We start from the raw sequence: 57,671 nt of genomic DNA on the forward strand, positions 1-57,671 counted from the left end.
GAGATGGCGTAACTAAGACATCTAAGGGATTTACTATTGATAACAGAAATGGAGCAACATATATAGATGGTTACTTAATAGCCAATAAGACATATGCACTTCCAAGTACATTTATTCCAGAAAATCCAGAAGTACCTGTAACAGAGGCAAGAAGTAATAAGAGCCTTGACAAGGATTTAATGACGGCTTTCAGAAAAATGCAGGCAGATGCGACAGCAAAAGGACTTAATATCTATATTGCGAGTGGTTACCGTTCATATGATTATCAGGTGGGTCTTTACAATAGATATGTAGCCAACGATGGAAAAGCTGCGGCAGATACTTATTCATCAAGACCGGGTAATTCAGAACATCAGACAGGTCTATGCTTTGATTTGAATTCGATAGAAGACAGCTTTCAGTATACAAGTGAAGGTAAATGGGTTAATGATAACTGTTATAAATATGGTTTCTGCATAAGATTTCCAAAGGGAAAGGATGCTTATACAGGTTACCAGTATGAATCATGGCATTTAAGATATGTTGGAACTGAATTAGCAGAGAAGCTTTATAATAATGGTGATTGGATTTCATTAGAAGAATATTTCGGAATAACAAGCGAATATCCTGATTAATAAATATAAAATAATAAGAGAGCCATAGTTTAAATGAAACTGTGGCTCTTATTGTTATTTTTATATTATATTGTACTATGGCAATGAATAACTATTATACATATTCTTTGCACAGATTAATAAACTGTTTGATAGATGGAGTCAAAAATTTATCTTTATGGTAAATAATATAGAAATTTCTACTGAAAATTAAATCCTGTACCTTTACTGTAGAAATTAATCCTTGTTTTAATGATGGAATAATCATTCTATTTGGTAAAACAGAAATACCTAGTCCGTTGATCGTGGCGTTGATTAGTGCTGTTGTACTCATAGCTTCCCATACTGGAATAATATGAATGCCAGCTTGTGTAGTAACACGATCAAAAACTTCACGTGTTCCGCTTCCTTTTTCACGTAATAGAAAACGCTGCTTTTGAAATACTTCTATGGGTATATTCTGCCCATCTTTCCATCCTTTATTAGTATCGCAAATAACACTTAAATAGTCTTGCATATAGGCTTCAGATACGATGTTAGAATTATGCGATATACCTTCAATTAACGCACAATCTAACTCGTTTGCAAGTATTTTTTGCTCCAGTCGTTCAGATTGTTCGATAGTTACTCTTACATCTATTTCTGGACATATTTCATAGAAAGACTTTACATAATTTGGTAAAAATTGAGAGCCAATTGTTATGCTTGCTCCTATGCGAATGATGCCTTTGGAATCCCAGTCGCGAAATCCAGTTTCCATATCTGAAAATAAGTCGGATATGTGTATTGCATATTGAAGAAAATGTTGTCCAGCACTAGTGATTTGGAGTCTTCGCCCTATGCGGTCAAAAAGCTGTACCCCATAATATTGTTCTATTTCTTTGATGGCAAGGCTTACAGCTGGCTGTGTTATATGTAAAGCAGATGCAGCTTTTGTAGAATTATATCCATTTTCACATACAGCACGAAAAATTATCATATGTCGTAGTGTCATTATAAACTCCTTATATCAAATTACTTATTATTTATGTAAGATTATATTATTTCAATTATTAGGAATCAAGTGATATAGTATTAAAAAATAGGAAGGATGGAATTCTAGAGATGAGCATCTGGTATAAGTATAGAAAATTATTTTTATCAACTTTTGAATTAAGTGCTTGTACATTTGGAGGAGGATTTGTAATAATTCCTTTAATGAGGAAAAAGTTTGTTGAGGAACTAGGCTGGATAGAGGAAGAAGAGATGCTGGATTTAACAGCAATTGCACAAGCTTCGCCAGGTGCGATAGCAGTAAATGCTTCAATTATGTTGGGGTATCATATAGCAGGCATCCCAGGAGCTATACTTGCGGTATTGGGAACAGTATTGCCCCCATTAATAATCATTTCAATAATTTCGATGTTCTATCAGGCATTTCGTAATAATGTTATTGTTAGTATGGCAATGAGAGGGATGCTTTGCGGAGTTGCTGCTGTGATTTGCGATGTTGTAATAAATATGGCAAAGAGTATATTTCAAAAAAAACGACCGCTACCAATTATAATAATGTTGGCTTCATTTATAGCTGTACGTTACTTATCTATAAATATCATTATAGTTATTTTTGTCTGTGGTTGTATTGGAACATTAGATATATGGATTAAAAATATGAAACGGAAAGCAGGTAATAAGCAATGATATATCTTGAATTGTTCTGGAGCTTTTTTAAAATTGGATTGTTAAGTATTGGTGGTGGGTATGCTGCTATGCCAATAATACAAAATCAGGTGATTGATATTCACCATTGGCTTACAATGACACAGTTTACTGATATTATAACTATTGCTGAAATGACACCAGGTCCAATAGCAATTAACTCTGCTTCATTTGTGGGAATTCAGGTCGCTGGATTTTGTGGTGCTGTTATTGCAACTGTTGGCTGTGTATTTCCATCCTGCGTCATTGTAATGGTGCTTGCTTACATGTATTATCGTTATCGTGGACTCGATATGGTACAGGGCATTCTTTCAGGGCTACGACCGGCTGTAATAGCAATGATTGCATCAGCAGGTATTTCATTGTTAATTATGGCGTTTTATGGACAAAGCACGCTTCCTAATAATCTTACATCTTTGGATGTTGTAGCTTTGATAATTTTTGCTATTGATATTTTTATCTTAAGAAAATGGAAGTCTAATCCTCTTTGGGTTATGTTATGCTCTGGCATCGTAGGAATTGTTCTATATTTACTTGTTTAATAGATAAATTAATTAATTGAAATCTCTTCAATAGTTGTTATTGGTGCAGTTGTAGGTATTCTGTAAAGTGTTGACTGATCTTCATAATATGAGAAGAAGGTATACTTGGAAGTACAGTGAATACCTGATATTTCGCCAACGGCTACATATTCTAACTGAGTCCCGTCAACATTCATTCTGTAAAGACCGGCATTGTCACCGCCCTCAACGTGGAAGAATATTTTATTACCATATACGTTGTAGTTAATTACTTTGCCATTTTCAGGTGCATATAAAAGTTCGAGTGTCTTATTTGACATATTAAGTCTTACAAGTGAATACTGTTTGTCAAGGTCTATATAATAAGCGTAATTATTATCAATCAATGTAAGGTAAGAATTGCTGTCGTAGTAATTAACAATCTGACAGGTCTTAGTATCCATAGAAAGTATATGGTGACGTCCGTTAGGGTCTGAGAAGTAAAGCTTTCCATTATATATACTTGTTGGAGAATAAGGCGTGTCAGATATTATAGAATTATTCTTGCCATCAATGTCTACTTTATAAAATGTAAGGGCTGTTGTGTCATCATAATGCTGGTAAAATACAGTGTTACCACTAAGACTTGCTGCACCGGAACGGTCATTATATAAAATTTTTGAATGGCTTCCGTCTAAATCACATCTGTAAAGACCAAAAAGCTGGCCTCTGAATACCATTCCGATAGTACTTTTATTAAAATTATTCTTTACATAGTATATGTAATTGCCACATACGTTAAGGTAGGCAACGCTGTCATCATTTATTTTGGAAATGTTCGTACAGTCAGAATTCATAACATATAATTTGTTGTAATCGTCAGGGTTGGCAAAATATATTTTGTCATTATATTCGCAGAATAGCCCTCCATTGATAAGATTGCCTGCTGTGTTGCCAATAGCATTGTCGTTGTTATGTACTGTCTGGTTCTTCTTAAAATAAAAAAATCCGCCAACACCAGCAGCTGCAATTACTAAGACAACAATAATTATTGTAATGGTCTTTTTCATATTGTAATCTCCATTCTGTAGTATTTTATATAATTAATCAGTATTATTAATAGTTGTTAATTATTTACTTACATATTACAAAAAATATGATACAATATCAATGGTTTAAAGCAATAAAGATTACGAGGTTGAAAAATGTTAGATTTGAATGTAATAAGAGAGCAGATTGACGGTATTGATAAACAGCTTGTCGATTTGTTTGAACAGAGAATGAAGCTTACAAAGGAAGTTGCAGAGTACAAAATCCAGACAGGAAAGAAAGTTCTTGATACACAGAGAGAACGTGCGAAGATTGAAGCTGTTACAAAGCTTGTTAAAAATGAGGCTAATGTCCATGCCATTGATGACTTATTTTCACAGATTATGGCTAATTCAAGAAAAGGACAGTATCAGCTTCTTGAAGCTATGGGTCAGACTTTAAGAGAACCTTATGAGGCTATAGAAAGCATTAATAAAGAGGGTGTTAAGATTGTATATCAGGGAGTTCCGGGTGCATACACACAGGAAGCTGCCTGCAATTTCTTTGGGGAGGACTGTGATAATTATGGTGTTCCTACCTGGAGAGACGTTATGGAAGCAGTTAAGAATAAGGAAGCTGATTATGGTGTGCTTCCAATTGAGAATTCTACAACGGGAAGTGTTGTAGGTGTATATGATTTATTACAGGAATATGATAACTACATAATTGCTGAGACATTTGTTAATATAGATCACGTTCTTGTAGGACTTAAGGGAACAGATATTAATAAGGTTACAACTGTATATTCGCACCCACAGGGAATTATGCAGTGCGACCATTTCCTTAATACACACAAGGATTGGCAGAGAATTCATCAGGCTAATACAGCTATGGCGGCTAAGATGCTATTATCAGAAAATGATCACACGCACGTTGCAATATCTAGTAAGAAAGCTGCACAGATATATGGTCTTGAAGTATTAGAAACAGGTATTGCTGACTTATCTAACAATACAACCAGATTTGTAATAATAACTAATGCAAGACGTTTCTTAAAAAATGCTAACAAGACAAGTATAGTATTCGAGACAGCCAATGAGGCAGGAACACTTTATAATCTTTTAAGCCACATAATATATAATGGGCTTAATATGTATAAAATCGAGTCAAGACCAGCAGATAAGCAGTGGGATTATAAGTTCTTTGTGGATTTCGAGGGTAATATTGATGATCCCCGCGTTATGAATGCGTTAAGAGGAATACAGGAAGAAGCTAAGTCAATCAAGCTTCTGGGTAACTACTAAAAATATCTGTAGTGTAATAATAATATTAATTGTTATAGCATAAAAACTATATTTAAAATAATGTTGAAAAATGCCACAACTTAGTGTATCTTAAAACTATGAGCTGTACGACTGGCGGAAAGCATATTATACAGAGCTTTTAATTGGTTAAAGTTATGGAATATGTGTGGGATTACCCACAGGGAGTACAGTATATATATGATTATCAGCCGACCGCCTGGGCAGCCCCTTAAAAGGTTACCCAGATAAGGTCGGCTTTTTTGTATAAATTATACAAAAGGCACTTTGTGCCGATTATGCACACTTGCACGAAGATGTAGCTTGCCAAAGGCGACTGCACATAGTGCGGTATGTGCTTTGTACATTTTTTACAGACTGTATGAAAAACAGAAATGGAGGATTATTATGCAGATTACAACACTTGAAAAGGAATTATCGGGTTGTTCTTATCCGGGAAGAGGAATTGTTATCGGAAGATCAGCAGACGGAACAAAGGCTGTTACAGCATATTTTATTATGGGAAGAAGTGCTAACAGCCGTAACAGAGTATTCGTTGAGGACAAGGAAGGAATAAGAACAGAGGCGTTTGACCCAAGTAAGCTTGAAGATCCAAGCCTTATAATATATGCTCCAGTACGTGTTCTTGGAAAGAAGACAATCGTTACTAATGGTGACCAGACAGATACGGTATATGACCTTATGAGTACAGGAAAGACATTTGAAGAATCATTAAGAACAAGGGAATTTGAACCAGATGCTCCTAACTTTACTCCTAGAATATCAGGTCTTATGACAGTCGATAACGGTGAATATGATTATGCAATGTCAATATTAAAGAGCCACAACGGCAATCCTAACCAGTGTGACAGATTTACATTTACATATGATGCACCAATTGCAGGAGAGGGACATTTTATTCATACATATATGAATGATGGTTCACCACTTCCAAGCTTTGAGGGAGAACCTGTATTAGTCAGAATAGAAGGCAATATTGATACATTTACTAATATGGTATGGGAAAATCTTAATGAAGATAATAAAGTATCACTTTTTGTAAGATTTATTGATATCAAGACAGGTGAATATGAAACAAGAATTATCAATAAGAATAAATAATAAGAACTACTAACTAAGAACTATTAATATAATAAATAATTAAGAATTAATAATAGGAATTAATAAATGAATGGAGAATAGTTATGAACGAATTTCAGTTAAAATATGGCTGCAACCCTAATCAGAAGCCATCAAGAATATTTATGGAAGACGGAAGCGGGCTTCCAGTAGAAATCCTTAATGGAAGACCAGGTTATATCAATTTCTTAGATGCATTCAATGGCTATCAGCTTGTTAAGGAATTAAAGGAAGCAACAGGACTTCCAGCTGCAACTTCATTTAAGCATGTATCACCAGCAGGTGCGGCAGTAGGACTTCCTCTTAGTGAAGTAGAGAAGAAGATATACTGGGTAGATGAGAATATCGGAGAGCTTTCACCACTCGCCTGTGCTTATGCAAGAGCAAGAGGTGCAGACAGAATGTCATCATTTGGTGATTTCATATCATTATCAGATGAGTGTGATGCTTCAACAGCAAAGCTTATCCAGCACGAAGTATCAGATGGTATTATCGCTCCTGGTTTCACAGATGAAGCTTTAGAGATACTTAAGGGCAAGAAGAAGGGTAATTACAATATAATTAAGATTGACCCTTCATACCGTCCAGCACCAGTTGAGAGAAAGCAGGTATATGGTGTTACATTTGAGCAGGGACGTAATGAATTCAAGATTAATGAAGAGCTTCTTGAAAATGTTGTTACAGAGAATAAAGAAATTCCAAAGCAGGCAAAGATTGATTTAATAATTGCCCTTATTACATTAAAGTATACACAGTCTAACTCAGTATGCTATGCAAAGAATGGACAGGCAATCGGTATCGGAGCTGGACAGCAGTCAAGAATTCACTGTACAAGACTTGCAGGACAGAAGGCTGATAACTGGTATCTTCGTCAGAACCCTAAGGTATTAGAACTTCCATTTAAGGAAGGTGTAGGCAGAGCTGACAGAGATAATGCAATTGATCTTTACATTGGTGATGAATATATGGATATTCTTGAAGATGGAGCATGGGAGAGAGTATTTACAGAGAAGCCAGAAGCGTTTACTAAGGAAGAAAAGAGAGTATGGCTTGATGGCAACACAAATGTTGCACTCGGTTCAGATGCGTTCTTCCCATTTGGCGATAATATTGAGAGAGCATATAAGAGCGGTGTTAAGTATATTGCACAGCCAGGTGGTTCAATAAGAGATGATAATGTTATTGAAACCTGCAACAAGAGAGGCATTGCAATGTGCTTTACAGGAATGAGATTATTCCACCACTAATTAAAAGTATTTTTGATAAAAGATATCCGCGATATAAAATGAGCAATTAATTACTTTCTGGAATTAGTTTATTCCATTTTCTGGAATATTTAATAAAAATTTAAAGAGTATATAATTGGTACTTTATTTTTTCAATTTAATGTGATAAAATACTAAAGATTAAAAGAGGTGACAGCTGTCATTGAAGTTGTCATCTCTATTTTTTTTGATGATTTATTGTATTATATCGTCTGGCAATAATTCATCAATGATTTTTATACTTTTAGGAGGTTTTTTATGAAAGACGAGCAGTTTAAGCCGTATATACCTGCGGATAAGATTACTCCAGAATTCACAGTAACATCTGTTATTATGGGTATGCTTCTTGCTGTAGTATTCGGTGCTGCTAATGCTTACCTTGGTTTAAGGGTAGGTATGACTGTTTCAGCATCAATCCCAGCAGCCGTTATTTCTATGGGTGTTATACGTGTCATCATGAAAAAAGATTCTATCCTTGAGAGCAATATGGTTCAGACAATCGGCTCTGCGGGTGAATCGTTAGCAGCAGGTGCTATTTTTACATTGCCTGTATTATTCTTATGGGCTAAAGATGGAATTATGGATTCTCCATCACTTCTTACAATAATGTTAATATCTCTTTGCGGTGGTATTCTTGGTGTTCTATTTATGGTTCCACTTAGAAATGCACTTATCGTTAAAGAACACGGAACACTTCCTTATCCAGAAGGAACAGCTTGTGCTGAAGTATTACTTGCTGGTGAAGAAGGTGGAGCAAGTGCCAAGTCTGTATTTGCAGGTATGGGATTTGCAGCATTATTTAAGTTCATTACTGATGGAATTAAGGTTATTCCTAGTGTTATTACAGCACCTATTAAGTCGCTTAAGACAGAACTTTCAGCAGAAGTATATCCGGCATTACTTGGTGTAGGTTACATATGTGGACCTAAGATTGCATCATATATGTTTGCTGGTGGTATATTAGGCTGGTTCGTACTTATTCCGGCTATTGTAACTATTGTAACATTTGGTGGTTCAACAATACTTTATCCAGGTACAATCTCTATTGCTGATTTATATGCAACAAAGGGAGCAAGTGCAATCTGGAGTAATTACATCAAATATATCGGTGCTGGTGCCGTCGCAACAGGTGGTATTATAAGTCTTATTAAGTCATTACCACTTATTGTAAAAACATTCTCAGATGCTATCAAGGGAATGAAAGGTGATAAGAACACAGGTAAGCTTCGTACAGAACAGGATATTGATATGAAGGCTATTGCAATTGGTATTGTTGTTGTTACAATTGCTATCTGGCTTATTCCAGATATTCCTGTTACAATTCTTGGTGCTATTCTTATAGTAATATTTGGTTTCTTCTTCGCAACAGTATCTTCTCGTATGGTTGGTATTGTAGGAAGCAGTAACAACCCTGTATCAGGTATGGCTATTGCTACACTTTTATTTGCTACATTATGCCTTAAGGTTACAGGTGATGTAGGTGTTCATGGTATGAAGGGTGCTATCGGTATCGGTTCTGTAATCTGTATTATCGCAGCTATGGCTGGTGATACATCACAGGATTTAAAGACTGGTTATATCCTTGGTGCTACACCTAAGAAGCAGCAGATTGGTGAACTTTTAGGTGCAGTTATTGCAGCATTAACAATCGGTGGCGTTCTTGTTCTTCTTGACAGTGCATGGGGCTTTGGTACAACAGAACTTGCAGCTCCTCAGGCTACTCTTATGAAGACAATCGTAGAAGGTGTTATGCAAGGAAATCTTCCTTGGGCACTTGTGTTCATCGGTGTATTTATTGCATTAGTAATTGAAATACTTGGTATTTCAGTTCTTCCAGTAGCAATTGGTTTATACCTTCCATTAGAGCTTTCAGCAACAATTATGATTGGTGGACTTATCCGTCACTTTGTTGACAAGAAGTCTAAAGATAAGGATAAGGACAACGAAGCAAGTGGTGGAATTCTTTTCTGCTCAGGACTTATTGCTGGTGAAGGTCTTGTAGGTATTCTTCTTGCTATATTTGCAGTAGTTGGACTTGCAGATCCAATTGATTTATCAGGAAGCATTTCACTTGGAACAATCGGTTCTATTGTGTTAATGGTTATTATGGTTCTTTTAATATTAAAGAATGCAGTATGGACTAAGAGCAAAGAAAAGTAGAGTGTGAACGAATATGAAGACAAAATCTAAGAAGGCAAAGGCAGAAAGTGCTAATTACCTTGATTATGTGCCAATGCATAATGAGGATAAATATCCTTTTCAAACAGACGATAATGGTGCAGTAACAATAATGGTTGAGAATAAAGGTGTGTTTAATAAAATAGCACAGGTTGTATTCAGAAAGCCAAGAATATCAAAGATTCATCTTGATGAAATGGGTAATTTCATATGGCCATATATAGATGGTGCAAGAACGATATATGATATATCTGAGCTTGTGCACGAGCATTTTGGTGATAAAGCTGAGCCTTTGTATAAAAGACTTGTACAATATTTTAAGACACTTGAAAGTTATGGTTTTATAACATTCAATAAGTAAATACTTAGTTTAGATAAAAGGGCGTAGCAGCGGATGGCTGTTACGTCTTTTTTTAGTGCTTTTATTGTGTATAAGCATATATCTTTTATCAGTTTTACTGGAATATTACAAAATTTACCGAAAAACTTTACAACTGTCTTGTCAGTTGTAAAGTTTTGTAGTATACTTTGTGAAATTATAACGATTTCTGGAGGAATACATATGTCTATCGTAAGCGATATTGAAAAGTTAAAGAAAGAGAAGAACGCAGTAATACTTGCACATTATTATGTTGATGAAGATGTTCAGGACGTTGCTGATTATATAGGTGACTCGTTTTATTTAAGCAAGGTGGCTACTAAGGTGAGTCAGGACAGAATTATATTTGCTGGTGTTGAATTTATGGGAGAAAGTGCGAAAATCCTTAATCCTAAGAAAAGAGTGTTTATGCCGGATATGAATGCAGACTGTCCTATGGCACACATGGCTGACAAAGATGAGATACTTGCTTTAAGAGAAAAGTATGATGACCTTGCGGTTGTCTGTTATATTAATTCAACTGCTGAATTAAAGAAATATTCAGATGTATGTGTAACATCATCTAATGCAGTTAAGATTGTTAAAAATCTTCCTAATAAAAATATATTTTTTATACCAGACAGAAATCTGGGAAGCTATGTTGCGAAGCAATGTCCAGATAAGAATTTTATATTTAATAATGGCTGCTGCCCAAGACACGTTGTCATTACTAAAGATATGGTGTTAAAGGCTAAAGAATTACACCCAGAGGCTAGATTTGCAGCCCATCCTGAATGTACAGAAGATGTACTGGCATTTGCAGATTATGTTGGAAGCACATCAGGAATTATTGATTATGTTGTTGATACTGATGCAGATGAATATATTATCGGAACAGTTGATGGTGTGTTCAATGAGATAAGAAAGAAGGCACCAGACAAGAAGCTTTATACAGTTAAGCCTGACCAGGTATGCGTGAATATGAAAAAAGTTACGCTGGATAAGGTATTAGATGTTCTTGAAAATGATACTAATGAGGTATTCGTTGATGAAGAACTTGCACAGTGTGCATTAAAGCCGCTTAATAAAATGCTTGAGCTGGCAGCAAAATAATATGATTAATATTAAAATACATTGCAGATAAATGGTATATAACAAACTGGTATAATTAAAGAAATGGAGTAAAATTATGGAAACAGATGTATTAATAGTAGGCTGCGGCTGTTCAGGTCTTTATTGTGCACTCAATCTTCCGAGAGATAAGCGAATTCTTATGATAACAAGCAGTGATGCAGAAAGCAGTGATTCATATCTTGCACAGGGTGGAATGTGTATGTTAAAGGATGATAGTGATTATGACAGTTATTTTGAGGATACACTTAAAGCAGGACATTATGAAAATGATAAGAAATCAGTAGAGATAATGATTCGTTCGTCAAGAGATGTTGTCAAGGATTTAATTGAGACAGGTGCTGATTTTAAGAAAGATGAGCAGGGCAATCTTACATACACTAAAGAGGGAGCACACAGCAGTAACAGAATAATATTCCATGAGGACGTTACAGGAAAAGAGATAACAAGTCATCTGCTTGAAAGAGTAAGGGAGCTTCCTAATGTAACTTTATTAGAGAATACAAGGATGTTAGACATTATAAGCTATAATAATGAATGTCTTGGTGCGGTTATAAGAAAATCAGATAACAGCCTTATGACAGTTAAGGCAGATGTCACTGTTCTTGCAACAGGCGGAATAGGTGGTCTTTATAGACATTCAACTAATTTCAGACATCTTACAGGGGACTCGATTGCAATTGCTGTTAAGCATAATGTTGAATTAAAGGATATTAACTATGTCCAGATTCATCCAACAACATTTTATTCTAAAGATGAGAAGGACAGAAGCTTTCTTATATCTGAGTCAGTAAGAGGCGAGGGTGCAAAGCTTTATGACAAGAATGGCGACAGATTTGTTAATGAACTTCTGCCAAGGGATTTACTTACACAGGCTATATATGAGCAGATGAAAAAGGACGGAACAGATTACGTCTGGGAAGATTTAAGGACGATTCCAGAAGCTGAGCTGAAATCGCATTTTCCTAATATAGTTGAGCATTGCAGACAGCAGGGTTATGATGTCACTAAAGAATGTATACCGGTTGTACCAGCACAGCATTATTTTATGGGTGGCATAAAGGTTGATTATGAGAGCAGGACATCTATGGACAGATTATATGCAGTAGGTGAAACAGCCTGCAATGGTGTTCACGGAAGAAACAGGCTTGCGAGCAATTCACTTCTTGAAAGCCTTGTATTTGCCAAGAGAGCAGCTCATAATATGATAGATAGCGAATTAGCTGATAAACTTAATGCATCGGCCGATGCCTATGTTGCTAATATGAAGCTTACGGATTATGAAGATGAAAATGCCTTGAATGAATTATATGCAAAGCTTGTAAAAGATAAAATAGATGAAGCAGATGCAGGAAAGCAGACAGCATAAAAAGAAAAATATGATATAATATGACTACTTCGTAGTCACTTAGAAGTTTCTTCGAAACTTCGGATGCGTGGAAAAGCAACGCAAAAATATGGTATAATATGACTACTTCGTAGTCACTTAGAAGTTTCTTCGAAACTTCGGATGCGTGGAAAAGCAACGCAAAAATATGGTATAATATGACTACTTCGTAGTCACTTAGAAGTTTCTTCGAAACTTCGGATGCGTTGAAGAACAACGCAAAAATATGGTATAATCAGGAGAATAAATATGTTTGATAATGTTACTTTAAAATTAAATGCAGATCCGTTAATAATCAGTGCGTTAAAGGAAGATATAACAAGTGAAGATGTGTCGACTAACAGTGTTATGCCAGAACCTAAGAAGGGCGAGGTACAGCTTATATGCAAGCAGGATGGAATCATATGCGGACTTCCGATATTTGCAAGGGTATTCACACTTCTTGATGAGAATACAGTTGTTGATTTAAAAGTAAAAGATGGAGATAAAGTTACTAAGGGAGAGCTTCTTGCAGTTGTAACAGGTGACATAAAAGTGTTATTATGTGGGGAGAGAACAGCACTTAATTACTTACAGAGAATGAGTGGAATTGCTACATATACTAATGAAGTTGCCCAGTGTCTTGAAGGGACAGGTATTAAGCTTCTGGATACAAGAAAGACAACACCTAATAACAGATTGTTTGAGAAGTATGCGGTAAGAGTTGGTGGTGGCAATAACCACAGATACAATCTTACAGATGGTGTGCTTCTAAAGGATAATCATATAGGAGCGGCTGGCGGAGTAGCTAAGGCTGTTAGAATGGCAAAGGAATATGCACCATTTGTAAGAAAAATAGAAATTGAGGTTGAGAATCTTGATATGGTCCGTGAGGCTGTTGAAGCAGGAGCAGATATAATTATGCTTGATAATATGTCACACGATACTATGAAAGAAGCTCTTAATATAATTGACGGCAGGGCAGAGGTTGAAATATCTGGTAATATTACCAAAGAGAACCTTGAAAAGTTATCAGGACTTTCTGTTGATTATGTATCAAGCGGAGCACTTACACATTCAGCACCGATTATGGATATATCATTAAAAAATCTTCACCCAATTGAATAGATGAAAATGGAGAGATAGTATGAACGGAGAACAAAGACGTGAAAAAATAATAGATATTCTTAATAGTAGTAGTAAGCCTGTTTCGGGAGTTGCACTTGCCAGTATGCTTAATGTGAGCAGACAGGTAATTGTTCAGGATATAGCACTTATAAGAGCTTCTGATAATGAAATATCATCAACTAACAGGGGATATGTTATCCGTAAGAAGAATGAACATACAAGAATATTTAAGGTCGTTCATACAGAAGCAGATGCAGAAGCAGAGCTTAACAGTATTGTTGATATGGGTGGCTGGGTTAAAGATGTGTTCGTATATCACAAAGTATACGGAGTTATTAAGGCAGATCTTAATCTGCACTCAAGGCGTGATATTAAAGATTATATGGCAGAGATTGGAAATGGAAAGTCTAATCTGTTAATGAATGTCACATCAGGGTATCATTATCATACAGTGATAGCACCTGATGAGGACACGTTGGACATTATTCAGGAGAAGCTTGACAAGCTTGGTTTTCTTGCAAGATTACAGGAGTATGAACCTGTTGATTTCTGGAGCAGTAAAGCGTAAAATGTGAATTAGATACTTATTGATGAGCATTATAAATAACGCAGATCGTAAAATGATTAAGGTTATGCGTTAATGGAGGATATATGGTTAAACTTATTGCACTGGATTTGGACAGAACGACACTTACATCGGACGGACACTTATCTGAGGCTAACAAAAGAGCTTTAAGCGGGGCAATTAAAAGAGGTGTCCATGTATGTATTGCCAGCGGCAGGGCATTTGATACTCTTCCAGAGGAAGTGCTTAATGTGAAGGGAATAGAGTATGCAATAACAAGCAATGGTGCAAGTGTATACAGGATTGCAGATAGAAAATGTATTAAGTCATATATACTAAAACCACAGTCCGTTGATAATGTACTGTCGGTATGCAAGCAGTACCCTGTTACTTATGAGGCATTTATAAGAGGGTGTGCATATGCGGCAAAGGAGTATATTGACAATCCTGTAAAGTACGGTGCAACAGAAAATGCGATACAATATGTACGTTCCACAAGAATATTAAAAGAGAATATTATACAATTTATTAATGAGCATAGAAATGAACTTGATTGTATGGATGTTGTCCTTGATGATGACATTTTAAAGCGTAAGATTATTGATGAGCTTTATGAGTCTGACAAGGATATATATATTACAAGCTCAGTAAAACAGCTTATAGAAATATCCTATAAAGATGCTGGAAAGAGGTCAGGAGTACAATATCTTGCAGGACTTCTTGGCATAGACAGGAAAGATATTGCGGCATTTGGCGATGCGGATAATGATATTGATATGATACAATTCGCAGGCTGTGGTGTTGCTATGGGTAATGCAACAGAACATTTAAAGAGCATTGCTGATTATGTGACTAAAAGCAATGATGAAGATGGTGTGGCATATGCTATAGAGAATATATTGTTGAATTAAAAAAGTTATGCTGATTTATGTGAATATTTAAATGCCTGTATTTTAATATATCTGTCGAACTATATATATTATATATGATATATATAGCATACAAAGTGTACATAGGAATATATTGTTATGTGTCAATGGCTATATTAAAAGTGTTGGTGATATGAAATTGATATATATATCAAACATAAGTTGATAAATATCATAAAAATGTGTAATATATAATATTGGCTGTTGCCGTAATGATATGTGAATGTATAAGCGCATTATAGCATTGTATATAATTATATAATACATAGAAGTTATATGAGAATATGCGCAGAAATGAGGATGAAATGGATAATCAGAAATTAGCAGATTTATTATTTCCGGAAGTAGTTAATACTCCTGAATATTATGAAGAGAAATTCCCATATAGAAAGCTTCCTAATAAGGCAGAAGTTACACGTATGGCACCAAGTCCAACAGGATTTATTCATCTGGGCAATCTCTATAGTGCACTTGCTGATGAGAGAATTGCACACAGAAATGGTGGCGTATTTTATCTTAGAATAGAAGATACAGATGAGAAAAGAAAAGTTGATGGTGCAGTAGAAACAATTATTAATGTATTAAGATATTTTGATATTGAATTTGATGAGGGTGCTGGCTTTGATGATACAGATCCAAGAAATGCTTATGGACCATATTTCCAGAGACAGAGAGTTGAAATATATCATACATATGCTAAGAGTCTTGTAGAAAGAGGACTTGCTTACCCATGCTTTTGTACAGAGGAAGAACTTGATAAGGTAAGGGCAAAGCAGGAAGAAGATAAGGTTCTTACAGGTTATTATGGAGAATATGCGACTTGTCGTAACCTCTCTTATGAAGAGATAGAAGCTAATATTAAGGCTGGTAAGCCATATGTATTAAGACTTCGTTCACAGGGAAGCCCTGATAAGGAGATTACATTTGTTGATGCAATCAAGGGAGAGATTAAGCTTCCAGAGAATATACACGACATTGTGCTTTTAAAGAAAGATGGTATTCCAACATACCATTTTGCACATGCAATTGATGACCATCTTATGAGAACAACTACAGTTGTAAGAGGTGGTGAGTGGCTTGCATCAGCTCCTATACATTATGAGTTATTCCATTTATTGGGCTTTAAGATGCCGGCTTACGCACATACAGCACATCTTATGAAGTTTGATGAGGAGACAGGAGGCAAGAGAAAGTTATCTAAGAGAAAAGACCCAGAGCTTTCACTTGATTATTATAGGAAGGACGGATACCATCCATATACAATGAAGGTATATCTTCTTACGCTTCTTAATTCTAACTTTGAAGAGTGGCACGAGAAGTTCCCGGACAAGGATATCAATGAGTTCCCATTCTCAGTAGAGAAGATGAACCAGTCAGGTGCACTCTTTGATAAGGATAAGCTTCATAATATATGTAAGAATGAATTATCTAAGCTTTCAGAAGAAGAACTTTACGATTTCCTTTATGACTGGGCTAAGGAGAATGAACCAGAAAATGTAGAGAAATGGTTCGGCAATAAAGAAAAGATGTTACAAATTCTCCGTCTTTATATGGGTGTCGGTGCTAAGAGAAGAAGAAAAGATTTAATGTATGCAAAGCAGATATTTGAACTTATCTCTTATTTCTTTGACGGTGAGTCAGCAGAGGAAATGGACGAATTCAAGCTTGATGAAGATATGGTAAGTAAGATACTAAAGAGTTATCTTGCAAAGTATGACCATAATGATGATAATTCAGTATGGTTTAACAAGCTTAAGGAGATAGCAGATGAGCACGGCTTTGCTTCAGATATGAAGGCTTACAAGGCTAATCCGGAGAATTTCAAGGGAAATGTATCTGATATAGCTGAAGCTGTAAGAATTGCAGTTACAGGACGTGCCAATACACCTGACCTTTGGACAATCGTTCATATTATGGGTGAGGAGCAGATGACAGAAAGAATTAAGAAGCATATTAAGTAATTGTGCATAAGCAGATTAATAAACTGGGGAATTGATATACAAAAAGAATATTATACAAGTAGATTAATATACCAAAGAATTAATATGTGGACAGAACAATATGCTGGAATGGAGATTAATATGTCTAGAGAAGATGAAGGGCTTAAGCAGTTAGGCAATAAGACGAAGTATAGTATGGATTATGCACCTGGAGTGCTTGAAACATTTGAGAACAAACATCCGGACAATGATTATTTTGTAAAGTTTAATTGTCCTGAGTTTACAAGTCTTTGTCCTATAACAGGTCAGCCAGATTTTGCAACAATATATATATCATATATTCCTGATAAGCTTATGGTTGAATCAAAGTCACTTAAATTATATCTGTTCAGTTTCAGAAATCATGGTGATTTCCATGAGGACTGTGTGAATATAATTATGAAGGATTTAATCAGGCTTATGCAGCCAAGATATATAGAAGTGTGGGGCAAGTTCACTCCACGAGGAGGAATATCAATTGACCCATATTGCAATTATGGCAAGGAAGGAACTGCATTTGAGGATATGGCAAAGCAGAGACTTTTATGGCACGATATGAATCCTGAAAAGGTTGATAACAGATGATGTAAAGCTGGTAACAGATTAGTTATAAGGCTATTAAGATAGTTAGTTATATTAAATTAGATTAAAGCTGGAAGTATATGCTTAATATAGCGCAATTTTATTTAATTAATAAGTCTGCGTAATATTGGCATATACTTCCAGCTTGTTTCTTAATTATGTGTTTATTTCAAGTTTCAAGTTGCTTCAAAATGTATAAATTTGAGATTATTAACCTGCGATTTTAAAGACAATTTAACAATATTTAACAAAATTTTAACAAAACTTAATAAATGGATTGATATTGTAAATACATAGTGATAATATGTATTTAAATATTTAAGATACGATCAATTGAATATTTAATGTGTCGAAGAACGGAGGAATAATATGAGCAAGGAACACACAGAGAAAAATGCTGCAGTCGAGGGGTTCAAAAATAAACAACTGACCTATAAGATTTCAGTAGCAGTGGGTATATTATTAGTTGCCTGCCTTACTGTTATGATTGCAATTAGTGCAACAATTGCAGCTAAGTTTATGAATAGTAGTATAAGTGGTGAGTTTGATGGAATTGCACAGCAGAATGGTGTATCAGTACAGGAGGTACTTGACAGAGCTTCAGATGTTGCTAATATTCTTCAGAATTATATTACGGAACGTTATGATGATTATGCTAAGACCGGATATACTGGAGAGACAGTTAAGAGTGAAGTATATGATGTACAGTTACAGAAGATGAACAAAGAGATTGAGCAGTTTATGATCAGCGTAGCCAATACATCTGTAACATCTAGTGAAGGCATTGCAGGTGTTGGTGTATTCTTTGAGCCTAATGCTTTTGACCCTGCTATTAAAGATTATACAATCTATGTAAGTGAATCAGATGCACAGAGTGGAAAGGTACAAAGCTATGGTGAGTATTCAAGCTATGGTTCAAAGGACTATTACAAGAGTGCGGCAGCATCACAGCAGAGCAGCTTTACAAGTCCATATAAGGATCAGGGCATCAATATGGTAAGTGCCTCTTTTCCAATTGTATATCATGGTAAGACACAGGGTGTAATTCTTGTAGATATTAATGTTGATACATTCAGCGGACTCCGTTCAACAGACGATAAGTACAATACAATGTATGTAGATGTACTTATGGGTGATGGTACATTTGTATATGACAGCGAATCAGATGAATATGTTGGAAAGAAGTTAAGCGATGTTTTACCAGCTAAAGAATATGCCAAGATACAAAAGGGCATTGATACAGGAAGCAGTTTCAGTGTAACAACTAAGAAGGATGATGGTTCTAAGGTTGAAAGATATTATGCACCTATTAAAGCTGTTAATCAGACCTGGTGGGCAGCAAGTGCATTAAATAAGACAGATCTTGAGCGTAATACGATTATTCTTGTAGTGTTTATGATTGTTATTTCGATTATAACTTTAGTAATTATAATTGTTATCAGCAATAAGCTTATTAAGAAGTACATTAAGCCTATAGATGATGTGGTTGCAGTAGCGGACCAGCTTGCGATGGGAGATTTCTCAGTTAATATTAAGAAGAATTATAATGATGAAATTGGTCAGCTTGCTGAGAAGTTTGATAATATGGCGGGAAGATTAAGTGCAATAATTAAAGACCTAACACGAGGTTTAAAAGAGATGGCAGGTGGTAACTTTAATATATCACCTAATGTAGAACACATCGGTGACTTTAAGGACATTGAAGTTGCTTTAGTAAAAGTTATAACAGATCTTTCATCAACTCTTTCAGAGATTAATGGTGTTGCAGATATGGTAGCTTCCAATGCAAGCCAGCTTTCAGATGGTGCACAGGCAATTACTGAGGGTGCAACGGATCAGGCAAGTTCAGTACAGGAATTACAGAGTACAATTGCTAATGTAGCTGATCAGGTTGATATGAATGCACATAATGCTAATAAGGCTAATGAAATGGCTAAAGCTGTTGGTGACCAGATTATTGAAAGTAATAATCAGGTACAGCAGATAGTTCACGCTATGGAAGTTATCACAGAGAATTCTAAGCATATTAGCAGTATTATTAATACAATTGATGAGATTGCCTCAAGCACTAACCTTCTTGCACTTAACGCTTCGATTGAAGCTGCAAGAGCAGGTGAAGAAGGAAGAGGCTTCGCAGTTGTTGCAACACAGGTTGGTAATCTTGCAGCACAGAGTGCAGATGCAGCTAAGAGCTCTGGTGAACTTATAGTTCAGGCAATTAATGCAGTTGAAGAGGGCAAGGGAATGGTTGATGATGCAGCGGCTAAGCTTATGGAGTCAGTTGAGAAGACTAAAGAACTTGTTGAGAATATCGAGCAGATTTCAGTTGCTTCAGAACAGCAGGCTGAATCATTAAAGCAGGTATCAGAAGCAGCAAGCCAGATAGCAGCTGTAGTAGAAGAGAATACAGCTATGGCTGAGGAAAGTTCTGCAAGCAGTGAGGAACTTGCTTCACAGGCGGACAGATTAAAAGAATTAGTTAGTGCATTTAAGCTTATGAAGTAATATAAAAAGCTGCCACTTTTAGCGGATTGACCGTTAAAAGTGGCTTTTTTATGTCCTTGCACAGTATTTTTTTGATTAATTATGTGATTAGATATTGATTTCTATGACAAATGGTTATATTATATATATAACGTAGTAATCAATACTATGTAATATGAAGATAATTACAGCACATATTAAGAAAGCGTGTGCAGAAAAGAGGATTATTATGGAAAAGATTAAGAAAAATGTATCTAACATAAAGATAAAAGACCCAGGAAGTGCAATAACACATTTTATAGCAATGCTTATGGCGTTATTTGCTGCAACACCGCTTATAATTAAGGCATTGTCAGCACCTGATACAATACATGTTATTTCACTTTCAATATTTATAGGAACAATGATTTTGCTGTATGCTGCAAGTACAACTTATCATACAGTTAATGCAACACCTGGAATTAATAAAATATTAAAGAAGTTAGACCATTGTATGATATCGGTTATGATAGCGGGTTCCTATACTCCTGTATGCTTAGTTGTCCTTCATAACAAGACAGGATATGCACTGTTAGCACTAGTATGGGGAATTGCAATAGTTGGTATTATCTTTAAATTATGCTGGGTAACCTGTCCTAAGTGGATATCATCAGTTCTTTATATTGTTATGGGCTGGGCGTGTGTATTATCATTTACACAGATAATAAATGCACTTCCAACAGCGGCATTTGCGTGGTTGTTAGCAGGTGGAATAATATATACAATAGGTGGCGTCATATATGCACTTAAGCTTAAGGTGTTTAATGCCAGCCATAAGTATTTTGGTTCTCACGAGATATTTCATCTGTTTGTTATGGCAGGAAGCATATGCCACTTTATTATGATGTTTAATTATGTGGCTGTAATGCCTTTAAAGTAGTAAGTTCTTTTAAAAATACACACAAATTATGGAAATAGAATTTTATATGTGTTATCCTCTATAATCGGGTCTGTAACTATTGTTGCAGACCCGATTATAGGTTGTCAGACCAACGAACGGAGGATTAATATGTTATTTTCAGATGTCGATGCAATTGCTAAGGCAGCGTCGAATAAGGCAGAGTTATGCAACAACCATTTCGGAAAGTATTTTATGCGCTCTATTATGGCAGGCTTCTATATTGTTGTTGCAACAATTTTATCGAATGTGAGTGCGGCAGTACTGCTTCCAACTTATCCACAGTTTGGTAAGCTTTTAGGTGCATTTTTATTCTCAATTGCAATTGTACTCGTCGTATTTATGGGAGGAGAATTATTTACAGGTAATAATTTTGTTATGGCGATTGGCGCATACAATAAGACGGTTTCAGTAAGAGATCTAATAAAAGTATGGGTTGTAAGCTATATAGGTAACTTTGCCGGTGCATTTATTCTTTCGGGTTTATTTGTATATAGTAAGGCTTCACACACAATAATGGTTGATTATTATAACAGCTTTATATATTCTAAGATTTCAGCAGGTTCCATGGAACTTTTAGTAAGGGGGATTCTTTGTAATTTCCTTGTATGTATGGCAGTATTAGTTGGTACTAAGTTAAAGACAGAAAGCGGCAAGCTTATAATAATGTTCTGTATTATTATGGCGTTCGTAGTTGCTGGTTTTGAGCATTGTATTGCTAATATGAGTACATTTTCTATTGGATATATGTTACTTGGTGATATTGGCACAGCTTCTGTTATCAAGAGTATGATTATGGTGACAATCGGCAATATGCTTGGCGGAGCAGTGCTTCTTGGAGTGCCGGTACAGATTATGAAAGCAGAACACTAAAATTAAAGTCATTAGTAATGAATAAAGCATGAAAGGATTAGTGAGTTGTATGAAAGAAAATCTTAAAAAGCTTGCAAAATATTATAAGCCATATTTAGGCACATTTATTATAGATATGATTCTTGCGATGATGTCTGCGGCGGTGGCACTTGTCATACCGCTTGTTGTAAGATATATAACTTCTAAGGTTGCCTATATGCCGGCAGATGAAGCGTCTAAGGCAATATTTACAATAGTTGTGATATTATTCGTGCTTGTTCTTGTGCAGTGGGGGTGTAATTATTATATATCTAATTACGGACACGTTATGGGAGCTAAGATTGAATACGATATGAGGGCTGAGATTTTTAACCACTACCAGAAGCTTTCTTATTCATTTTATGACGACCAGAAGGTTGGACAGTTATTATCAAGGATAACTTCGGATTTGTTCGATATAACAGAGCTTTTACACCACGGTCCTGAGAATATAACAATATCACTTATTAAGATTGTAGGTGCACTTGTTATATTAAGCACTATAGATGTAAGGCTTACGCTTACCGCATTTGTGCTTGTGCCTGTTATGCTTGTATTTGCATATTTCCTTAATAAGAAAATGAAGCGTGCATTTAAAAGAAACCGTATCCGTATAGGTGAGATTAATGCACAGATAGAAGATAATCTGTCAGGAATACGTGTTGTTAAATCATTTGCTAATGAGGATATAGAGTGCGGTAAGTTCAAAAAAGGCAATGATTTATTCTTAGAGTCAAAGAAAGACAGCTATCATTATATGGGAATGTACAATGCCGGACTTACAGCATTTACAACTATGATTAATGTAATTGTAATAGCAGTGGGCGGTATAGGAATAACAAGAGGCTGGGTTAATATTACAGACTTCGTAACATTTTTATTGTATATAAATATATTTACGGAGCCGGTAAAGGTACTTATTGATTTTACAGAACAGTTCCAGAACGGTTATTCCGGTTATGAAAGATTTCTTGAGATATTATCAGTTGAACCGGATATAAAGGAAAAGCCAGATGCAGTTGAACTTAAAGACGTTAAGGGTGAGATTACATTCGACAATGTATCTTTTAGATATAAGGACGGAATCGAGGAAGTATTATCAGGAATCAGCTTTAATGTTACACCAGGCAGATATGTGGCACTGGTAGGTCCGTCAGGAGCAGGAAAGACTACATTATGTTCGCTTATACCAAGATTTTATGAGGCGACAGAAGGAAGCATAAGAATTGATGGAAAAGACATTAAAGATGTTACTCTTAAGAGCTTAAGGGATAATATCGGGGTTGTCCAGCAGGACGTATATCTGTTTATGGGAAGCATTAAAGAGAATATACGATACGGAAAGCCAGATGCTACCGATGACGAAGTAATTGCAGCGGCAAAGCTTGCCAATGCACATGAATTTATAGAAGCATTTGAAAATGGATACGACACGGATATAGGACAAAGAGGTGTCAAGTTGTCAGGTGGACAGAAGCAGAGATTATCAATAGCAAGGGTATTTCTTAAAAATCCACCTATACTTATATTTGATGAGGCAACATCAGCACTTGATAATGAAAGTGAGCAGATTGTACAGGAGTCGTTAGAGAAGCTGGCTAAGAATAGAACTACATTTGTTATAGCCCACAGACTTACTACAATAGAAAATGCTGAGGAAATATTTATGCTTACAGATGAGGGGATTAAGGAAAGAGGAACTCACAAGGAGCTTATGGAGTTAGATGGTGAATATGCTCATATGGTTAAAATTCACTCAGCTAACTAGAAAAAGTATTGAAAATGTGTTATACTAATCATAGTTATAACGAAAATGTTAATCGCTGTATATTATTGTATGGCTGATTACAATATATGGAGGATGACGTATATGGAAATGTGGGATATATATGATGCCAACAAAGAAAAGACAGGCAGATTAATGAAAAAGAATGACTGGCAGCTTAAAGATGGAGAATATCATCTTACAGTGTTAGGTGTCATAGAACGTCCGGATGGAAAGTTCCTTATTACACAGCGTGTTATGACTAAGGCGTGGGCTCCTGGCTGGTGGGAAGTATCAGGCGGAGCGGCTCAGGCAGGTGAGGAGTCAATTGATGCAGTAAGACGTGAGGTTCGTGAAGAGACAGGAATTGACGTTACAGATGCCAGAGGTGGATATGTATTCACCTATAAAAGAGAGAATCCTGGCAAGGGCGACAATTATTTTGTAGATGTATACAAGTTCATTAAAGATGTTAAAGATGAGGACATACATATACAGACAGAGGAAGCCTTAGGGTATAAGTTCGTTACCAGAGAAGAGCTTAAACAGATAGCAGCAACAGGAGAATTCCTGCATTATGACAGTATTAAGCAGGTATTTGAAGATTAGATATTGGATTAAGTAAGAATTGCTGTTATTAAGTGAATATTTGTACTTGATTTATAAAATGTATTTATAATAGAAGAAGCACCAGCAGATTTATTCTGATGGTGCTTTTTAGCTATAAGAAGTAATAAAGCTTAAGAAAGGAATGTGGTATGCTTAAATATTTAAAAAAGTATTGGTTCTTTGCTCTGCTTGCACCTGTATTTATGATAGGTGAGGTTTCTATGGACTTGTTACAGCCGGAGCTTATGAGCAGAATAATTGATGACGGTGTATTGGGGCTTAACAATGGCGGGGTTGGCAATCTTAATACAGTAATTACCATCGGGCTTAAAATGATAGGATTTGTGGCACTTGGTGGTATCTGTGGCATTATGTCCGGTGTCTTTGCCAATCTTTGTGCACAGCAGTTTGGTAATGATGTAAGAAAAGCTGTCTTTAAGAGAATTATGGAATTCTCTTTTGAACAGACTGATAAATTCTCCACAGGTTCTTTAATTACAAGGGTTACGAATGATATAACACAGCTTCAGAATTTTGTAATGCAATGCCTGAGAGGTTTTGTGCGTACAAGTATGCTGTTTATCGGTGGTATAGCGTGTATGGTGTCACTTAATATGGAATTTGGAATAATAATTGCGTGTGCACTTCCGTTTGTTGCAGTATGTGTTGTATATTTCATAGCCAAAGCCAATCCTAAGTTCACAGTGTTACAGAAGAAGCTTGATAAGGTTAACAATGTAATGCAGGAAAATGTGTCTGGTGCAAGAGTTGTAAAGGCATATGTCAAGGAAGATTACGAGACAGAAAGATTTGAGAAAGCTAATAATGAGCTTGTTTCAACACAGCTTGATGTGCTTTTACTGCTTTCTTATATGACACCTATTATGAATATTATATTAAATCTTTCAGTTGTTGCGGTTATAAAGGTTGGTGGAATACAGGTAAGTGCAGGAAGTGCAACGCCTGGTAATGTAATGGCGGCGATTACATATTGTTCACAGGTGCTTAATGCGGTTATGCGTATGACGATGATATTTCAGACAGCTTCAAGGGGAATTGCCTCAAAGAAGCGTGTTATGGAGATAATTAACTGTGATCCGGCAATAAAGAGCGGTACATATAATAAAGAAACTGCCGTTAAGGGAAAAGTTGAATTTAAGAATGTGTCATTTGCATATCCAGGTATGGATAATGAAAATGTTATCGAGAACTTTAACCTTGTTATTAATCCGGGTGAAACTATCGGAATACTGGGCGCAACAGGCTGTGGCAAGTCAAGTCTTGTAAATCTTATACCACGTTTTTATGACGTGACTAAGGGGGAAGTACTTATAGATGGTGTCAATGTTAAAGATTATGATTTGCAGGTTTTAAGGGATAAAGTGTCAATAGCATTACAGAAGCCGGAGATATTCAGCACTACAATAGCAGAAAATATTGCGTGGGGTGATGATAGTGCAGGCAGTGAAAAGATAAGACAAGCCGCTGACATAGCACAGGCAACAGAATTTATTGACAACAGGACAGATGGTATGGATACACAGGTAAGTCAGGGTGGACACAGTCTTTCAGGAGGCCAGAAGCAGAGAGTTGCCATAAGCCGTGCAGTGCTTAAGAATTCAGAGATACTTATATTTGATGATGCTACAAGTGCACTTGATTTAAAGACAGAGGCTGATCTTTATTCAGAGCTGTCGGCAAAGAAATATGATGTAACCAGGATTATAATTGCCCAGAGAATTGCTTCTGTAAAGAATGCAGATAGAATTGTTGTAATGGATAATGGCAGATTAGCAGATGTTGGAAGCCATAGTGAGCTTATAAAGACAAGTGAGATATATAAAGATATTTATGAGTCACAGCTGAAAGGAAATGAATAGAATGGAGCAGAGCAGACAGGCACAGATGAATAATTATAAAGCCTTTGGCAGAAGACCTGGCAACCGCAATCTTACTGTCGAGAAGGCTAAGGACAAGAAGGGTACTTTAAAAAGACTGATAGCATATTTTGCGGCTGAGAAAGCTATGATTATAGGGCTTCTGGCGGCTGTTATCGTTGTAGTAATATGTTCGGTATATGCACCAAAGCTTCAGAGTAATGCAATTGATATTATAGCTTCTGGCAGATTTAAGGAATTAACTCCGATACTTATAACAATGGTGGTTGTATACATAATACATAGTATATGTACATTTTTACAGACCAAGATAAGTGCGGTATTAAGCCAGAATATCGTAAAGAAGATGAGAGAAGATTTATTCAGGCACATAGTTAATCTTCCTGTAAGATACCTTGACAGTAACAGCCACGGAGATATTATGAGCCGTATGACTAACGATATTGAGAATATATCAACAACAGTTTCGCAATCGTTAAGTTCGATGTTCTCAGGCGTATTAACGATTATTGGAACAGTTATAATGATGACTGTATTATGTCCACAGCTTGCACTGTTATCGTGCGTTACTGTAATTCTTACAGTGATTGCAACTAAGTTCTTATCTAAGGCCATGAAGAAGTTCTTTACGAAAAGACAGGTGCTTTTAGGTAATCTTAATGGAACGGTTGAGGAGATGGTTACAGGTTATAAGTCAGTTGTTGCATATAACAGGCAGGAAAATGTCATAAAAGACTTTAACAATGTGTCGGATGAACTTACAAGGGTTGGAATTATAGCAGAGATTCTTGGCGGTTCAATGGGACCAGTTATGAATGTAATCAATAATATAAGCTTTGTTATTATTGCGGCATTTGGCGGATATTTTGCCATTAACCATATTATATCTATCGGTGTTATATCTGCATTTATCGTATATGCGAAGCAGTTTGGAAGACCAATTGATGAGCTTGCACAGATATATGGACAGATACAGACAGCCATAGCGGGGGCAGAGAGAGTATTTGCAGTTATGGACGAACCGCTTGAAGATAAGAGTGGTGATAAGAATATGGATAAGCTTGAGGGCGTTATTAAGTTTAAAGATGTCAATTTCTCATATACCAAGGACAAGCAGGTGCTATATGACTTTAATCTTCAAGTTAAGGCAGGACAGAAGGTGGCACTTGTAGGCTCAACAGGAAGCGGAAAGACAACAGTTGTCAATCTTTTAATGAGATTTTATGACGTTGACAGCGGAGAGATATTAATAGATGATGTTAATATAAAGGACATAGATTGTGCCACACTCCGTAAGAACACAGCGATTGTATTGCAGGATACTGTATTATTTGCAGATACAATAAAGAACAATCTTAAGTATTCCAATGAAGCGGCAACTGATGAGCAGATGTATGCCGCTGCGGCTATGAGCAACTGCGATACTATGATTAATAAAATGCCATTAAAATACGATACAGAGCTTATGGCAGAGGGTGAGAATATATCACAGGGACAAAGACAGCTTTTATCAATAGCAAGAGCATTTCTTGCACAGCCTAAGATCCTTATATTGGACGAGGCGACATCTAACGTGGATACAAGAACTGAAAAGCATATTCAGGATGCAATGCTTAAGCTTATGGAGAACAGGACAAGTCTTATAATAGCTCATAGATTGTCTACAATACAGGATGCTGACATAATCGTTGTTATGGATGAGGGGCATATAGTTGAAGCAGGCAATCATAAAGAACTTCTTAACAAAATGGGAAGATATTATAAATTATATATGACACAGTTTGCAGGACAGACAATATAGGTGTATAATTATCTATTACATAAGATTTGTGATGATGCACAGATTGAATTATAGATAATATATGCAGGAATGGTGATGGTATGCGTACAGAGAAAAAATCAAGCATAAAAAATAGTGCAACAAGGTTGATACTGATAGGGCTTCTTGTTCTTATACAGACTGGCTGGATGATATTTTTAATGATGAAGCTGAATACATATTCAACTGCCATAACATTGCTTCTTACATTTATAGCAATGTTTATTGCCCTTAAAATATTTGGAACACACGTTAATGCGGCACAGAAAATGCCCTGGCTTATCGTAATAACTGCAGTTCCGTTTTTTGGAATATGTATATATCTGCTATTTGGACGTTCTATTGTAACTAAAGGTGTTAGACGTTCATTTAATAATATTGAAACGAATGTGCTTACCCTCTTAAAGCAGGATAATGGCATAATAGATGATATAGCCAGCAAGGACAAGGGCGTAGCTAACCAGTGCAGATATATAAGCAATACAGCAAGATATCCTGTATACAGCAATACAGATGTAAAATATTATCCAACTACTGATGTAAGCTTTGAGGCACAGCTTGTTGAACTTGAAAAGGCAGAGCATTTTATATTTATGGAATATCACGCTATTGAAGATGCTGAAAGCTTTGCAAGGCTTAAGCATATCCTTGAAAATAAGGCACAGAGCGGTGTGGAGGTAAGAATATTCTATGACGATTTAGGAAGTATTTTTTTCCTTAATAAAGAGTTCATAAAACAGATGAGGCAGAAGGGCATACAGTGCCGTGTATTCAATCCACTTAAAGTTATTGTAAATATGTTTATGAATAACAGGGATCACAGGAAGATAACCGTTATTGACGGCAAGGTAGGCTTTACAGGTGGATATAATCTTGCAGATGAGTATTTTAATATAACGCACCCATATGGTTACTGGAAGGACACAGGAATTAAGCTTCAGGGTGATGCGGTAAAGAGTCTCACAGCAAGCTTTCTTACTATGTGGAATGCCATAGAACATACTGATAATGATTATAATAAATATCTTGATGCGACAGATGGTACATATAAGGCAGTTATGAAAGACTGTTATGTACAGCCATATTCAGATAATCCATTAGGACAGGACAGAATTGGTGAGGACGTGTACCTTAATATTCTAAAAAATGCCAAGGACTATGTGTATATCACAACTCCGTATCTTATTATCACTGATGAGATGGAAAGAGAGTTAAGGCTTGCGGTTAAGAGAGGTGTTGATGTAAGAATTGTCACACCGGGAATACCAGATAAGAAGCTTGTATACAGAATTACAAGGTCTTATTATGAGCCACTGTGTTCGGCTGGCGTGAGAATATATGAGTATACACCAGGATTCTGTCACGCTAAGCAGTGGGTATGTGATGATGAAGTATCTGTTGTTGGCACAATCAATATGGACTACAGAAGCTTATATCTTCATTTTGAAAATGCAGTATTTATATATAATAAAGCGACGGCATTAAGTGTAAAGCAGGATATGTTAAATAACTTTGAGGCAGGACACGAAGTGACAGCTGATTATACTAAAGATGTTATTAAGCCATTAAGACTTGGGGTATGTATGTTAAGAATGATATCGCCTTTATTGTAAAATACTTGCAACAAATGTAAAATAATATATAATATTAGTGGCAAATTACATTTATCATTATAAGTGGTTAGATAATAAGTAAGAACAACATTTTGTGTCTATTGTTAGTACCTGGAGGAGGAACAGTGAGAGAAGAATTAGTAGCCGTAAAAGTAGACCACCCATTGGGAAGTACAGACGAGGATAACCCCTCGGTTGTGTATCCGATTAATGTCGGATACGTTATCAATGATAAGGATCTGGAATTCAAACCGGTAACAGATGACCAGAGAGTGTATCTTGTAGGTGTTGATGTTGCTGTTGATGAATATTCAGGTGTTCTTATTGCAGTTGCAAGAAGGAGAGATGATTCAGGAACAGTGTGGGTCGTTGCACCTGAGAACATATTATATACCAAACAGCAGATAGAAGAAATGATATATTTTAAGGAGCAGTATTATGACAGCTTCATTGAAATGGTCGATGAGGAGATGTGGGACGCTTATGATGCCAATGAGAATAAGTTAGGTTTTGAAGTTCGCAGAAGTATGGCAAAGTCACTTCCAGAAGGCGTGTACCACATAGTTGTTATGGTGTATACAGTTACAAAGACAGGAAAGGTGCTTACAACGCAGAGGTCGCGTAACAAGACGAATTCTTTAAAATGGGAAGTTACAGGAGGTTCTATTATCAGCGGTGAAACACCTAGGACAGGAGCGGTAAGGGAACTTCTGGAAGAAACGGGAATTAAGAAATTGCCAGAGGATTTAATTGAACTTTATAGGTATACTGATGATGCAAGACATTGTATATATTATGGTTATCTTAATGTATGTGACGATGAGGAACACGTTAAATTACAGCAGGGTGAAACTATGGACTATATGTATATGCCATATGAGGAATTCATTGATTTCATAATGTCAGAGAGGTTCATTCCGTCAGAACAGAGGCGTTTTAAGCTTCATAGTGAGCATATAGTAAAGCAGATTAAGCAGGCTTGTATGGTACAGTAATAAATTTAATATAATCAGAAGGGAGAGTCATATGTCATTTAAGGAACTTGTATTAAAGAACCGTTCATATAGACGTTTTTTTGAGAATAAGAAAATAGAAAAGGACGAGCTTGTAAATCTTGTTGATATAGCAAGAAATACAGCTTCAGGTGCTAACAACCAGCCTTTAAGATATAAGGTTGTGTGTGATGAGGAAAGCAATAAAAAAGTGTTTGACACATTAAAATGGGCAGGTGCGCTTCCAGACTGGGATGGCCCTGTTGAGGGTGAAAGACCAGCAGGCTACATAATAATATGCAGTGCTTCAAGCGTATCAGCATCAAGAGATGAGGGAATAGCGGCACAGACAATACTTCTTGCCGCCAATGAGGTTAATCTTGGAGGCTGTATGTTTGCAAGTGTTAATATTCCTAAGCTTAACGAAGAACTTTCAATTCCAGAGGGTATGACAGCAAGACTTGTTATTGCATTGGGATATCCTAAGGAACAGGTTGTTATTGATGAAGTATCTGAGGGAGCGAATCTTAAGTATTACAGAGATGACAATCAGGTTCATCACGTACCTAAGTTAAAGTTAGAAAATGTATTATTATAAATTATAAGGAGAATGCAGAGTTTAAGCCTTTGCTTGGATTAACAGGAAACAGGCTTACATTCTGTGAATAGTTATAAAGAAACAGGCGGGATATTAAATCCCGCCTGTTTCTTTGCTTAGTGAATAATTGTTACTATAACTGAGTAATCAGTATAATTTAATCTTTTGTTGCTAATTCCAAAAAGATATTATTATTCTATCACTGTAAATACTATAAATCAAGTTCAATTAATCTGTAGTTGCGGCAAGATGTCTGTATTATTGAGTTCAAATTTTAATCAAAATTTTATCATTTTTTATTCATAGTTTATATTCAGTGAAGCCTATTTTGCAATGGACCTGTAATTCCTTATAAGCAGCGGAAGTTCAGCAATAAGCATACCAATCCAGCCGGCAAGGTATGATAATGGGAGGGCTTCAATTCCTATGCCCATTACAAGAACGAGTGGGATAGCGGCTATAACACGTACGCCCATATTGATAAAGCTGCTTAAAAGTGTAATCTTTAAATCGCCAATTCCACGGAAATATCCCTGTATGCCGTTAGTAGCGGCTGGGAGTATATACATAAATGAGATAAGGCGCAGATACTTAACACCATGCAGAATAACTTCTTCATCTTTAACAAACAGAAGCATAAGTGGTCGTGCAAGTATAAAGCACACGGCAAAAAGAATAATTCCATATATGAATTCAAGCACCATACCACATTTAAAGCCTTCTTTCATACGTTTTTTTTCATTAGCACCTTTGTTCTGAGCCATAAGTGCAGTCATAGCGTGGCCGATATTCTGCTCAGGAGTATACGCAAAATCATCAATTCTGTTGACAACAGCAAATGCAGCGGCTACGGACACGCCCATAGTGTTGACGATTGCCTGAATGCCAATCTTTCCTAACTGGACAGTTGCCTGCTGCATAGCGGATACCCAGCCGTAGCTTATTGTCTTTTTAAGAAGTGAATTGTCAAATACAAGCCATTTTCTGCCTAGCCTTAATATCTCGACACGCTTTTGTATGTATATAATACAGAATACACAGCACATCATTTCGCTTATTACAGTTGATATTGCACAGCCGTTGCTTCCCATTTTAAGGACAATTACAAAGAACAAATCTCCGAAAATATTAAGCAGTGAGCTTGCAATAAGGAAGTATAAAGGAGTCTGGCTGTCGCCTAATGCCCTTAATGTGCTTGAAAAGAAATTATATAAAAATGTAAATATCAATCCTAAAAATATAATTCTCATATAAGAAACAGTTAAATCCATAATAGATGGGTCAACCTGTAACAATTTAAGAATAGGTCTTGAAAAGATAATGCAGCACAGGCTTAATATTGCAGAGAATACAGTGCCTGAAAGCATTGTTGTGCTTATTTGTCTTTGAAGCTTGTTGTAATCTTTAGCTCCGAATTGTGTACCCATAAGTATGCTCGCACCCATACACAGACCATTTAAGAATAAAATCATAAGAGTCATTACAGGGTTGCATATACCAACAGCCGCAAGGGCTTCTTTACCTACGAATTGTCCTACAATAATACTGTCGACAGCGTTATATGTAAGCTGGAATAAGTTACCGAGGACTAACGGTATTGTAAATCCAACAAGGAGAGGCATAATTTTACCTTTTGTTAAATCTTTAGTCATAATTAATCTCCTATCCTGCCCATAACAGGGCTTGTTAAGTTTATGATATTTTGCTAAAGATTTATTATAAGACAGTTGCTTTAAATTGAAAAGAATTATATTATACTAATGTAAAAAAAGTGTACGCAGAAATGGAGATTATTATGAAAGTTACCCGTGAAGATATGCAGCTTTACGCCGTTACAGATACGCAATGGCTTAATGGCAGGGATTTCTATGAAGAGATTGAGAAAGTCCTTGCGGCAGGAGCTACATTTTTGCAGTTAAGAGAAAAGGATTCGACACACGAGGAGATTGTAAAAAAAGCATTGGCAATTAAACCGATAGCAAGAAGATATGGTGTGCCATTTGTTATAGATGATGATATATACGCGGCGTTAGAGGCAGATGTTGACGGAGTTCATATAGGACAAAGTGATGCAAGCTACGAAACAGCAAGAGAGCTTCTAGGACCTGACAAGATAATAGGAATGACAGTAAAGACACCAGAGCAGGCGGCAAATGCGGCAAGACTTGGTGCTGATTATGTTGGAATGGGAGCTGTATTTCATACAAGCACGAAGAAAGATGCCAAAGATTTAAGCAGGGATAATCTTCTTAAGCTTACAGCTATGCTTGATATGCCGATAGTTGCAATTGGAGGCATTAATTATGACAACTGTGATTATTTAAAGGATACAGGCGTGGACGGAATTGCTGTTGTATCGGCGATATTTGCAAGTGATGACTGCTCGGAGGCGACAAGAAAGCTTTATAAGAAGACAAGAAAGCTGTTTAATTATAATAAGAACATAATATTTGATATGGATGGAACACTTGTTGACTCTATGCCGTTCTGGAAGAATAGTGCAAGGGAATATGCCATTTTAAGAGGTGCTAAGCTTCCAAAGAATTTTGATGAGATAACAGGAGTTATGGACCTTTCGGAATATGCGGCTTATCTGCAAAATGTTCTTGGGATTGATACATCGCTAGAACAGATAACAGAGGCAGCAGTTGATATTATGAATAAGCATTATGCAAGTGATATTCCTGCAAAGAAGGGAATGATAAAGCTTATAAGAAGAGAATATGAGGCTGGAAGCAAGCTTGTAATATTCAGTGCTTCCGATACTTCCAGTGTGGAAATTCTTCTTAAAAGGTTAGAAATATATGAATGTTTTGATGGAATATACACAGTATATGATGTCGGCATAGGAAAGAGTGATAAGGAAAGCTATAAAAAGGTTGCCAGGTCAGCAGGAATGGATATATCTGATACGTGGGTGTATGAGGATATTCTAAGAGGCGTTCGGGCGGCACATAATGCTGGATTGAAGGTGTGTGCTGTATATGATAAAGACTCGGCAGATGACTGGGATGAGATATGCAGTATTGCAGATAAATGTATAATAACCGGATAATATGGATTGAAATGGAGAATATATGAAGAAGAAAGTTGTTGTAGGTATGTCAGGAGGTGTTGACTCATCTGTTGCCGCATATCTTTTAAAAGAGCAGGGTTATGACGTCATTGGCGTTACAATGCAGATATGGCAGGACGATGCAGTAGAAACAACAGAGAATGGCTGTTGTGGAATATCTGCTGTAGATGATGCAAGACGCGTGGCTGGACAGCTTGATATACCTTATTATGTAATGAATTTTAAGAATGAATTTAAGAAAAGTGTAATTGATTATTTTGTTGATGAATACAAGAGGGGAAGAACTCCTAATCCTTGTATTGCCTGCAACAGATATGTCAAATGGGAATCGCTTCTTAAAAGAAGCCTTGATATAGGTGCTGATTATATAGCAACTGGACATTATGCAAGAATAAGCCAGCTTGATAATGGCAGATATGCAATTAAGAATTCGGTTACAGCTAAGAAAGATCAGACATACGCACTTTATAATCTTACACAGAGTCAGCTTGCACATACTCTTATGCCAGTTGGAGATTATACTAAAGATGAGATAAGAAAGATTGCGGCAGATAATTATCTTATGGTTGCAAATAAGCCGGACAGTATGGAGATATGTTTTGTTCCTGATAATGATTATGCAGGATATATAGAAAGAACTACTGATTATAAGTCAGTTCCGGGCAATTTCGTTGATGTTGATGGTAATGTAATCGGAAAGCATAATGGAATTATCCACTATACTGTTGGACAGAGAAAAGGGCTTGGACTTGCTATGGGACATCCTGTATTTGTTGTTGCAGTAAGACCTGATACCAATGAAGTTGTTATTGGTGAGAATAAAGATGTGTTTACTGATACATTGTATGCTGGGAATCTTAATTTTATGGCAATTGAAGCCCTTAAAGAGCCAATGAGAGCAAGAGGAAAGATACGCTACAGCCATGAGGGTGCAGACTGTACAATAAGAATGATTGATGATAACACGCTTGAGTGTAAGTTTGATGAGCCACAAAGGGCAGTTACACCAGGACAGGCACTTGTATTATATGATGGTGAATATGTTCTTGGTGGAGGAACTATCATATAATGAGCACAAAAGAAAAGGAAGCGGCTGCGAAGCAGACATTTACTTTTCTTGTGCCATTAACGAACGAACAGTCGTGCGAAGCAGGACGAGAGAGTGCGATAGCACGGGTTCGTGAGTATAGGGTAGATATAATAACGTTAAAGAAATAAAGAAAAGGAAGCGGCTGTAAAATTTTCTTGACAATTACTATGTCTGCTTTATAATATTTCATATTGGATAGATAGGTTGATATTCAGAAACAAAATGCGGAGGATAATAATAATGAGTAAGTTTATTTATATGGATAATGCGGCTACAACAGCAGTAAGACAGGAAGTTGTTGATGCTATGGTGCCTTATTTTACAGAATCATACGCTAATCCATCAAGTGTATATAGTTTTGCACAGAAGACTAAGAATGATATGGAAGAAGCAAGAGAAACTATAGCTTCTATTCTCGGTGCGGCTAAGCCTAATGAAATATATTTTACAGGTGGCGGAAGCGAGTCTGATAACTGGGCATTAAAGGCAGCAGCAGAGGCATTTAAGTCAAAGGGTAATCACATTATTACAACTAAGATTGAACATCATGCAATTCTTCATACTTGCGAATGGCTTGAAAAGCACGGATATGAAGTGACATATCTTGATGTTGATGAATACGGAAAGGTTGACCCTATAGAATTCGAAGCGGCAATTAAAGATACAACAATACTTGCAAGCATAATGTTTGCTAATAATGAAATCGGTACAGTTGAGCCAATCAAGGAACTAGGTGCAATTGCACATTCTAAGGGAGTGATATTCCACACAGATGCTGTACAGGCATTTGCACATATTCCTATTAATGTACAGGAAATGAATATTGATATGTTAAGCGCAAGCGGACATAAGTTCCACGGTCCTAAGGGAATTGGTTTCTTATATGTAAGCAACAAGGTTAAGATTGGTTCATTTATTCACGGTGGTTCACAGGAGAGAAGCAGAAGAGCAGGAACTCACAATGTACCAGGTATTATCGGAATGGCTAAGGCGGCAAGCATTGCCAATACTAATATGTCAGAGAATATTAAGAATATCTCAGCAATAAGAGATCACATTATTGACAGAGTGTTAGCAGAAATTCCATACTCAAGAGTTAATGGTGACAGAACAGACAGACTTCCTGGAAATGTTCATTTCTGTTTCAGATTTATTGAGGGTGAATCAATGCTTATTATGCTTGATCAGAAGGGAATATGTGGTTCATCAGGTTCAGCCTGCACATCAGGTTCACTTGACCCATCACATGTTCTTCTTGCAATCGGACTTCCTCACGAGATAGCACACGGTTCATTAAGACTTTCACTTGGTGAAGATGCAACAATCGAAGATGCTGATTATGTTGTAGATGAATTAAAGGGTATCGTAGAAAGATTAAGAAGCATGTCTCCTTTATACGAAGATTTCGTAAAAGAGCAGGGAAAATAATAATATAATGTGTACGGTTTAATGTATACTTGTTGCAGCTGCAGTTGTCAGGATAATCTGATAGCTGCGGCTTTTTTATGTAATAGGAAATTCCAATAGAATTCCCTATTACATAAAAGGCACTATATGCCGATTATGCACACTCGCACGAAGATGTATTTTATCGCAAGCGACCGTGCTCGGTGCAGGAATGTGTTTTTACATATTCTTTTTTATATGTGTTATTGTATTTTTTGTGTATTTCTGGCGGATACACTTGATATATATAACGAGGCAGAGATATAATAGTTGGCGAATTTGTGCACTGGACCGTTCAAATATATATGAAATAAGAGCACAAAAGAAAAGAGGTTTATTTATGAAGTATCTTAAACAGTTTTTGATTATTCTTGTAATCTCGTTAGTGGGTGAATTGATGAATAAGTTCATACCACTTCCAGTACCGGCAAGTATCTATGGTATGGTTATCTTATTTGCTGGTCTTCTTACAGGATTGATTAAGCTTGACGCAGTTAAGGAAGCAGGACGATTTCTTATAGAAATTATGCCTGTAATGTTTATTCCTGCAGGAGTAGGTCTTATATCATCATGGCTTAATTTAAAGCCGATATTAGTTCCGATATGCATAATAACAGTTGCAACAATATTTACTGTTATGGGTGTAAGCGGACACGTTACACAGTTTATTGTAAGACGTACTAAGAGAGGGGATAATAATGAATAGTTTTTTTCTTGATTCAGCATTTGCGGGAGTAGCAATAAGTCTTATCGCATATATGGCAGGAACATTTCTTAAAAAGAAGTTAAAGCTGGGATTGTTTAATCCACTGCTTATATCTATAATTGTAACTATGGTTGTATTAATAATTGGTAAAGTTGATTATGAAAGCTATAATGCCGGTGCGAAGTATCTTAGCTGGCTTTTGACACCAGCCACGGTGTGTCTTGCCATTCCTCTTTATGAGCAGTTCGAGCTTTTAAAAAGTAATTGTGCGGCAATTATATTAGGAATAGCATCGGGAGTTGTCACAAGCCTTGTTACAGTGCTTGTATTATCGGTGGTTTTTGGACTTACCCACGAGCAATATGTAACATTGCTTCCAAAGTCAATTACAACTGCAATTGGTATGGGTGTATCAGAAGAACTTGGCGGATATGTAACGATTACAGTTGCAGTTATTGTTGTAACCGGAGTAATTGGCAATATATTAGCAGAATTTATATGTAAAGTATTCAGAATTACAGACCCGATAGCTAAAGGTGTTGCGATAGGAACATCTGCACACGCTGTAGGAACAGCTAAAGCTATTGAAATGGGAGAGATAGAAGGTGCTATGAGCAGTCTTTCAATTGCTGTTGCAGGTATACTTACAGTAGTTGGTGCAAGTGTATTTGCGAACTTCTTATAAAAGAATAAGAAGTTGTGACACACAGGTTTCAAAATATTGAAGATTATTTCTGTGTGTGAAAAAATTTTATATATATAATAATGAGAATGGAGGATAAATATGATTATTACAATTGCAAGACAGTGTGGATGTATGGGTGATGAGATAGGTCAGAGACTTGCTGATGAGTATGGACTTACATTTTATAATAAGGAACATATTGTTAAGCTTGCTAAGGAAAAAGGGATATATGATAAATTCCCTTATTTCTTCTCCGAGATACCGGTAAATGCTTTAATGCATTCTATAAGCAGTGACGAGAACAATGTACTGCTTAGCGAGGCAAGAAAAGCCCTTTATCCAATAATAGGTGACGGTGATTGTGTGATAATAGGCAGGGGAGCTAATTACGCATTTTCTGACAGACCAGACAAGGTAAGCGTATTCTTAAGCGGAGATAAGGCTGAGAGAATTAAGCATATAGCAGATGTCCATAATATTTCTGAAAGAAAGGCGAAGGTTGTTGTTAATGAAACTGACAGCAGGAGAGCAGAGTTTCATAAATATTGTTCTGATCAGGAATGGGGAAATGCGGCATATTACGATATGTGTATAGATGAAACAAGAATTGGTGCTGACGGAGTTGTCGGAATTATAAAAGAATATATAAACAATTGTATGTTTGACAAATAATTGCCAGACTGATATTATAGGAACATATTATCTTTGACACAATAGATAAAAATATACTAAATAAACAGATTAGTTCGGAAAGTGTGAATGAAGAAGTAAGATAACAGAGTGATAAGTCCTTCATATCTAAAGAAGTGTATACAGCTTATGAGGGCAGGCGTTAAAAGGGAGATTGTATGACATTAGAAATAATATTAGTAGCATTGGTGCTTATTATGTGTATTGCGGCAGACAAGTTTTCGGGAAGGTTCGGCATGCCTGCACTTATACTTTTTATAGGTATAGGTATGTTATTTGGATGCGATGGAATAGCTGGAATTGAATTTGACAATTTTACTATGACAGAATATATATGTAATATTGCACTTGGGTTTATTATGTTTTATGGTGGTTTTAATACTAAATGGAAGACTGCCAGACCTGTTGCTGTTAAAGCTGTTCTATTGTCTACCTGTGGCGTAATTCTTACAGCGGCATTTACAATGCTGTTCTGTTATTTTGTATTGAGATTTCCAATAGCGGAAAGCTTTCTTGTTGGAGCAGTTCTGTCAGCAACAGATGCGGCGAGTGTATTTGCAATATTAAGACGTAAGAAGCTTAATTTAAAAGATGGTGTTGCTTCGCTTTTAGAGATAGAGAGTGGTAGTAATGACCCTATTGCTTATATGCTTACTGTTATAGGAATATATATTCTTAATGGTGATAATCTTATAAAAGTTCCATACGTTATATTTGCACAGATTGTATATGGTGTGCTTATTGGCATAGGTCTTGCGGTGGCTGCCATATATGTTCTTACCAGGACGGATATAATTGTAAATGGACTTGATACTATATTTATTCTTGCTGTTGTGCTTTTAGGCTTAGGACTTTCACAGTTAGTCGGCGGCAATGAATTCTTATGTATATATCTTTTTGGCATTCTGCTTGGTAACAGCAGGATACGCAATAAAGGTAATATTGTTCCATTTTTTGATGGTGTAACAACACTGGCACAGATAGTTATATTCTTTATGCTAGGATTGTTATCCTACCCTCACAGATTTTTAACAATTATACCAATATCTATAGCAATTGCGGTATTTCTTACATTTATAGCGAGACCGGCCGTAGTATTTGCGATACTTAAGCCGTTCAAATGCTCGGTACGTCAGTGCCTTTTAGTGTCGTGGGCAGGTCTTAGGGGAGCATCTTCAATAGTGTTCTCTATAGTGATTATGGCGGGCGGAAGCGTTATGTCAAAGGATTTGTTTAATATAGTGTTTATGATATCACTTCTGTCAGTTGCAATTCAGGGAACGCTTCTTCCAGCAGTCTCAAGACGGTTGGATATGATTGATGAAACATCAGATGTACGTAAGACATTCAATGATTATCAAGAAGAATCATCAATTACGCTTATGCGTATGTTCATACCTAAAGGTCATAATTGGGAGAATAAGCTTATAAGTGAAGTACATATGCCGACAGGTGCAATTGCACTTATGATAAAAAGAGGCAGGGAAACAATTATTACAAGAGGCAATACTAAGATATGCGGCGGGGATAATCTGATACTCAGTATTCCAGCATATGAGAATGGCGATAATGATTCGCTTGAGGAGATTAACATAACTTCGGATAATAACTGGTGCAATAGAACAATACGCCAGTTGGATCTTCCAGAAAATCTTATAATTGCCCTTGTAAAAAGAGGAGAAGAGAATATAATACCTATTGGCGATACACTTATACAGAATGGTGATGTTGTAGTGATATATCGCAGATAATACAGGAAAGAGGTTGGTATTATTATGATAACCAAGAAACAAATCCAGATGTCAGAAACATTTCTGAATAGTGCAGTTCTTGCGGTGTCAGGTGGATTTCAGGATGCTTATACATATTTCACAAGAGATAAAGTATTCTCTAATGCACAGACAGGAAATGTTGTCCTTATGAGTCAGAATTTTATGACAGGAAATATAGTCGGTGGAATTAAGTATCTGTTTCCTTTCTTAGCATTCGGACTTGGAGTGTTTGTGACAGAACAGATTAATGCCAGATACAAGATGGCAAAGAAAATCCATTGGAGACAGTTAGTTCTTCTAATAGAAATTATAATACTTACAATTGTAGGTTTTATACCAGAGACTTTTAATATGGTGGCAACAATTATGGTGTCATTTTCGTGTGCTATGCAGGTTCAGGCATTCAGAAAAGTCAACGGCTTTGCATATGCAAGCACAATGTGCATAGGTAATTTAAGAAGTGGTACAGATGCACTTTCTGTATTCGTAAGAGAAAGAAAAAAAGAGCAGTTATTTAAAGCAATTCATTATTTTGGAATTATATTTTTCTTTGCACTTGGTGCAGGAATAGGCGGTAATTTATCAGAAACATTTGGAATACATACAATATGGGTATCATCAGTTATACTTATGGTAAGTATGGTGCTTATGTGGTATGAAAAGTTCAGAATTTAGGAGAATTTGATTGAAATATAGTAAAGAACAGCAGGAAGCCATTAACACAATTGATGGACAGGTGTGTATCATATCTGTTGCGGGTTCAGGAAAGACATCGGTTATAGTGGCAAGGGCTAATAATATAATTAAATCGGGTGTGAGACCATATAGAATACTGGTGCTTACATTTTCCAAGGCTGCGGCAGTGCAGATGGCAGACAGGTATAAAATGCAGTATGGCAGTGATGGCATAAGATTTTCAACTATACATTCCCTGTGTTATTCGGTACTTGCAAGAGCATATAATCTGAAGGCTGAAGATATATTATCGGAAGCCGGAAGATTAAAGTTCTTTACTGAATTTCACAGACAGCTTTTATATAAGAGAGTATCAGGGGTTCCTGATGATTTTGATGAGTATTATAGAAAATGTAATGAATACATAAATAGTATGGCGGTCGGTACGGCTGACATTCAGGATAGTAAAAGCAGTTCTAAGGCATATCTTGAGATAACTTTTTCCCAGTACAAGGAATTTAAAAAGAATAACAAGAAGCTTGATTTTGACGATATGATATTATATTGTCACAAATGCTTAAGCTCTAATAAGCAGGAGCTGGAATACTGGCAGGGAATATTTGACTATATAATGGTTGATGAGTTTCAGGATACAGGCACATTGCAGGCAGAGATTATATATATGGTTGCTGATTTAAGGAAAAATGTGTGTGTAGTTGGAGATGATGACCAGTCAATATATGGTTTCAGAGGAGCTGACAGCTCAATATTTAAGGAATTCTCAAAAAAATATCCTGGGTCTGTACAGATAATTCTTGGTACTAATTACAGAAGTCTTCCATATATAATAGAAGGTGCTGACAAAGTAATAAGAAATAATGAAAACAGAATTGTCAAAAATATGTCAGCATACAGGCATGGTGAGGGAAAAGTGCATATAAGACAGACCGCATCTTATGGCAGGCAGGCAGATATGGCAGTGTCACTTATTAATGACTATGTAAAGATAGGCGGACATTTAAGCGATATTGCAATACTTTACAGGGTGAAGAAAGAGGCCTCGGTGCTTGTCAATACATTAGAAACGATAGGTATGCCATTTTTTACAAGGGATAATGTGGATGATATTCATCTTGGCATATGTTTTTACGATATGCTTGCATATTACAGGCTTTCAAGAGGTGTGCCGGAACAGACGGATCTTAGACGGATAATTAACAGACCCAAAAGATATATAAGAAGCAACCTTGTGCACAATTGCGAATTTGACAGGAATAAAATATACGAAGCCTGTACAAAGAATGCCAGCAGACAGGATTGCTTAAGAATTAACGATACAATCAATGATATGTTTCTTGATTTCAGAAGTCTTTCGAGGATAGATAATCCGACACAGTTTATCAATTATATATACGATGATATGGGGTATGAAAATGACCTTTTTGAGTATGCAGAGTATACAGGACTTGACAGCGGGGATATTATTAATCAGTCAGAGGCTATGAAAAAGGAAGCGTTAAAGTTTGATAATATGTCTGAATGGTACAGATATATAACTGACAGGGAATACAGGGTGAGAACGGATAAGAATGAGGGTGTGTATCTTAGCACATTTCATGGTGCTAAGGGACTTCAATGGAAGAAGGTTATAATAATATCAGCGAATGAACAGGTGACACCATATGCTTATATGGGTAAGGTTGATGATTATGAGGAAGAACGCCGGTTATTCTATGTTGCTATGACAAGGGCAGAAGACGAGTTAGATATTATCTATATAGATGGCGGGGCAAGACATCAGAAGAGGTCAAGATATGTGCAGGAACTTATAACAGTATAAATTTTAAAGTGTAAATTAAGTGTAAATTATCCTATAAAATATTGCATTATTGTATATTTTAAGCCATAATATATTACATTATCAGAAGTTCATATAATAATTGGGAGAAGTATTAATGGAAAAAAGAGAGAAGAATAAAAATATAATTGTATTCGGTATAGTTATGGCAATAAGTCTTTCTGTAGCACTTAATATAGGGAATATATTTGGTGGTATAGGAACATTTTTTAAGATTCTGAATCCAATAATTCTAGGCTGTATGCTTGCGGTTATATTTAATGTGCCAATGGAAGCATTGTCAAGACAGTTAGAGAAGCTGTCAAAGAAAGTAAAGTTCTTAAAAAAAGAAAAGGCACGCAACGGGATAAGCCTAGTTGTGACAATAGTTATAGTTGTGCTTGTATTCGCTGTTATAATGTGGTCTATTATTCCGGATCTGATAGAGTCGATTACTGGATTTATAAAGAATTTTGATAATAATGTAAATGTAGTGACTGATATTCTGGATAAATATGATGAACATCTTACGTTTATTAATGATTATGTTGAAAAGATTGACTGGAACAGCATACTTAAAAAGTCTGGAGAGGTTGCCGGAGCATTTTTCCAGAGCATATTTACGGGTATTCCACAGATAGGTTCATCTTTGTTTAATCTTAGTATATCTGTGATAATTGCAGTGTATGTGCTTATGGATAAAAGACGCCTGCTTTCACAGACAGAAAGGCTTTTAGAAGCTGTATTTGGAAAGAAGGTATCTTCTAAGGTTACAGGTGTTACTAATCTTTTTGCACAGACTTATGCAAGTTTCCTTACAGGACAGTGCGTTGAGGCTTGTATACTTGCCGTGCTTATGTTTATTACACTTAGCATATGCAGAATGCCATATGCCGGACTTATAAGCATAATGGCGGCAGTGTTCCAGTTCGTTCCATACATAGGAACATTTTTAGCGTGTGTTGTTGGTGCATTTCTTGTGCTATTCACCAATCCGGTACTTACTATATGGTTTGTAATCGTATTTCAGATTGTTCAGTTTATCGAGGGACAGTTCATATATCCAAGGGTTGTAGGAAGCTCTGTAGGACTTCCGGCACTCTTTACATTAATGGCGGTGTTCTTAGGCGGCAAGTTCTTCGGCCTTCTCGGGATGATATTCTTTATTCCGCTCACATCGGTTATATACCAGCTCCTTAGAGATATGGTAAACAACCGCTTATCGTCAGATAAGGCTGGCAACGACACAACACCAGAAACAGGGAATGCGGATACTTTGAAGGCAGATAGTGGTAGTGCAGAGTAGTTGTAACTCTGATTTTAAATCTTCATAAATAACGTTATAATTGATAAAAATGCGGTGGATTGTTCTGCTGTATGATTAATAACGGGGTAATAATTAACCTGCTGTAATATATGTATTATAATATACATTTATTACAGCAGGTTTTTAATAAAATCTGTTTATAATCTTTTAGATATAATCTTTTGCAATATCTTTAAGAATATTGGCAGAGTCTTTTAATTTTGTAAGCTCCTCATCATTCAATTCAATAGGAATTACCTTCTGTACGCCGGTTTCATCGACGACAGCAGGAATACTAAGGACAACATCATTAAGTCCGTATTCGCCTGTCATAAGGCTTGATACTGGAAGAATGGATTTCTCATTACGAACGATTGCCTCGCATATTCTTTTGACAGCCATTGCAATTCCGTAGTATGTGGCATGTTTTCTTTCAATAATTTCATAAGCACTGTTTCTGACATTTTCAAATATCTTCTTCATAGACTGCTCGTGGTTGAAGTGACCACGAAGCTCGCAGAAGTCATTAACCTTAAGACCGCCTATTCTTGCATTGCTCCAGGCAGCAAGCTCGCTGTCGCCGTGTTCACCAATAATAAATGCGTGAACGCTTCGGCTGTCAACGTCAAGATGTTCACCAAGCAGATATTTGAAACGGCCTGTATCAAGTACAGTTCCGGAACCAATTACCCTGTTAGATGGATAACCAGATTCTTTAAGTGCAATAAGTGTAAGAATATCTACAGGGTTAGATACAATAAGAAGAATTCCACCAAAATCACGTTTCTTGATTTCGCCAACAATTGATTTCATAATAGCCGCATTTTTCTTGATAAGGTCAAGTCTTGTTTCATCAGGCTTCTGGTTAGCGCCAGCAGTTATAACAATAATTGCGGCATCAGTAATATCATCATAATTACCAGCATATATCTGCATAGGTCTTGCAAATGATATGCCGTGGCTTATATCCATAGCTTCACCTTCGGCTCTTTTTGTATCTGCATCAATAAGAACCATTTCTGAGAACAGACCACTCTGCATAAGTGCAAATGCAGATGATGAACCAACAAAACCACAGCCAATTACAGCAACTTTTCTACTATTTACTTTCATAATTATACCTCATTTCTTATACAGCCGGATAATATAATGTCCAGTTAAGCTGGAATTATTGAACGGTATTCGTCTGTATATATTGTTATTTCTTTAACAAACATTATAGCACCACTTATAGTGTATGCAAGATTTATATTCAAAACATTTTTTTGTGCAAAATAATCATAAAATTATTATTAAAATTAACATATTCAGAAGATATGTTATTGACTAATTAGTGTAATATTAGTATTGTAATGAAATTGGTGGTAATTATATTTTGATATTCTGAGTTAATGTAAAATAAAGATTTAACATAAATGGGGGATTGCTATGAAGAATATAAAGAAGTTTGTAAAACGTAAAGGACATCACATAGCAGCAGTACTGGTAGTTGTATTGATATTAGTAACAGCCGGGGTATGTGTAAGCATACCTGTTATCAAGGTTACTAATAAAAGAAAGGCGAGCAAAGATGTTTTAGTGAGTAATACAATACAGGTAGCTGACAGCACTTATGGGATTCCTGGTAACAGTGCGGATGCAGATAATTCATATGTTGAATTAGCAGATGGTGACCCACAGTCGGATAATATGTCACAGGAATTAAGTGAGAATGGGATAGAGCTTAATATAACAACATTTTCTAATGATAATATGGCATATTCCAATGGCATTGATGTATCCAAATGGCAGGGAAAGATTGACTGGAATAAAGTCGCAGAAAGCGGAATTGATTACGCGATGATAAGAGTTGGATACCGTACAGATATATATGGAACTATATGCGAAGATGAATATGCGTCATACAATCTTGAGGGAGCACAGAAAGCGGGCATAGATATAGGTGTGTATTTCTTTTCGACAGCGGTTGACGAGGACGAAGCAATAGAGGAAGCATGCTGGGTCATAGATTATATATCAGCCTATGACATAACATACCCTGTTGTATACAATTGTGAAGATTATAATAATCCTTCAAGCAGAATGTATAATCTTAGTAATGAAGAAAGAACTAACAATGCACTTGCATTTATGGATACTGTGGACAGAGAAGGCTACGATGCCATGTTATATGCTGGCAAGGGTCAGATTGTTAATAATAAGGAATGGAATATACAGGATATAGAAGCCAGATATCCGATATGGGTGGCATCTTATAAAGAGGGAACATATCCAGCAGTAGAACATCCTTCATACACAGGTGCGTGTGCTATGTGGCAGTATACTAATAATGCCAAAATAGATGGAATATCAGGATATGTTGACGTAAATGTTGCTTATTTTAATTACAATTCAAGCTTTAATTATAATTATGGCACACAGGCATCAGTGTCGGGACAGACACAGCAGAGCCTTAATACAGCTGAATTGGGAATTATCTTTAACAGTGTTAATGAGGAGGTAACTGCTAAAGAGCCGGTTAATCTAAGAAGTATCCCAGAAGTATCAGGTGATATTGTAGATGTGCTTGATAATGGAGATATAGCATTGCGAACAGGAATAGGTGATACCGGCTGGTCAAGGCTTATATATAATGGAAATGTTGTATATGCGGTTACGAGTTATCTTACAACAGATTATTAAATATCTATAATACCAGTGTAGAATTGTATGTGTGCAGTACGGAACAATCCGTAGGTATCATAAGCTGGAGGCTTTTCACCCAAGCATTATATATACAATATTTAAGAACGGAGATTTAATTAATGACAAAAAGAAAAATAACTAACAAAATACAAAGGTTAATATCACTTGCACTTGTTGTAGTTATGGTGTTTGCTTTTGTAGGCTGTGGAACTGCAACAGAAGATGTTAATGTAGATAATTCTGGTTATAATGCCGGTGCAGGTGCTTCAGCTGACAATCCATATACGTTTATAGATGATTATGGAAGAACAGTTACAGTAACTTCTTATAAAAGAACAGCAACACTTATAGGAAGTTTTGCAGATGTATGGATGTCTGCTGGTGGAAGTGTAGTGGCAACAGCTAATGATACATGGACTAATTTTGATTTAGGGCTTTCAAGTGATGTTGTCAATATTGGAAGTATACTAAATCCTAATGTGGAACTTCTTATAGCTTCAAGACCAGATTTTGTTATTGCAAGCTGTAATACAGATTCTAATATAGCACTTATGCAGACACTTGAAAATGCAGGAATAACAGTAGCATATTTTGATGTATCTAATTTTGAGCAGTATCTTAATATGCTTGACAAATGTACTATGATAACAGGCAGGAGAGATCTGTATAAGACTAATGGAACAGATGTTAAAGAGCAGATAGATACTATAAAATCAAGAGTTGATGGCAGCAATCCAAAGATATTATTTATAAGAACTTCGTCAAGCAGTGTCAAGGCAAAGCAGAGCGAAGGCTCAGTAGGCGGTGAGATATTAAAGGATTTGGGCTGTGTTAATATAGCAGACTCAGATACATCACTGCTTGATGATTTAAGCCTTGAGGCAATTGTAGTAGCCGACCCTGATTACATATTTGTTACAACACAGGGCAACGATACAGATGCGGCTATCCGTAATATAGATAAGCTTCTTACATCTAATCCGGCGTGGTCGTCATTAACTGCTGTAAAGCAGGGACGTTACTATGTTCTTGATAAGAAGCTTTATAACTTAAAACCTAATGCGAAGTGGGGTGAAGCCTACAAGCAGTTAGCGGATATATTGTACATTGATAGGTAAAATATTCAGGAGGAATTACTATGGGTTATTTTCCGTTTTTTATTGACATTAAAGGAAAGAAAGGTCTTGTTATCGGAGGAGGCAGAATAGCAGAGCATAAAATAAGCAAGCTTCTTGCATATGAGCCGGAACTTACAGTTGTTGCAAGAAAGGTAAGCGATAGCATAAAGAGCATTGAAGGCATTAATATTATTGAAAGAGAATTTGTTAATTCAGATCTGGACGGATGTTCATTCTGTATAGCTGCTACAGATGATGCAAAATTTAACGCATATGTTGCAGGCGTATGCCGCAAATACCACATTTTTATAAATGCGGTAGACGATAAGGATAATTGTGATTTTCTGTTTCCGTCTGTATACAAAGCAGGAGATTTATCTATAGGAATATCTACCCAGGGAGCAAGTCCTTATGTTGCGGCAGATATTAAGAATAGAATAGCACAGGAGCTTCCTGCGGATATTGAAGATATACTTATGTATCTTGGTTCAATTAGGGATAGTATTAAAGAGAATGTAGATGATGCCTCTATGAGAGCTGATATATTCAAGGAAGCTGCAAGAAAATGTATGGTGCTTGGCAGAGAGCTTGACAAGGACGAATTACAGGATGTTATTAATAAAGTAAGTGAGAGGATTACTGGTAAAGATAATACAAATGCTGAAACAAAGGCAGATGGGAAATATTCTTACAGCAAGGGCAAGGTTGTAATTGCTGGTGCAGGCTGTGGAACTTATGATCTTATAACTGTAAGGGCGTTAAATGCCATAAAGAAGGCACAGGTGCTTGTATATGATGACCTGATTGATAACCGCCTTATGGAATTCTGTGTTGAAAGCTGTGAAAAGATATATGTTGGCAAGAGAAATGGAAGACACAGTATGGCACAGGAAGAAATTAACGAACTCCTTTTAAAGAAAGCCAATGAAGGAAAGCTTGTTGTCAGATTAAAGGGTGGTGACCCATATGTATTCGGACGTGGTGGAGAAGAAATGCTCTATCTTAAGTCAAATGGCATAGAAACAGAAGAAATACCAGGAGTAACATCAGCAATAGCAGTTCCTGCAATGGCAGGCATACCAGTTACACATAGGGATGTAAGCAGAAGCTTTAGTGTTGTCACAGGACATACCAAAGATATGGACTCACTTTATGAAGAAATAAGAAATTCGGCTTCTATGAATGGAACTTGTGTATACCTTATGGGACTTACACATCTTGCACAGATAACTGAGGCACTCGTAAGCGGAGGTAAGCCTAAGAACACTCCAGCGGCAGTTATTACAGGTGGATTTGATGATACATACAGAATAGTCAAAGGTACACTTGCTGATATTGAATTAAAGGTAAGAGAAGCAGGCATAACATCACCGGCAGTCATAGTGACAGGAGAGGCTGTAAACATCAATTTAAAATAATTTTAAAATAAACACATAAACATATTGACTTTATAGGAAATAAGGTTTATTATATCAATAATTTCCAAGGGTTGCCAGACAGCAGCAAAGGTGTCTGGCAATATTTTTTAAGTAATAAACATACTAACACACTATGTATGTATGAATGGTGGGTATATAATAAATTTAAAGCCCATAAGAAAGGAGCAGACCTATGAAATATCTTGAACATAACGGACATTCTAATAAAAAAAGGTATAAATTATGTATGCTTCTTATTATGTGTATTACGATGACATATATAGCGGCAGGCTGTGGCAGTAAGAGAGATGGACTTACAATAACTAATGTTTCTTATGACCCTACAAGAGAGTTCTATGAGGAATATAACAAAGTCTTTGCCGATTACTATATGGCTGAATACGGAAAGCAGATAAAGGTTATACAATCTCACGGAGGTTCAGGAAGTCAGGCACGCTCAGTAGTTGAAGGCTGTAATGCAGATGTTGTTACACTTGCACTTGAACACGATATATCCCTTATAGAGAATACAGGTCTTATTGATGCAGGCTGGAAGGACGAATATGATAAAGACTCATCTCCGTATACTTCAACGATTGTATTTCTTGTAAGAAAGGGCAATCCGCTTAATATATCAGACTGGGATGATTTAATTAAAGATGGTGTTGAGGTTATAACACCAGATCCTAAGAGCAGTGGTGGAGCGTGCTGGAATTTCCTTGCGGCATTAAGCTATGCAAGAGATAAGAATAACAGTGAAGATAAGCAGAAGGAATTCTTAGGAAAGCTGTATGCTAATGTATCAGTGCTGGATTCCGGAGCAAGGGGCTCAACAACAACATTTGTTGAGAATAAAAAAGGCGATGTGCTTATTGCATGGGAGAATGAGGCACTTACATCATTAGCTTCATATCCTGATGAATATGAGATTGTCACACCATCTGTAAGTATTCTCGCACAGCCAAGTGTGGCAGTTGTAGATGATAATGTTAAAGTCAACAAGACAGAGGAGCTTGCAAGCGAATATTTATCATTCCTGTATTCAAAGCAGGCACAAAGAATAGCCGCAGATTATGGATACAGACCAACAGATGAAGAGGTATTGAATGAATATAGTGGTAAATTCAATCTTACAATAAAGCTTGATACAATAGCTGATTACGGCGGCTGGACTCAGGCATACAAGATATATTTTGATGATGGAGGCTGGTTTGATGAAATCTATAACAACTGATAGAACAATTGATAATAATAAACAGCCAGACTATGATACAGCGTTTGATGAAATAAAGAATAGCAGAAAATTCGGTAAAGATAAAAAAGTACGTGTTATACCGGGATTTCATTTAACACTTGGAATTACAGTTACTATGTTATCACTTATAGTATTAATTCCACTTGCTTCGGTTATGGTATATTCACTTAAGCTTCCACCAGCCGAATTTATAAGGCTGGTTACTAAGCAGAATGTCGTCAATGCTTTTGTTACAAGCATTGGATGTTCATTCATAGCGGCAGTAATCAACTGCGTGTTTGGAACAATAATTGCATGGACGTTTGTTAAATACGATTTTGCTGGAAAAAGAGTGCTTGACGGACTTATAGAACTTCCATTTGCACTTCCAACAGCGGTAGCTGGTATTACATTATCGAAAATGTATTCTGAAACCGGAATACTTGGCAAACCGCTTGCTTCAATAGGTATAAAGGTATCTTACACACATCTTGGACTTATTACAGCACTTGTGTTTGTAGGAATTCCATTTGTTGTAAGAGCGGTAATGCCTGTTCTTGAAAAGATGGATTCTCAATATGAGGAAGCGGCATATATGTTAGGTGCAAGCCCATCAAAGACATTTTTTAAAGTAATCCTTCCAGAAATCAGCCCGGCACTTCTTACAGGCTTCGGACTTGCATTTGCAAGGGGAATAGGAGAATATGGAAGCGTTATATACATATCAGGCAACAGTGCCAAGGAACATACACAGGTTGTATCCTATGTAATAATGCAGAAGCTTAATTATATTGATTATGCTTCGGCGACAGCGATTGCACTTGTTATGCTTATAATATCTTTTCTGATACTTCTTATCATTAATATAATACAGATGAGGCAGGCAAAGCGTACAATGTAGAGAAAATGGAGGTTAAATATGAGCGAGAATGATAAGCCTGAAAAAAGAAAAAGAAGAACAAGAAGCATATGTATTCTTATCACTGTTTTGTTTATAACAGTTATGCTGATTATGCCTCTATTATCAATAATAGCAAGTTCATTAAAAGAGGGCTTTAGTTTTTACATTAAATCAATAACAACTCCATATGTATTGAGTGCGTTGAAGGTAACAATTATTGCTACTGTTGCTGCAGTTGTTATTAATACATTATTTGGAATTATAGCGGCATGGTTACTTACAAGATTTGATTTTAAAGGCAAGCAGGTGCTTGCAACACTTATTGATATACCATTTTCTATATCACCGGTTATTGTAGGTCTTGCGTTTCTTATGACATTTGGACGACTTGGTTTTTTCTATCCTGTTATAAGATGGTTTAATGAGTTTACAGGAAGCAATATAAGAATAGCCTTTGCGATACCGGGAGTTGTGCTTGCTACAATATTTGTTACATTTCCATATGTATCAAGAGAGATAATACCAGTGCTTAACTCACTCGGAAAGGACGAGGAGGAAGCGGCGGCTTTAATGGGTGCTAATGGTTTTACAATATTTTTTAAGATAACTCTTCCTAATATAAAATGGTCGTTGATATACGGAATAATTCTATGTACATCAAGAGCATTAGGAGAGTTCGGTGCGGTTAATGCATTATCAAAGACAAGAGGAGAGACATTCACGCTTCCACTTGAGATAGATGCACTGTATATGTCGGGTACAGATACATCAATAACATCGGCATTTGCAGTATCATCAATATTAGTAATTATAGCGATTATAGTTCTTGTATTAAGGAATATATTTGAACACAGACAAAGTGATTATAAGAAAGGAGGGCAAAAGTAATGTACGTTGAGATGAAGAATATTTTTAAGCAGTATGGAAACTTTCGTGCATCTGATAATGTGAATTTCGGAATAGAAAAGGGAAAGCTTGTTGCATTGCTTGGTCCTTCGGGAAGCGGTAAGACAACAATATTAAGAATGATTGCAGGTCTTGAAACACCAAGCTTTGGAGATATATATATTGATGGAAAGAGAGTTAATGATGTACCAGCTAATCAAAGAGAGATTGGTTTCGTATTTCAGAACTATGCTCTTTTTCGACATATGACAGTTTATGATAATATAGCATTTGGACTTAAGCTTAAGAAAGTTCCAAAAGATGAGATTAAGAAAAGAGTTACAGAGCTTCTTGATATAACAGGGCTTGCAGGTCTTGAGAAAAGGTATCCTAACCAGTTATCAGGTGGACAAAGACAGAGAGTAGCTTTTGCAAGAGCGTTAGCACCTAATCCATCAGTGCTTCTGTTAGATGAACCATTTGCGGCGATTGATGCAAAGGTAAGGACAGAACTTAGAACGTGGCTTCGCAGTATGGTTACCAGGCTTGGAATAACAAGTATATTCGTCACACACGATCAGGACGAAGCTGTTGAAGTGGCTGACGAGATTATAATTACTAACCACGGAAAGATAGAGCAGATGGGAAGTCCGATAGAGATATACAAATCTCCAGCAACACCATTTGTTGTTGAATTCATTGGAAAAGCTTCAGAGGTTAATGATTATTCAAAATTAAAAGGTTTTGATGAGATACAGGGAGCTAAAAGAGCAATAATAAGACCTGAATTTGTGAAGCTTTCTAAGTATGGAAAGCTCCAGCAGTACAACAGTGCTGCTGAGGAAGGTTATGTTGAGGATATTCTTTTCAGAGGCAATCATCTTGATGTAACTGTTAATATTGGAGGAACAATGATAACAGGAGAGTGGTCACTTGAGAAAGAGCCGCTACAGGTTGGGGAAAAGGTTCACGTTCTTATATATAGAATATACGCAGTTGATGATGAAAAGACATATCTTTGCGAGAACAAGGGTATGAGGGATGATGACGTATTCTATATTTAACCAGATTAAAGTTATGTTTCTGCCAGGTTAAATGCTTTGTGTGTATACGCACAGCTTCAGATTAGTATATATCTGATAAAGACCTGTGGACAAGTTTTACAATGAGAAAGGAAAGTTTATGCAGATTAATGGTTTAAACAGATTAACAACAGATGTGCTTATTATAGGTGGTGGAACAGCAGGCTGTTATGCGGCACTTACAATAAGGGAAAAGTCAGATGCTTCAATTATAATTGCAGAAAAGGCGAATATAAAGAGAAGCGGCTGTCTTGCGGCTGGTGTTAATGCGATAAATGCTTACATAGTTGAAGGCAGAAAGCCAGAGGATTATGTTGAATATGCAAAGAAAGATGCTGACGATATTGTGAGGGAAGATTTACTTCTTACAATGTCAGAAAGACTTAACGAAGTAACAGCCAAGATGGAAAAGCTTGGACTTGTAATTCTTAAAGATGAGAATGGCAGATATGTTGCAAGAGGCAACCGTAATATTAAGATTAACGGTGAGAATATTAAGCCAATACTTGCAGATGCAGTAAATAGTCTTGAAAATGTAATTGTAATTAACAGACTTAATATAACTGATTACATAGTAAAGGATAATACAATTCTTGGTGCTGTTGGTTTTAATATTGATACTGGTGAAGCTTATGAGATAAGAGCTAAGAAGGTATTATGTGCGACTGGTGGAGCGGCTGGATTGTACAAGCCTAACAATCCAGGATTTTCAAGACATAAAATGTGGTATCCTCCATTTAATACAGGTGCTGGTTTTGCTATGGGTATTAATGCAGGTGCAGAGATGACAACGTTTGAAATGCGTTTTATAGCTTTAAGATGTAAAGATACAATAGCTCCTACAGGAACAATAGCACAGGGAGTTGGTGCAAAGCAGGTGAATTCTTTAGGTGAGGTATACGAGAACCGGTATGGACTTACAACTTCACAGAGAGTATACGGAACTGTAAGGGAGAACATTGAGGGCAGAGGTCCTTGTTACTTAAGAACAGAAGGAATAAGCAGTGAGCAGGATGAGTCATTAAAGAAAGCATACCTTAATATGGCACCAAGCCAGACACTTAAATGGATAGAGTCTGGAAAGAACCCAAGTGAGCAGAATGTTGAGATAGAAGGAACAGAGCCTTATATTGTAGGCGGACATACGGCGAGTGGTTACTGGGTTGATACTAATAGAAGGACAACAATCAATGGTCTTTATGCGGCAGGAGATGTTGCAGGAGGCTGTCCTCAGAAGTATGTGACAGGTGCTATGGCAGAAGGTGAAATTGCGGCAGAAGATATTGTTAAGGAATTGAATAGATCGGACATCACAGAGAATGCATTTTCACAGAGTACAGCTGATGAATATGCAGACAAGCTTACTGATGAAAGAATAAAAGAATATAACGAATATCTTAGGCGTGAGGATAAAGATACCATTTTCTCGACAGAAGAACTTGAGGAAGCTATGCAGAAGGTTATGGATACATATGCTGGTGGTATAGGAAGTCATTACCAGTTCAATGAAAAGCAGCTTAAGCTTGCCAAAGAAAAGATTGAACAGATAGAAACTCTTTCAGAAAAAGCTAACGCTAAAGATTATCATGAGCTTATGTTTGTATATGAATTAAAGGAAAGACTTACAGTCTGTCAGGTGCTTATAGAACATTTGAAAGCAAGAAAAGAAACAAGATGGCACAGCTTTGCGGAGAACCTTGATTACCCAGAGAAGTCAGATGAATGGCTTAAGTATGTTAATACAAGAAAGGTAGACGGAAGGATAGAAGTGAAATATAGAAATCTTGTGGGAAGAGGTGAGACATATGAGCATAGTAATTAATAAGGAGAAATGTGCTGGCTGCGGACAATGCAGTATCGTCTGTCCGGGAAGTCTTATTAAGATGGGAGAAGATAAGAAAGCATATATGAAGTATCCTAAGGACTGCTGGGGATGTTCATCTTGTATCAAGGAATGTAAGTTTGAAGCTATCGCACTTTATCTTGGAGCAGATATGGGAGGTATGGGAAGTAAGATGAGCGTTATTTCCAAAGGCGACTTCCTTAACTGGAATATAGATAAGACAGACGGAAGCAGGGAAACGATAGTAATTAATAAGAAGGAATCTAATAAATACTAGAAAGGACGGATAAAAGAATGGCAGAGTTATCACATCTTGATCAGCTTGAAGCTGAGGCAATATATATAATAAGAGAGGTGGCGGCTGAGTGTGAAAAGCCGGTTATGCTTTACTCAATAGGAAAGGATAGTTCAGTAATGCTTCATCTTGCAATGAAAGCATTCTATCCGGAGAAGCCACCATTTCCATTTCTTCATGTTAACACAACATGGAAGTTTAAGGAAATGATTAAGTTCAGAGATGAAACAGCTAAGAAGCTTGGCATTGAAATGTTAGAATATATCAATGAAGATGGTGTTAAGAAAGGAATTAATCCTTTCGACTATGGTTCAGTGTATACAGATATTATGAAGACACAGGCATTAAAGCAGGCACTTAATAAATATGGTTTCACAGCAGCTTTTGGTGGTGGACGTAGAGATGAAGAAAAGTCAAGAGCCAAAGAAAGAATATTCTCTTTCCGTAATGAAAACCACGCATGGGATCCTAAGAACCAGAGACCAGAGATGTGGAAGTTATACAATTCACGTATTAACAAGGGTGAAAGCATAAGAGTATTCCCAATCTCTAACTGGACAGAGACTGATATATGGCAGTACATAAAGAGAGAAAATATAGATATCGTACCTCTTTACTTTGCGGATAAAAGACCAGTTGTTGAAAGAGACGGAATGTTAATTATGGTTGATGATGATCGTTTCAAGTTAAGAGAAGGCGAAAAGATTGAATACAAGAATGTAAGATTCAGAACACTTGGCTGCTATCCTCTTACTGGTGGTGTTGAGTCTAATGCAACAACACTTGATGAAATTATTGATGAAACTCTTAGTGCAGTATCTTCTGAGAGAACAACAAGAGTAATTGATAATGAAGCAGCAGGTAGTATGGAAAGAAGAAAGAGAGAGGGGTATTTCTAAGATGATAGGATTGTTAAAATTTATTACATGCGGAAGCGTGGATGATGGAAAGTCTACATTAATAGGACATATATTATATGATTCAAAGCTTTTATATGCCGATCAGGAAAAGGCTTTAGAGCTTGACAGTAAAGTAGGAAGCCGAGGTGGTGCTATTGATTACTCGCTTCTTCTTGACGGACTTATGGCAGAACGTGAACAGGGTATCACAATCGATGTTGCTTACAGATATTTTACAACAGATAAGAGAAGCTTTATCGTAGCTGATACACCAGGTCACGAAGAATATACAAGAAATATGGCGGTTGGTGCTTCATTTGCTGACCTTGCAATAATTCTTATTGATGCTAAGCAGGGCGTTCTTGTGCAGACTAAAAGACACGCAAGAATATGTGCCCTTATGGGAATTAAATATTTCGTATTTGCAGTAAACAAGATGGATTTAGTTGGTTACTCAGAAGAAAGATTTAACGAGATAACTAAGCAGATTGATGAATTATCTAAAGAACTTGGACTTGCAAGTGTAAAGATTATCCCTGTATCAGCAACAGAGGGTGACAATATTACAGTTAAATCTGATAATACACCTTGGTATCCAGGCGAAGCACTTCTTACTTACCTTGAAAATGTGGATGTAAGCGAAAAGAAGAAGGAAGAAGGTTTTTATATGCCAGTTCAGA

The 57,671-nt window shown here is 36.5% G+C and carries 51 protein-coding genes and 1 riboswitch (2 of these 52 cut by a window edge); of the genes, 47 read left to right on the forward strand and 4 right to left on the reverse strand.

Going from position 1 to position 57,671, the window contains the following annotated elements; all coding sequences use genetic code 11:
- Nucleotides 1-614 carry the 3' portion of a M15 family metallopeptidase gene (locus tag C7390_RS03885; RefSeq protein ID WP_022502900.1) on the forward strand. Its footprint begins 331 nt before the window's first position, so only the last 614 of its 945 coding nucleotides appear in the window; the start codon falls outside the window, past its left edge; its stop codon occupies nucleotides 612-614.
- A 94-nt stretch (nucleotides 615-708) separates the two neighbouring features.
- On the opposite strand, the gene C7390_RS03890 is transcribed toward C7390_RS03885, so the two are convergent.
- On the reverse strand, nucleotides 709-1,587 hold the full coding sequence (locus C7390_RS03890; protein WP_022502899.1) for a LysR family transcriptional regulator: 879 nt from the start codon (nucleotides 1,585-1,587) through the stop codon (nucleotides 709-711).
- A 110-nt stretch (nucleotides 1,588-1,697) separates the two neighbouring features.
- On the opposite strand from C7390_RS03890, the gene C7390_RS03895 reads away from it, so the two are divergent.
- Both C7390_RS03895 and C7390_RS03900 read left to right on the forward strand, forming a co-directional pair.
- On the forward strand, nucleotides 1,698-2,273 hold the full coding sequence (locus C7390_RS03895; RefSeq protein ID WP_022502898.1) for a chromate transporter: 576 nt from the start codon (nucleotides 1,698-1,700) through the stop codon (nucleotides 2,271-2,273).
- Nucleotides 2,270-2,833: a chromate transporter gene (locus tag C7390_RS03900; RefSeq protein ID WP_116443641.1), complete on the forward strand. Its 564-nt coding sequence runs from the start codon at nucleotides 2,270-2,272 to the stop codon at nucleotides 2,831-2,833. Before C7390_RS03895 ends, C7390_RS03900 begins: the two co-directional genes overlap by 4 nt.
- 8 nt (nucleotides 2,834-2,841) lie before the next feature.
- Here C7390_RS03900 and C7390_RS03905 read toward each other — a convergent pair whose 3' ends face one another.
- Complete coding sequence (locus tag C7390_RS03905) at nucleotides 2,842-3,861, reverse strand: DUF5050 domain-containing protein (protein WP_116443642.1); 1,020 nt, start codon at nucleotides 3,859-3,861, stop codon at nucleotides 2,842-2,844.
- 135 nt (nucleotides 3,862-3,996) lie between these two features.
- Between C7390_RS03905 and pheA the strand changes: the two genes are divergently transcribed.
- The 22 genes from pheA (at nucleotide 3,997) to C7390_RS04015 (ending at nucleotide 31,348) form a co-directional block, all read left to right on the forward strand.
- The gene (pheA, locus tag C7390_RS03910; protein WP_022502895.1) at nucleotides 3,997-5,124 is read left to right on the forward strand and encodes a prephenate dehydratase; all 1,128 of its coding nucleotides are present in this window, start codon (nucleotides 3,997-3,999) and stop codon (nucleotides 5,122-5,124) included.
- A 97-nt stretch (nucleotides 5,125-5,221) separates the two neighbouring features.
- A riboswitch (ZMP/ZTP riboswitch) is annotated at nucleotides 5,222-5,354 on the forward strand.
- Between the two features lie 175 nt (nucleotides 5,355-5,529).
- On the forward strand, nucleotides 5,530-6,243 hold the full coding sequence (locus C7390_RS03915) for an IMP cyclohydrolase (RefSeq protein ID WP_022502894.1): 714 nt from the start codon (nucleotides 5,530-5,532) through the stop codon (nucleotides 6,241-6,243).
- 83 nt (nucleotides 6,244-6,326) lie between these two features.
- Nucleotides 6,327-7,508, forward strand: coding sequence for a phosphoribosylaminoimidazolecarboxamide formyltransferase (locus C7390_RS03920; protein ID WP_022502893.1), 1,182 nt, complete (start codon nucleotides 6,327-6,329; stop codon nucleotides 7,506-7,508).
- A gap of 276 nt (nucleotides 7,509-7,784) precedes the next feature.
- Complete coding sequence (locus C7390_RS03925) at nucleotides 7,785-9,686, forward strand: OPT family oligopeptide transporter (RefSeq protein ID WP_116443643.1); 1,902 nt, start codon at nucleotides 7,785-7,787, stop codon at nucleotides 9,684-9,686.
- A gap of 13 nt (nucleotides 9,687-9,699) precedes the next feature.
- On the forward strand, nucleotides 9,700-10,065 hold the full coding sequence (locus tag C7390_RS03930; RefSeq protein ID WP_022502891.1) for a PqqD family protein: 366 nt from the start codon (nucleotides 9,700-9,702) through the stop codon (nucleotides 10,063-10,065).
- Nucleotides 10,066-10,266: 201 nt separating this feature from the next.
- Nucleotides 10,267-11,175 (forward strand): quinolinate synthase NadA, encoded by a 909-nt coding sequence (gene nadA / locus C7390_RS03935; RefSeq protein WP_022502890.1) that lies wholly within the window; start codon nucleotides 10,267-10,269, stop codon nucleotides 11,173-11,175.
- A gap of 76 nt (nucleotides 11,176-11,251) precedes the next feature.
- Entirely contained in the window at nucleotides 11,252-12,562 is a 1,311-nt protein-coding gene (locus tag C7390_RS03940; RefSeq protein ID WP_055175544.1) for an L-aspartate oxidase, read from the forward strand.
- A 267-nt stretch (nucleotides 12,563-12,829) separates the two neighbouring features.
- Complete coding sequence (nadC, locus tag C7390_RS03945) at nucleotides 12,830-13,687, forward strand: carboxylating nicotinate-nucleotide diphosphorylase (protein ID WP_022502888.1); 858 nt, start codon at nucleotides 12,830-12,832, stop codon at nucleotides 13,685-13,687.
- Between the two features lie 19 nt (nucleotides 13,688-13,706).
- Nucleotides 13,707-14,255 carry a transcription repressor NadR gene (locus tag C7390_RS03950; RefSeq protein WP_116443644.1) on the forward strand — a complete coding sequence of 183 codons (549 nt, stop codon included), beginning with the start codon at nucleotides 13,707-13,709 and terminating at the stop codon, nucleotides 14,253-14,255.
- 83 nt (nucleotides 14,256-14,338) lie between these two features.
- Nucleotides 14,339-15,163 (forward strand): Cof-type HAD-IIB family hydrolase, encoded by an 825-nt coding sequence (locus C7390_RS03955; RefSeq protein WP_116443645.1) that lies wholly within the window; start codon nucleotides 14,339-14,341, stop codon nucleotides 15,161-15,163.
- 323 nt (nucleotides 15,164-15,486) lie between these two features.
- Complete coding sequence (gene gltX / locus C7390_RS03960; protein WP_116443646.1) at nucleotides 15,487-17,142, forward strand: glutamate--tRNA ligase; 1,656 nt, start codon at nucleotides 15,487-15,489, stop codon at nucleotides 17,140-17,142.
- Nucleotides 17,143-17,262: 120 nt separating this feature from the next.
- Nucleotides 17,263-17,745, forward strand: coding sequence for a preQ(1) synthase (gene queF / locus C7390_RS03965; RefSeq protein WP_022502884.1), 483 nt, complete (start codon nucleotides 17,263-17,265; stop codon nucleotides 17,743-17,745).
- 366 nt (nucleotides 17,746-18,111) lie between these two features.
- The gene (locus C7390_RS03970; protein WP_116443647.1) at nucleotides 18,112-20,247 is read left to right on the forward strand and encodes a methyl-accepting chemotaxis protein; all 2,136 of its coding nucleotides are present in this window, start codon (nucleotides 18,112-18,114) and stop codon (nucleotides 20,245-20,247) included.
- Between the two features lie 208 nt (nucleotides 20,248-20,455).
- On the forward strand, nucleotides 20,456-21,145 hold the full coding sequence (gene trhA, locus C7390_RS03975) for a PAQR family membrane homeostasis protein TrhA (protein ID WP_055306436.1): 690 nt from the start codon (nucleotides 20,456-20,458) through the stop codon (nucleotides 21,143-21,145).
- Nucleotides 21,146-21,274: 129 nt separating this feature from the next.
- On the forward strand, nucleotides 21,275-22,036 hold the full coding sequence (locus C7390_RS03980; protein WP_055306437.1) for a formate/nitrite transporter family protein: 762 nt from the start codon (nucleotides 21,275-21,277) through the stop codon (nucleotides 22,034-22,036).
- A gap of 49 nt (nucleotides 22,037-22,085) precedes the next feature.
- On the forward strand, nucleotides 22,086-23,822 hold the full coding sequence (locus C7390_RS03985) for an ABC transporter ATP-binding protein (RefSeq protein WP_055175529.1): 1,737 nt from the start codon (nucleotides 22,086-22,088) through the stop codon (nucleotides 23,820-23,822).
- A 102-nt stretch (nucleotides 23,823-23,924) separates the two neighbouring features.
- The gene (locus C7390_RS03990) at nucleotides 23,925-24,428 is read left to right on the forward strand and encodes an NUDIX hydrolase (protein ID WP_022502879.1); all 504 of its coding nucleotides are present in this window, start codon (nucleotides 23,925-23,927) and stop codon (nucleotides 24,426-24,428) included.
- 149 nt (nucleotides 24,429-24,577) lie between these two features.
- Nucleotides 24,578-26,308: an ABC transporter ATP-binding protein gene (locus C7390_RS03995; protein WP_318295552.1), complete on the forward strand. Its 1,731-nt coding sequence runs from the start codon at nucleotides 24,578-24,580 to the stop codon at nucleotides 26,306-26,308.
- A gap of 1 nt (nucleotide 26,309) precedes the next feature.
- Nucleotides 26,310-28,127 carry an ABC transporter ATP-binding protein gene (locus C7390_RS04000; protein ID WP_022502877.1) on the forward strand — a complete coding sequence of 606 codons (1,818 nt, stop codon included), beginning with the start codon at nucleotides 26,310-26,312 and terminating at the stop codon, nucleotides 28,125-28,127.
- A gap of 80 nt (nucleotides 28,128-28,207) precedes the next feature.
- Nucleotides 28,208-29,758 (forward strand): cardiolipin synthase, encoded by a 1,551-nt coding sequence (gene cls, locus C7390_RS04005; protein ID WP_116443648.1) that lies wholly within the window; start codon nucleotides 28,208-28,210, stop codon nucleotides 29,756-29,758.
- Between the two features lie 125 nt (nucleotides 29,759-29,883).
- Nucleotides 29,884-30,753, forward strand: coding sequence for an NUDIX domain-containing protein (locus tag C7390_RS04010; RefSeq protein ID WP_090139483.1), 870 nt, complete (start codon nucleotides 29,884-29,886; stop codon nucleotides 30,751-30,753).
- Between the two features lie 31 nt (nucleotides 30,754-30,784).
- On the forward strand, nucleotides 30,785-31,348 hold the full coding sequence (locus C7390_RS04015) for a nitroreductase family protein (RefSeq protein WP_116443649.1): 564 nt from the start codon (nucleotides 30,785-30,787) through the stop codon (nucleotides 31,346-31,348).
- A 323-nt stretch (nucleotides 31,349-31,671) separates the two neighbouring features.
- On the opposite strand, the gene C7390_RS04020 is transcribed toward C7390_RS04015, so the two are convergent.
- Complete coding sequence (locus C7390_RS04020; RefSeq protein ID WP_055175522.1) at nucleotides 31,672-33,000, reverse strand: MATE family efflux transporter; 1,329 nt, start codon at nucleotides 32,998-33,000, stop codon at nucleotides 31,672-31,674.
- Between the two features lie 143 nt (nucleotides 33,001-33,143).
- Here C7390_RS04020 and thiE point away from each other — a divergent pair, with 143 nt between their 5' ends.
- The 11 genes from thiE to C7390_RS04070 all read left to right on the forward strand — a co-directional run bounded on the left by thiE (nucleotide 33,144) and on the right by C7390_RS04070 (nucleotide 44,631).
- The gene (thiE, locus tag C7390_RS04025; RefSeq protein WP_116443650.1) at nucleotides 33,144-34,403 is read left to right on the forward strand and encodes a thiamine phosphate synthase; all 1,260 of its coding nucleotides are present in this window, start codon (nucleotides 33,144-33,146) and stop codon (nucleotides 34,401-34,403) included.
- A gap of 22 nt (nucleotides 34,404-34,425) precedes the next feature.
- Nucleotides 34,426-35,493: a tRNA 2-thiouridine(34) synthase MnmA gene (gene mnmA, locus C7390_RS04030; protein WP_055175518.1), complete on the forward strand. Its 1,068-nt coding sequence runs from the start codon at nucleotides 34,426-34,428 to the stop codon at nucleotides 35,491-35,493.
- Entirely contained in the window at nucleotides 35,493-35,642 is a 150-nt protein-coding gene (locus C7390_RS13585; protein ID WP_022502870.1) for a hypothetical protein, read from the forward strand. The genes mnmA and C7390_RS13585 overlap by 1 nt, the downstream gene beginning before the upstream one ends.
- A gap of 112 nt (nucleotides 35,643-35,754) precedes the next feature.
- A complete protein-coding gene (gene nifS / locus C7390_RS04035; RefSeq protein ID WP_022502869.1) occupies nucleotides 35,755-36,942 on the forward strand; it encodes a cysteine desulfurase NifS in 1,188 nt (395 codons plus the stop codon).
- Nucleotides 36,943-37,300: 358 nt separating this feature from the next.
- Nucleotides 37,301-37,666 carry a CidA/LrgA family protein gene (locus C7390_RS04040; protein WP_022502868.1) on the forward strand — a complete coding sequence of 122 codons (366 nt, stop codon included), beginning with the start codon at nucleotides 37,301-37,303 and terminating at the stop codon, nucleotides 37,664-37,666.
- The gene (locus C7390_RS04045; RefSeq protein ID WP_022502867.1) at nucleotides 37,659-38,351 is read left to right on the forward strand and encodes an LrgB family protein; all 693 of its coding nucleotides are present in this window, start codon (nucleotides 37,659-37,661) and stop codon (nucleotides 38,349-38,351) included. Before C7390_RS04040 ends, C7390_RS04045 begins: the two co-directional genes overlap by 8 nt.
- A gap of 99 nt (nucleotides 38,352-38,450) precedes the next feature.
- Complete coding sequence (locus C7390_RS04050) at nucleotides 38,451-39,023, forward strand: cytidylate kinase-like family protein (protein WP_090139489.1); 573 nt, start codon at nucleotides 38,451-38,453, stop codon at nucleotides 39,021-39,023.
- Nucleotides 39,024-39,199: 176 nt separating this feature from the next.
- On the forward strand, nucleotides 39,200-40,792 hold the full coding sequence (locus tag C7390_RS04055) for a potassium/proton antiporter (RefSeq protein ID WP_022502865.1): 1,593 nt from the start codon (nucleotides 39,200-39,202) through the stop codon (nucleotides 40,790-40,792).
- A 24-nt stretch (nucleotides 40,793-40,816) separates the two neighbouring features.
- Nucleotides 40,817-41,488 (forward strand): YoaK family protein, encoded by a 672-nt coding sequence (locus tag C7390_RS04060; RefSeq protein ID WP_022502864.1) that lies wholly within the window; start codon nucleotides 40,817-40,819, stop codon nucleotides 41,486-41,488.
- A gap of 10 nt (nucleotides 41,489-41,498) precedes the next feature.
- Nucleotides 41,499-43,328, forward strand: coding sequence for an ATP-dependent helicase (locus tag C7390_RS04065; protein ID WP_116443651.1), 1,830 nt, complete (start codon nucleotides 41,499-41,501; stop codon nucleotides 43,326-43,328).
- 115 nt (nucleotides 43,329-43,443) lie between these two features.
- Nucleotides 43,444-44,631, forward strand: a complete 1,188-nt coding sequence (locus C7390_RS04070; RefSeq protein WP_116443652.1) for an AI-2E family transporter — start codon at nucleotides 43,444-43,446, stop codon at nucleotides 44,629-44,631.
- Nucleotides 44,632-44,799: 168 nt separating this feature from the next.
- Here the strand turns inward: C7390_RS04070 and C7390_RS04075 are convergent, their stop codons facing one another.
- Nucleotides 44,800-45,744, reverse strand: coding sequence for an L-lactate dehydrogenase (locus C7390_RS04075; protein WP_172678507.1), 945 nt, complete (start codon nucleotides 45,742-45,744; stop codon nucleotides 44,800-44,802).
- A 315-nt stretch (nucleotides 45,745-46,059) separates the two neighbouring features.
- Between C7390_RS04075 and C7390_RS04080 the strand changes: the two genes are divergently transcribed.
- The 11 genes from C7390_RS04080 to C7390_RS04130 form a co-directional block, all read left to right on the forward strand.
- Complete coding sequence (locus tag C7390_RS04080; RefSeq protein ID WP_116443653.1) at nucleotides 46,060-47,313, forward strand: GH25 family lysozyme; 1,254 nt, start codon at nucleotides 46,060-46,062, stop codon at nucleotides 47,311-47,313.
- Between the two features lie 122 nt (nucleotides 47,314-47,435).
- Complete coding sequence (locus C7390_RS04085) at nucleotides 47,436-48,434, forward strand: ABC transporter substrate-binding protein (RefSeq protein WP_022502860.1); 999 nt, start codon at nucleotides 47,436-47,438, stop codon at nucleotides 48,432-48,434.
- Between the two features lie 20 nt (nucleotides 48,435-48,454).
- Nucleotides 48,455-49,852, forward strand: coding sequence for a uroporphyrinogen-III C-methyltransferase (gene cobA, locus C7390_RS04090; RefSeq protein ID WP_022502859.1), 1,398 nt, complete (start codon nucleotides 48,455-48,457; stop codon nucleotides 49,850-49,852).
- Between the two features lie 193 nt (nucleotides 49,853-50,045).
- Nucleotides 50,046-51,086, forward strand: coding sequence for a sulfate ABC transporter substrate-binding protein (locus tag C7390_RS04095; RefSeq protein ID WP_022502858.1), 1,041 nt, complete (start codon nucleotides 50,046-50,048; stop codon nucleotides 51,084-51,086).
- Nucleotides 51,067-51,987, forward strand: a complete 921-nt coding sequence (gene cysT, locus C7390_RS04100) for a sulfate ABC transporter permease subunit CysT (RefSeq protein WP_082421596.1) — start codon at nucleotides 51,067-51,069, stop codon at nucleotides 51,985-51,987. Before C7390_RS04095 ends, cysT begins: the two co-directional genes overlap by 20 nt.
- 18 nt (nucleotides 51,988-52,005) lie before the next feature.
- On the forward strand, nucleotides 52,006-52,875 hold the full coding sequence (locus C7390_RS04105) for a sulfate ABC transporter permease (RefSeq protein WP_116443654.1): 870 nt from the start codon (nucleotides 52,006-52,008) through the stop codon (nucleotides 52,873-52,875).
- On the forward strand, nucleotides 52,875-53,936 hold the full coding sequence (locus C7390_RS04110) for an ABC transporter ATP-binding protein (RefSeq protein ID WP_022502855.1): 1,062 nt from the start codon (nucleotides 52,875-52,877) through the stop codon (nucleotides 53,934-53,936). Before C7390_RS04105 ends, C7390_RS04110 begins: the two co-directional genes overlap by 1 nt.
- A 118-nt stretch (nucleotides 53,937-54,054) precedes the next feature.
- Nucleotides 54,055-55,776, forward strand: a complete 1,722-nt coding sequence (locus C7390_RS04115) for an adenylyl-sulfate reductase subunit alpha (protein ID WP_090139495.1) — start codon at nucleotides 54,055-54,057, stop codon at nucleotides 55,774-55,776.
- On the forward strand, nucleotides 55,760-56,074 hold the full coding sequence (locus tag C7390_RS04120) for a 4Fe-4S dicluster domain-containing protein (RefSeq protein ID WP_022502852.1): 315 nt from the start codon (nucleotides 55,760-55,762) through the stop codon (nucleotides 56,072-56,074). The genes C7390_RS04115 and C7390_RS04120 overlap by 17 nt, the downstream gene beginning before the upstream one ends.
- A 17-nt stretch (nucleotides 56,075-56,091) precedes the next feature.
- Nucleotides 56,092-56,991: a sulfate adenylyltransferase subunit CysD gene (gene cysD, locus C7390_RS04125; RefSeq protein ID WP_090139497.1), complete on the forward strand. Its 900-nt coding sequence runs from the start codon at nucleotides 56,092-56,094 to the stop codon at nucleotides 56,989-56,991.
- Nucleotides 56,942-57,671 carry the 5' end (the start) of a sulfate adenylyltransferase subunit 1 gene (locus C7390_RS04130; protein WP_318295553.1) on the forward strand. It continues 1,037 nt past the right edge of the window, so only the first 730 of its 1,767 coding nucleotides appear in the window; it begins with the start codon at nucleotides 56,942-56,944; the stop codon falls past the right edge of the window. The genes cysD and C7390_RS04130 overlap by 50 nt, the downstream gene beginning before the upstream one ends.

The sequence above is a fragment of the Bacteroides galacturonicus genome (assembly GCF_003096855.1).
GTDB lineage: Bacteria > Bacillota > Clostridia > Lachnospirales > Lachnospiraceae > Lachnospira > Lachnospira rogosae.

What these genes read in the sequence shown, in the direction of transcription:
- C7390_RS03990 (WP_022502879.1), top strand. Translation starts at nt 23,925, where the DNA reads ATGGAAATGTGGGATATATATGATGCCAACAAAGAAAAGACAGGCAGA.
- C7390_RS04015 (WP_116443649.1), top strand. Translation starts at nt 30,785, where the DNA reads ATGTCATTTAAGGAACTTGTATTAAAGAACCGTTCATATAGACGTTTT.
- C7390_RS04120 (WP_022502852.1), top strand. Translation starts at nt 55,760, where the DNA reads ATGAGCATAGTAATTAATAAGGAGAAATGTGCTGGCTGCGGACAATGC.
- nadA (WP_022502890.1), top strand. Translation starts at nt 10,267, where the DNA reads ATGTCTATCGTAAGCGATATTGAAAAGTTAAAGAAAGAGAAGAACGCA.
- C7390_RS03985 (WP_055175529.1), top strand. Translation starts at nt 22,086, where the DNA reads ATGAAAGAAAATCTTAAAAAGCTTGCAAAATATTATAAGCCATATTTA.
- C7390_RS03970 (WP_116443647.1), top strand. Translation starts at nt 18,112, where the DNA reads ATGAGCAAGGAACACACAGAGAAAAATGCTGCAGTCGAGGGGTTCAAA.
- C7390_RS04040 (WP_022502868.1), top strand. Translation starts at nt 37,301, where the DNA reads ATGAAGTATCTTAAACAGTTTTTGATTATTCTTGTAATCTCGTTAGTG.
- nifS (WP_022502869.1), top strand. Translation starts at nt 35,755, where the DNA reads ATGAGTAAGTTTATTTATATGGATAATGCGGCTACAACAGCAGTAAGA.
- C7390_RS04060 (WP_022502864.1), top strand. Translation starts at nt 40,817, where the DNA reads ATGATAACCAAGAAACAAATCCAGATGTCAGAAACATTTCTGAATAGT.
- C7390_RS04020 (WP_055175522.1), bottom strand. Translation starts at nt 33,000, where the DNA reads ATGACTAAAGATTTAACAAAAGGTAAAATTATGCCTCTCCTTGTTGGA.
- C7390_RS04110 (WP_022502855.1), top strand. Translation starts at nt 52,875, where the DNA reads ATGTACGTTGAGATGAAGAATATTTTTAAGCAGTATGGAAACTTTCGT.
- C7390_RS03925 (WP_116443643.1), top strand. Translation starts at nt 7,785, where the DNA reads ATGAAAGACGAGCAGTTTAAGCCGTATATACCTGCGGATAAGATTACT.
- C7390_RS03905 (WP_116443642.1), bottom strand. Translation starts at nt 3,861, where the DNA reads ATGAAAAAGACCATTACAATAATTATTGTTGTCTTAGTAATTGCAGCT.
- C7390_RS03980 (WP_055306437.1), top strand. Translation starts at nt 21,275, where the DNA reads ATGTTATTTTCAGATGTCGATGCAATTGCTAAGGCAGCGTCGAATAAG.
- C7390_RS04105 (WP_116443654.1), top strand. Translation starts at nt 52,006, where the DNA reads ATGAGCGAGAATGATAAGCCTGAAAAAAGAAAAAGAAGAACAAGAAGC.
- C7390_RS04095 (WP_022502858.1), top strand. Translation starts at nt 50,046, where the DNA reads ATGAAATATCTTGAACATAACGGACATTCTAATAAAAAAAGGTATAAA.
- cysD (WP_090139497.1), top strand. Translation starts at nt 56,092, where the DNA reads ATGGCAGAGTTATCACATCTTGATCAGCTTGAAGCTGAGGCAATATAT.
- C7390_RS03890 (WP_022502899.1), bottom strand. Translation starts at nt 1,587, where the DNA reads ATGACACTACGACATATGATAATTTTTCGTGCTGTATGTGAAAATGGA.
- cysT (WP_082421596.1), top strand. Translation starts at nt 51,067, where the DNA reads ATGAAATCTATAACAACTGATAGAACAATTGATAATAATAAACAGCCA.
- C7390_RS04085 (WP_022502860.1), top strand. Translation starts at nt 47,436, where the DNA reads ATGACAAAAAGAAAAATAACTAACAAAATACAAAGGTTAATATCACTT.
- C7390_RS03900 (WP_116443641.1), top strand. Translation starts at nt 2,270, where the DNA reads ATGATATATCTTGAATTGTTCTGGAGCTTTTTTAAAATTGGATTGTTA.
- trhA (WP_055306436.1), top strand. Translation starts at nt 20,456, where the DNA reads ATGGAAAAGATTAAGAAAAATGTATCTAACATAAAGATAAAAGACCCA.
- C7390_RS03995 (WP_318295552.1), top strand. Translation starts at nt 24,578, where the DNA reads ATGCTTAAATATTTAAAAAAGTATTGGTTCTTTGCTCTGCTTGCACCT.
- C7390_RS03930 (WP_022502891.1), top strand. Translation starts at nt 9,700, where the DNA reads ATGAAGACAAAATCTAAGAAGGCAAAGGCAGAAAGTGCTAATTACCTT.
- C7390_RS04045 (WP_022502867.1), top strand. Translation starts at nt 37,659, where the DNA reads ATGAATAGTTTTTTTCTTGATTCAGCATTTGCGGGAGTAGCAATAAGT.
- mnmA (WP_055175518.1), top strand. Translation starts at nt 34,426, where the DNA reads ATGAAGAAGAAAGTTGTTGTAGGTATGTCAGGAGGTGTTGACTCATCT.
- C7390_RS03920 (WP_022502893.1), top strand. Translation starts at nt 6,327, where the DNA reads ATGAACGAATTTCAGTTAAAATATGGCTGCAACCCTAATCAGAAGCCA.
- cobA (WP_022502859.1), top strand. Translation starts at nt 48,455, where the DNA reads ATGGGTTATTTTCCGTTTTTTATTGACATTAAAGGAAAGAAAGGTCTT.
- C7390_RS04070 (WP_116443652.1), top strand. Translation starts at nt 43,444, where the DNA reads ATGGAAAAAAGAGAGAAGAATAAAAATATAATTGTATTCGGTATAGTT.
- C7390_RS04075 (WP_172678507.1), bottom strand. Translation starts at nt 45,744, where the DNA reads ATGAAAGTAAATAGTAGAAAAGTTGCTGTAATTGGCTGTGGTTTTGTT.
- C7390_RS03940 (WP_055175544.1), top strand. Translation starts at nt 11,252, where the DNA reads ATGGAAACAGATGTATTAATAGTAGGCTGCGGCTGTTCAGGTCTTTAT.
- C7390_RS04080 (WP_116443653.1), top strand. Translation starts at nt 46,060, where the DNA reads ATGAAGAATATAAAGAAGTTTGTAAAACGTAAAGGACATCACATAGCA.
- C7390_RS04000 (WP_022502877.1), top strand. Translation starts at nt 26,310, where the DNA reads ATGGAGCAGAGCAGACAGGCACAGATGAATAATTATAAAGCCTTTGGC.
- C7390_RS04055 (WP_022502865.1), top strand. Translation starts at nt 39,200, where the DNA reads ATGACATTAGAAATAATATTAGTAGCATTGGTGCTTATTATGTGTATT.
- queF (WP_022502884.1), top strand. Translation starts at nt 17,263, where the DNA reads ATGTCTAGAGAAGATGAAGGGCTTAAGCAGTTAGGCAATAAGACGAAG.
- gltX (WP_116443646.1), top strand. Translation starts at nt 15,487, where the DNA reads ATGGATAATCAGAAATTAGCAGATTTATTATTTCCGGAAGTAGTTAAT.
- C7390_RS03955 (WP_116443645.1), top strand. Translation starts at nt 14,339, where the DNA reads ATGGTTAAACTTATTGCACTGGATTTGGACAGAACGACACTTACATCG.
- C7390_RS03950 (WP_116443644.1), top strand. Translation starts at nt 13,707, where the DNA reads ATGAACGGAGAACAAAGACGTGAAAAAATAATAGATATTCTTAATAGT.
- C7390_RS13585 (WP_022502870.1), top strand. Translation starts at nt 35,493, where the DNA reads ATGAGCACAAAAGAAAAGGAAGCGGCTGCGAAGCAGACATTTACTTTT.
- thiE (WP_116443650.1), top strand. Translation starts at nt 33,144, where the DNA reads ATGAAAGTTACCCGTGAAGATATGCAGCTTTACGCCGTTACAGATACG.
- C7390_RS04050 (WP_090139489.1), top strand. Translation starts at nt 38,451, where the DNA reads ATGATTATTACAATTGCAAGACAGTGTGGATGTATGGGTGATGAGATA.
- pheA (WP_022502895.1), top strand. Translation starts at nt 3,997, where the DNA reads ATGTTAGATTTGAATGTAATAAGAGAGCAGATTGACGGTATTGATAAA.
- cls (WP_116443648.1), top strand. Translation starts at nt 28,208, where the DNA reads ATGCGTACAGAGAAAAAATCAAGCATAAAAAATAGTGCAACAAGGTTG.
- C7390_RS04115 (WP_090139495.1), top strand. Translation starts at nt 54,055, where the DNA reads ATGCAGATTAATGGTTTAAACAGATTAACAACAGATGTGCTTATTATA.
- C7390_RS03895 (WP_022502898.1), top strand. Translation starts at nt 1,698, where the DNA reads ATGAGCATCTGGTATAAGTATAGAAAATTATTTTTATCAACTTTTGAA.
- C7390_RS03915 (WP_022502894.1), top strand. Translation starts at nt 5,530, where the DNA reads ATGCAGATTACAACACTTGAAAAGGAATTATCGGGTTGTTCTTATCCG.
- nadC (WP_022502888.1), top strand. Translation starts at nt 12,830, where the DNA reads ATGTTTGATAATGTTACTTTAAAATTAAATGCAGATCCGTTAATAATC.